General features: G+C 40.9%; 57 protein-coding genes, 1 tRNA gene and 1 other RNA gene (2 of these 59 cut by a window edge). 45 read left to right on the plus strand and 14 right to left on the minus strand.

Annotated features, from left to right (window positions below; all coding sequences use genetic code 11):
* Both BUA53_RS12380 and BUA53_RS12385 read right to left on the minus strand, forming a co-directional pair.
* Positions 1-1515 carry the 5' portion of an OmpP1/FadL family transporter gene (locus tag BUA53_RS12380; protein ID WP_072835701.1) on the minus strand. The gene continues 27 nt to the left of window position 1, outside the view, so 1515 of the gene's 1542 nt are visible here — the first part of the coding sequence; its start codon is at positions 1513-1515; its stop codon lies beyond the left edge, outside the window.
* Positions 1516-1609: 94 nt separating this feature from the next.
* Positions 1610-2287 (minus strand): hypothetical protein, encoded by a 678-nt coding sequence (locus tag BUA53_RS12385; RefSeq protein ID WP_139256424.1) that lies wholly within the window; start codon positions 2285-2287, stop codon positions 1610-1612.
* 199 nt (positions 2288-2486) lie between these two features.
* Between BUA53_RS12385 and proS the strand changes: the two genes are divergently transcribed.
* Positions 2487-3962, plus strand: coding sequence for a proline--tRNA ligase (gene proS / locus BUA53_RS12390; protein ID WP_072835703.1), 1476 nt, complete (start codon positions 2487-2489; stop codon positions 3960-3962).
* A gap of 1254 nt (positions 3963-5216) precedes the next feature.
* Entirely contained in the window at positions 5217-5420 is a 204-nt protein-coding gene (locus BUA53_RS21045) for a hypothetical protein (protein ID WP_139256425.1), read from the plus strand.
* A gap of 147 nt (positions 5421-5567) precedes the next feature.
* Here BUA53_RS21045 and BUA53_RS12395 read toward each other — a convergent pair whose 3' ends face one another.
* A complete protein-coding gene (locus BUA53_RS12395; RefSeq protein WP_072835704.1) occupies positions 5568-6362 on the minus strand; it encodes an RDD family protein in 795 nt (264 codons plus the stop codon).
* A gap of 91 nt (positions 6363-6453) precedes the next feature.
* Between BUA53_RS12395 and BUA53_RS12400 the strand changes: the two genes are divergently transcribed.
* The 7 genes from BUA53_RS12400 (at position 6454) to truB (ending at position 13256) form a co-directional block, all read left to right on the plus strand.
* On the plus strand, positions 6454-7419 hold the full coding sequence (locus tag BUA53_RS12400) for a stage II sporulation protein M (RefSeq protein WP_072835705.1): 966 nt from the start codon (positions 6454-6456) through the stop codon (positions 7417-7419).
* Positions 7412-8209: a DUF4129 domain-containing protein gene (locus BUA53_RS12405; RefSeq protein WP_072835706.1), complete on the plus strand. Its 798-nt coding sequence runs from the start codon at positions 7412-7414 to the stop codon at positions 8207-8209. Before BUA53_RS12400 ends, BUA53_RS12405 begins: the two co-directional genes overlap by 8 nt.
* On the plus strand, positions 8206-9417 hold the full coding sequence (locus BUA53_RS12410) for a DUF4350 domain-containing protein (protein ID WP_072835707.1): 1212 nt from the start codon (positions 8206-8208) through the stop codon (positions 9415-9417). Before BUA53_RS12405 ends, BUA53_RS12410 begins: the two co-directional genes overlap by 4 nt.
* 1 nt (position 9418) lies before the next feature.
* The gene (locus tag BUA53_RS12415; protein ID WP_072835708.1) at positions 9419-10396 is read left to right on the plus strand and encodes an AAA family ATPase; all 978 of its coding nucleotides are present in this window, start codon (positions 9419-9421) and stop codon (positions 10394-10396) included.
* Entirely contained in the window at positions 10396-11748 is a 1353-nt protein-coding gene (locus BUA53_RS12420; protein ID WP_072835709.1) for a DUF58 domain-containing protein, read from the plus strand. The genes BUA53_RS12415 and BUA53_RS12420 overlap by 1 nt, the downstream gene beginning before the upstream one ends.
* 239 nt (positions 11749-11987) lie before the next feature.
* Positions 11988-12362, plus strand: a complete 375-nt coding sequence (locus BUA53_RS12425; protein ID WP_072835710.1) for a hypothetical protein — start codon at positions 11988-11990, stop codon at positions 12360-12362.
* Between the two features lie 207 nt (positions 12363-12569).
* Entirely contained in the window at positions 12570-13256 is a 687-nt protein-coding gene (truB, locus tag BUA53_RS12430; protein WP_072835711.1) for a tRNA pseudouridine(55) synthase TruB, read from the plus strand.
* Here the strand turns inward: truB and BUA53_RS12435 are convergent.
* Entirely contained in the window at positions 13244-15604 is a 2361-nt protein-coding gene (locus BUA53_RS12435) for a BamA/TamA family outer membrane protein (RefSeq protein ID WP_084080046.1), read from the minus strand. The genes truB and BUA53_RS12435 overlap by 13 nt on opposite strands.
* 17 nt (positions 15605-15621) lie before the next feature.
* Between BUA53_RS12435 and BUA53_RS12440 the strand changes: the two genes are divergently transcribed.
* Positions 15622-16356 carry a TrmH family RNA methyltransferase gene (locus BUA53_RS12440; protein WP_072835712.1) on the plus strand — a complete coding sequence of 245 codons (735 nt, stop codon included), beginning with the start codon at positions 15622-15624 and terminating at the stop codon, positions 16354-16356.
* Positions 16357-16719: 363 nt separating this feature from the next.
* On the opposite strand, the gene BUA53_RS12445 is transcribed toward BUA53_RS12440, so the two are convergent.
* A complete protein-coding gene (locus BUA53_RS12445; protein ID WP_072835713.1) occupies positions 16720-17955 on the minus strand; it encodes an ABC transporter permease in 1236 nt (411 codons plus the stop codon).
* A 174-nt stretch (positions 17956-18129) separates the two neighbouring features.
* On the opposite strand from BUA53_RS12445, the gene BUA53_RS12450 reads away from it, so the two are divergent.
* The 4 genes from BUA53_RS12450 to fsa all read left to right on the plus strand — a co-directional run bounded on the left by BUA53_RS12450 (position 18130) and on the right by fsa (position 20697).
* The gene (locus BUA53_RS12450; RefSeq protein WP_072835714.1) at positions 18130-19413 is read left to right on the plus strand and encodes a type IX secretion system plug protein; all 1284 of its coding nucleotides are present in this window, start codon (positions 18130-18132) and stop codon (positions 19411-19413) included.
* 120 nt (positions 19414-19533) lie between these two features.
* Positions 19534-19633, plus strand: an RNA gene (gene ffs / locus BUA53_RS12455) — signal recognition particle sRNA small type.
* A gap of 34 nt (positions 19634-19667) precedes the next feature.
* Positions 19668-20033, plus strand: coding sequence for a four helix bundle protein (locus BUA53_RS12460; RefSeq protein WP_072835715.1), 366 nt, complete (start codon positions 19668-19670; stop codon positions 20031-20033).
* A 13-nt stretch (positions 20034-20046) separates the two neighbouring features.
* On the plus strand, positions 20047-20697 hold the full coding sequence (fsa, locus tag BUA53_RS12465; RefSeq protein ID WP_072835716.1) for a fructose-6-phosphate aldolase: 651 nt from the start codon (positions 20047-20049) through the stop codon (positions 20695-20697).
* Between the two features lie 12 nt (positions 20698-20709).
* Here the strand turns inward: fsa and BUA53_RS12470 are convergent, their stop codons facing one another.
* Positions 20710-21105 carry a hypothetical protein gene (locus tag BUA53_RS12470; protein ID WP_072835717.1) on the minus strand — a complete coding sequence of 132 codons (396 nt, stop codon included), beginning with the start codon at positions 21103-21105 and terminating at the stop codon, positions 20710-20712.
* Positions 21106-21481: 376 nt separating this feature from the next.
* On the opposite strand from BUA53_RS12470, the gene hisG reads away from it, so the two are divergent.
* The 5 genes from hisG (at position 21482) to BUA53_RS12495 (ending at position 26409) form a co-directional block, all read left to right on the plus strand.
* Positions 21482-22336: an ATP phosphoribosyltransferase gene (gene hisG / locus BUA53_RS12475; protein ID WP_072835718.1), complete on the plus strand. Its 855-nt coding sequence runs from the start codon at positions 21482-21484 to the stop codon at positions 22334-22336.
* Positions 22337-22347: 11 nt separating this feature from the next.
* A complete protein-coding gene (gene hisD, locus BUA53_RS12480) occupies positions 22348-23628 on the plus strand; it encodes a histidinol dehydrogenase (RefSeq protein WP_072835719.1) in 1281 nt (426 codons plus the stop codon).
* Between the two features lie 58 nt (positions 23629-23686).
* Positions 23687-24742, plus strand: a complete 1056-nt coding sequence (gene hisC, locus BUA53_RS12485) for a histidinol-phosphate transaminase (protein ID WP_072835720.1) — start codon at positions 23687-23689, stop codon at positions 24740-24742.
* 1 nt (position 24743) lies between these two features.
* Positions 24744-25910 carry a bifunctional histidinol-phosphatase/imidazoleglycerol-phosphate dehydratase HisB gene (gene hisB / locus BUA53_RS12490; RefSeq protein WP_072835721.1) on the plus strand — a complete coding sequence of 389 codons (1167 nt, stop codon included), beginning with the start codon at positions 24744-24746 and terminating at the stop codon, positions 25908-25910.
* 109 nt (positions 25911-26019) lie between these two features.
* On the plus strand, positions 26020-26409 hold the full coding sequence (locus BUA53_RS12495) for a hypothetical protein (RefSeq protein WP_072835722.1): 390 nt from the start codon (positions 26020-26022) through the stop codon (positions 26407-26409).
* Here BUA53_RS12495 and BUA53_RS12500 read toward each other — a convergent pair.
* From BUA53_RS12500 to BUA53_RS12510, 3 genes are all read right to left on the minus strand, one after another.
* On the minus strand, positions 26406-27662 hold the full coding sequence (locus BUA53_RS12500; RefSeq protein WP_245793110.1) for a metal-dependent hydrolase family protein: 1257 nt from the start codon (positions 27660-27662) through the stop codon (positions 26406-26408). The two genes, BUA53_RS12495 and BUA53_RS12500, sit on opposite strands and share 4 nt — an antisense overlap.
* A gap of 82 nt (positions 27663-27744) precedes the next feature.
* On the minus strand, positions 27745-28176 hold the full coding sequence (locus BUA53_RS12505; protein ID WP_072835724.1) for a DUF2147 domain-containing protein: 432 nt from the start codon (positions 28174-28176) through the stop codon (positions 27745-27747).
* A 151-nt stretch (positions 28177-28327) separates the two neighbouring features.
* Positions 28328-28624, minus strand: coding sequence for a GNAT family N-acetyltransferase (locus BUA53_RS12510; RefSeq protein ID WP_072835725.1), 297 nt, complete (start codon positions 28622-28624; stop codon positions 28328-28330).
* A 215-nt stretch (positions 28625-28839) separates the two neighbouring features.
* Here BUA53_RS12510 and BUA53_RS12515 point away from each other — a divergent pair, with 215 nt between their 5' ends.
* From BUA53_RS12515 to trpA, 9 genes are all read left to right on the plus strand, one after another.
* Positions 28840-30303, plus strand: a complete 1464-nt coding sequence (locus BUA53_RS12515) for an anthranilate synthase component I family protein (protein ID WP_245793112.1) — start codon at positions 28840-28842, stop codon at positions 30301-30303.
* Positions 30304-30308: 5 nt separating this feature from the next.
* On the plus strand, positions 30309-30887 hold the full coding sequence (locus BUA53_RS12520) for an anthranilate synthase component II (RefSeq protein WP_072835726.1): 579 nt from the start codon (positions 30309-30311) through the stop codon (positions 30885-30887).
* Between the two features lie 39 nt (positions 30888-30926).
* Entirely contained in the window at positions 30927-31919 is a 993-nt protein-coding gene (gene trpD / locus BUA53_RS12525) for an anthranilate phosphoribosyltransferase (RefSeq protein WP_072835727.1), read from the plus strand.
* Positions 31919-32695 (plus strand): indole-3-glycerol phosphate synthase TrpC, encoded by a 777-nt coding sequence (gene trpC, locus BUA53_RS12530; RefSeq protein WP_072835728.1) that lies wholly within the window; start codon positions 31919-31921, stop codon positions 32693-32695. The genes trpD and trpC overlap by 1 nt, the downstream gene beginning before the upstream one ends.
* A gap of 95 nt (positions 32696-32790) precedes the next feature.
* The gene (locus BUA53_RS12535) at positions 32791-33459 is read left to right on the plus strand and encodes a phosphoribosylanthranilate isomerase (RefSeq protein ID WP_072835729.1); all 669 of its coding nucleotides are present in this window, start codon (positions 32791-32793) and stop codon (positions 33457-33459) included.
* A 2-nt stretch (positions 33460-33461) separates the two neighbouring features.
* A complete protein-coding gene (locus BUA53_RS12540; protein WP_072835809.1) occupies positions 33462-33821 on the plus strand; it encodes a cupin domain-containing protein in 360 nt (119 codons plus the stop codon).
* Positions 33822-33854: 33 nt separating this feature from the next.
* Positions 33855-35051: a tryptophan synthase subunit beta gene (gene trpB / locus BUA53_RS12545; RefSeq protein WP_072835730.1), complete on the plus strand. Its 1197-nt coding sequence runs from the start codon at positions 33855-33857 to the stop codon at positions 35049-35051.
* A gap of 48 nt (positions 35052-35099) precedes the next feature.
* The gene (locus BUA53_RS12550) at positions 35100-35522 is read left to right on the plus strand and encodes a DUF695 domain-containing protein (RefSeq protein ID WP_072835731.1); all 423 of its coding nucleotides are present in this window, start codon (positions 35100-35102) and stop codon (positions 35520-35522) included.
* Complete coding sequence (trpA, locus tag BUA53_RS12555) at positions 35519-36289, plus strand: tryptophan synthase subunit alpha (RefSeq protein ID WP_072835732.1); 771 nt, start codon at positions 35519-35521, stop codon at positions 36287-36289. Before BUA53_RS12550 ends, trpA begins: the two co-directional genes overlap by 4 nt.
* On the opposite strand, the gene BUA53_RS12560 is transcribed toward trpA, so the two are convergent.
* Positions 36289-36361 (minus strand) — tRNA-Gly (locus BUA53_RS12560). The two genes, trpA and BUA53_RS12560, sit on opposite strands and share 1 nt — an antisense overlap.
* Positions 36362-36384: 23 nt before the next feature.
* On the opposite strand from BUA53_RS12560, the gene hisH reads away from it, so the two are divergent.
* The 5 genes from hisH to BUA53_RS12585 all read left to right on the plus strand — a co-directional run bounded on the left by hisH (position 36385) and on the right by BUA53_RS12585 (position 40229).
* Positions 36385-36972: an imidazole glycerol phosphate synthase subunit HisH gene (gene hisH / locus BUA53_RS12565; protein WP_072835733.1), complete on the plus strand. Its 588-nt coding sequence runs from the start codon at positions 36385-36387 to the stop codon at positions 36970-36972.
* A complete protein-coding gene (gene hisA, locus BUA53_RS12570; RefSeq protein ID WP_072835734.1) occupies positions 36972-37691 on the plus strand; it encodes a 1-(5-phosphoribosyl)-5-[(5-phosphoribosylamino)methylideneamino]imidazole-4-carboxamide isomerase in 720 nt (239 codons plus the stop codon). Before hisH ends, hisA begins: the two co-directional genes overlap by 1 nt.
* A gap of 2 nt (positions 37692-37693) precedes the next feature.
* The gene (hisF, locus tag BUA53_RS12575) at positions 37694-38452 is read left to right on the plus strand and encodes an imidazole glycerol phosphate synthase subunit HisF (protein ID WP_072835735.1); all 759 of its coding nucleotides are present in this window, start codon (positions 37694-37696) and stop codon (positions 38450-38452) included.
* A 95-nt stretch (positions 38453-38547) separates the two neighbouring features.
* Positions 38548-39147: a bifunctional phosphoribosyl-AMP cyclohydrolase/phosphoribosyl-ATP diphosphatase HisIE gene (gene hisIE / locus BUA53_RS12580; protein WP_072835736.1), complete on the plus strand. Its 600-nt coding sequence runs from the start codon at positions 38548-38550 to the stop codon at positions 39145-39147.
* 2 nt (positions 39148-39149) lie between these two features.
* Complete coding sequence (locus tag BUA53_RS12585; RefSeq protein WP_072835737.1) at positions 39150-40229, plus strand: TlpA disulfide reductase family protein; 1080 nt, start codon at positions 39150-39152, stop codon at positions 40227-40229.
* A gap of 106 nt (positions 40230-40335) precedes the next feature.
* Here BUA53_RS12585 and BUA53_RS12590 read toward each other — a convergent pair whose 3' ends face one another.
* The 3 genes from BUA53_RS12590 to BUA53_RS12600 all read right to left on the minus strand — a co-directional run bounded on the left by BUA53_RS12590 (position 40336) and on the right by BUA53_RS12600 (position 44156).
* Positions 40336-41445: a DUF2911 domain-containing protein gene (locus BUA53_RS12590; RefSeq protein ID WP_072835738.1), complete on the minus strand. Its 1110-nt coding sequence runs from the start codon at positions 41443-41445 to the stop codon at positions 40336-40338.
* A gap of 175 nt (positions 41446-41620) precedes the next feature.
* Positions 41621-43507 carry an Nramp family divalent metal transporter gene (locus BUA53_RS12595; RefSeq protein ID WP_072835739.1) on the minus strand — a complete coding sequence of 629 codons (1887 nt, stop codon included), beginning with the start codon at positions 43505-43507 and terminating at the stop codon, positions 41621-41623.
* On the minus strand, positions 43491-44156 hold the full coding sequence (locus BUA53_RS12600) for a metal-dependent transcriptional regulator (RefSeq protein ID WP_072835740.1): 666 nt from the start codon (positions 44154-44156) through the stop codon (positions 43491-43493). The genes BUA53_RS12595 and BUA53_RS12600 overlap by 17 nt, the downstream gene beginning before the upstream one ends.
* Before the next feature lie 101 nt (positions 44157-44257).
* On the opposite strand from BUA53_RS12600, the gene BUA53_RS12605 reads away from it, so the two are divergent.
* Positions 44258-45226, plus strand: a complete 969-nt coding sequence (locus BUA53_RS12605) for a hypothetical protein (protein ID WP_072835741.1) — start codon at positions 44258-44260, stop codon at positions 45224-45226.
* A 69-nt stretch (positions 45227-45295) separates the two neighbouring features.
* Positions 45296-47002, plus strand: a complete 1707-nt coding sequence (glgP, locus tag BUA53_RS12610) for an alpha-glucan family phosphorylase (RefSeq protein ID WP_072835742.1) — start codon at positions 45296-45298, stop codon at positions 47000-47002.
* 21 nt (positions 47003-47023) lie between these two features.
* On the opposite strand, the gene BUA53_RS12615 is transcribed toward glgP, so the two are convergent.
* Entirely contained in the window at positions 47024-48259 is a 1236-nt protein-coding gene (locus tag BUA53_RS12615; RefSeq protein WP_072835810.1) for a 4-hydroxy-3-methylbut-2-enyl diphosphate reductase, read from the minus strand.
* A gap of 138 nt (positions 48260-48397) precedes the next feature.
* Between BUA53_RS12615 and BUA53_RS12620 the strand changes: the two genes are divergently transcribed.
* The 10 genes from BUA53_RS12620 to BUA53_RS12665 all read left to right on the plus strand — a co-directional run.
* The gene (locus BUA53_RS12620) at positions 48398-49669 is read left to right on the plus strand and encodes an alpha-amylase family glycosyl hydrolase (RefSeq protein WP_084080048.1); all 1272 of its coding nucleotides are present in this window, start codon (positions 48398-48400) and stop codon (positions 49667-49669) included.
* A 102-nt stretch (positions 49670-49771) separates the two neighbouring features.
* A protein-coding gene (gene prfB / locus BUA53_RS12625) for a peptide chain release factor 2 (protein ID WP_139256426.1) occupies positions 49772-50864 on the plus strand; the annotation gives its coding sequence in 2 pieces (ribosomal slippage) (positions 49772-49831 and positions 49833-50864; 1092 coding nt in all).
* Positions 50865-50964: 100 nt separating this feature from the next.
* A complete protein-coding gene (gene pruA / locus BUA53_RS12630) occupies positions 50965-52608 on the plus strand; it encodes an L-glutamate gamma-semialdehyde dehydrogenase (protein WP_072835744.1) in 1644 nt (547 codons plus the stop codon).
* Positions 52609-52886: 278 nt separating this feature from the next.
* Complete coding sequence (locus BUA53_RS12635; protein ID WP_072835745.1) at positions 52887-53429, plus strand: outer membrane beta-barrel protein; 543 nt, start codon at positions 52887-52889, stop codon at positions 53427-53429.
* Between the two features lie 318 nt (positions 53430-53747).
* Entirely contained in the window at positions 53748-54293 is a 546-nt protein-coding gene (locus BUA53_RS12640; RefSeq protein WP_072835746.1) for an outer membrane beta-barrel protein, read from the plus strand.
* A gap of 211 nt (positions 54294-54504) precedes the next feature.
* Positions 54505-55206: an outer membrane beta-barrel protein gene (locus BUA53_RS12645; RefSeq protein ID WP_072835747.1), complete on the plus strand. Its 702-nt coding sequence runs from the start codon at positions 54505-54507 to the stop codon at positions 55204-55206.
* 79 nt (positions 55207-55285) lie between these two features.
* Positions 55286-55885 (plus strand): porin family protein, encoded by a 600-nt coding sequence (locus BUA53_RS12650; protein WP_072835748.1) that lies wholly within the window; start codon positions 55286-55288, stop codon positions 55883-55885.
* Between the two features lie 81 nt (positions 55886-55966).
* On the plus strand, positions 55967-56659 hold the full coding sequence (locus tag BUA53_RS12655) for a porin family protein (RefSeq protein WP_072835749.1): 693 nt from the start codon (positions 55967-55969) through the stop codon (positions 56657-56659).
* Between the two features lie 156 nt (positions 56660-56815).
* Entirely contained in the window at positions 56816-57340 is a 525-nt protein-coding gene (gene pyrR / locus BUA53_RS12660) for a bifunctional pyr operon transcriptional regulator/uracil phosphoribosyltransferase PyrR (RefSeq protein WP_072835750.1), read from the plus strand.
* 108 nt (positions 57341-57448) lie between these two features.
* Positions 57449-57671, plus strand: partial view of an aspartate carbamoyltransferase catalytic subunit gene (locus BUA53_RS12665; protein ID WP_072835751.1) — the beginning only. 710 nt of this gene lie beyond the right edge of the window; 223 of the gene's 933 nt are visible here — the first part of the coding sequence; the start codon lies at positions 57449-57451; the stop codon falls past the right edge of the window.

Below are 57671 nucleotides of genomic sequence, written 5' to 3' on the forward strand. Positions count from 1 at the left end.
TATATTGCTTGCTGTATTTTTTAGATTGGCTGCATAATAAGGAGCGCTTTCAAGCCTGTATGCATAATTCACATCCTTATTGATAGCATAAATATAAGTAAGGTCAATAAAAAAACCTTTGTTGCGGTAACCAAGTCCGCCGCTTAGGTTCATCTTGCTTCCATTTTCACCTTTGATATCCTGGTAAGGATTACTATAATAAGATGCTCCCAACCTTGCCATAATGGTCGTGAATTTTAATTCACCACCCACCCTGAAGTTAAAAGCGCCTTTATAAGCCTTGTCAATTGCATTATTCAGGGATTTCAGGTAATTCTTTGTGGTTTCATCGCTGTTATTATCAGCGTCCGGCTGAAAAGAAGATGCCTTATAATTGACATACTCAACATCAGCAGTTATAAATCCTCTTTGTTTTGTCACATCCTGTATCTCACGTATTACATACGATATGCTTCCAATAACCTTGTACGGAGTTACCAGCAGGTATTTGAATTCAGAAGGCTGGTCATTCATATAGCTTTTTGAATTATCCTTCCAGGCACTGTCTGCAGGAACATCATCATTCACTACTACTGAGGCCTCATAATTATCCGTGAGGGAATAAAAGGTGGGTGTGTGCACGGCCAGGCCTAATCTCCAGGCTTCAGCAGGTTTGTAAATAACACCTGCCTTCAGGTTTACACCCACTCCTGATGTATGCAGTTTGTCTGTAAACATGCCATAATCAAAATGGTTATTGGGATTAGTTGTGGCATCTGCTTCCACAAATTCAGATTCTTTTTTATAATTAAGGATAGGGACACCAAAGCTTCCCCCTATCATGATCTTATCCTTAAGGTTCACGGCCATTCCAAAAGAAAATTCATTAATGCCTCCACGGTTTTTAATTGACTGTTGCTGCAACAATCCAGTGGCTACCGGGGCGCTTGTTTCAAATCGGTTTATTTGTCCTGAACTGTTCTTTACAGCATCTACCCAATAGGTATTGTATGCAAGACTGGCACCTAAAGGAAATTCCGTTTCAACTCTTGAATCTTTGATGCCGCTGTTGTTTAATTCTTCAGCAAATTTCTGTGCAAAGGAGCTTTGCGTGTTTTTCCCCTTGTATATGATATCACTGTTGAAATCAGCTGTATGATTAAAAGCTATACTGAATGATGTATTTCGCACATTGCCCCGGCCATCGCCACTACCCATAACAAACCCTGTTGTTCCCAAAGCGAACCTTTGGGTTTTATCCTGGTCCGTAGTACCCAGGTAAGTGCCTTTGGTCTTTCCGGATTGGTAAAGAGGGGTAATGATAAAATCACCTGTTTTGAAAAAAGCAAGCCCGGCAGGGTTCACATAATTGGCTGTGATATCGCCTCCCAGGGAGCCCATAGCGCCACCTATAGCTTGTGTACGTGCACTTCCTCCTGGTGTATACCATGAAAAGCGAAGTGCATCAGCAGGCTCCTGTGCCATTACAGCAGCGCAGCAAATGATACCATGTATAAAGAGTACTGTTTTCTTCATAATAAAGCGTTTTATAATAGGGTTCTTCCAGGACAAAGCAATCTAATAAGGCCACCTAAAAGGTACCTTTAGGATAAAAAGGCATTGATTCATTTTAATTTCTTCCCCTGGTAGCATTACCCCTGCTGCTGCCGGAACTTCCGGAAGAAGAACTGCCTGATGAAGAGGAGTTGCTGTTTGATGGCGCACTATAGGTTTTTGAATTACCTGAACTGCTGCCAGAACTGCCAAATACTTCACGTAAAAAACTTCCGGCGTTCGTACCGCTGTTCTTGTAATTATTATTGTTGCTGGCCGGTGCAGAATAAGTACGGGGAACACTGGAGGTGAACCCTTTTGGATTATTCGGTTGCACAGGTGTGTCAAAAACACGCAGGTTAAAAGTGCGCGGTTTATTGTAAACAGTGGCTTTAGGGTTGTAAACAACTACCGTGTTGCAATTATAATATGGATTATACAATACATTCCAGTAACCTACGGTATTCCAGGAATTGTAATATAAATAAGGATTGGAAGGATAATAACCATAGTAATAATTATCATCCAGAGTAGACCATCTGCGGTCACGAACCTTCATGCGTAGATAACGGTCGTCACGGTATTCATCTTCATTCTGATACATCCGGTCATCCTGCTTTTCTACACGCACATATTCATCTTGCTGGCGTGCAGGAGAAAAATAAACATCATCAGGCGTTTGTCCTGTTTTGTATGCTGAAGTACAACTGGCGAAAACAAATACAAGGGAAAAGAAAGGTATATATGATTTCATGGCAGATGATTTAGAGGTTAATATTACTTTTGCCATCTCACAGTAAATTTCTACAATTTGCTGTTAATTAAAAGATAATTGTATTACTGATTTTTCTGGTCTTTGTTTCCGCTTCAAAGTTCTGAAATGTTTTCCAGCTTACCATCAGTGTTACAGAATAAACAAGACTAAAAAGAGAGAATAAATTATAAACAAAAGTATGAGCAAAGAGATCACTTCAAGGGAACAGGATTACTCGCAATGGTACAATGACCTGGTAATAAAAGGAAGCCTGGCAGATTATTCCGCTGTCAGGGGCTGTATGGTGATCAAACCTTATGGTTTTGCCCTCTGGGAAAACATGAGGGATGCACTGGATAAAATGTTCAAGGATACAGGACATGTCAATGCTTATTTCCCATTGTTCATACCCAAAAGCTTCCTGAGCAAGGAAGCTGCCCACGTGGAAGGATTTGCCAAGGAATGTGCCGTGGTGACGCATTACCGTTTGATGAATGATCCTAATGGTGGTGGCATTGTGGTAGATCCTGAAGCCAAACTTGAGGAAGAACTGATCGTGCGTCCTACCAGTGAGACCATTATCTGGAATACTTATAAAGACTGGATTCAGTCATACCGCGACCTGCCCATATTGGTCAACCAGTGGGCTAATGTGGTGCGCTGGGAAATGCGTACAAGGCTATTCCTCCGTACAGCAGAATTCCTCTGGCAGGAAGGTCATACCGCCCATGCCACTCCTGAAGAAGCAATTGCAGAAACAAGGCAGATGCTGGAAGTATACGCCACCTTCGCCGAAGAGTTCATGGCCTTGCCGGTGATCCGTGGCGTTAAGACGGAAAGCGAACGTTTTGCAGGTGCAGTGGATACCTATTGCATTGAAGCGCTCATGCAGGATGGTAAGGCCCTGCAGGCAGGTACCTCTCACTTCCTTGGGCAGAACTTTGCCAAAGCATTCGACGTAAAATTCCTGAGTAAGGAAAACCAGTTGGAATACGTCTGGGCTACCAGTTGGGGTGTAAGCACCCGTTTGATCGGTGCCCTGGTAATGGCGCACAGTGATGATGATGGACTGGTATTACCTCCTAAGATCGCCCCACTGCAGGTTGTCATAGTGCCTATCTATAAAGGTGATGAACAAAAAGCACAGATAGGTGCTAAAGCTGATGAAATAATGAAAGGATTAAAGGCCCTCGGTATCAGGGTGAAATATGATGATAATGACAATGCACGTCCCGGGTGGAAGTTTGCCGAGCATGAGTTGAAAGGTGTTCCGGTTCGTTTGGCACTGGGGGCCCGCGATCTGGCCAATAACCTTGTAGAAGTAGCCAGGAGAGATACGAAAGCAAAAGAATCCATATCACTGGATGGGGTAGTGGAGCACATTGAAAAGCTGTTGGTCGATATACAACAAAGCATGTACAATAAAGCTGCTGCCTATAGGGAAGAACATATTACGAAGGTGGATAGCTGGGAAGAATTTGAAAAGGTATTGGATGAAAAAGGTGGTTTTGTATCCGCTCATTGGGACGGCACTGCTGAAACCGAAGATGCCATCAAAGAAAAGACTAAGGCTACCATTCGTTGCATTCCTTTGAATAATACCCAGGAAGATGGAAAGTGCATTCTTACCGGCAAACCTTCCAAGGAGCGGGTGCTCTTTGCAAGGGCTTATTAAGAAAGAGTCGGAAGCCAGGAGTCTGTAGTCGGGAGTCATGAGCAGTCTATAAAATTGTTGCCTGTTCTATATCTGTCATTACATTGTTTGTGGTTGAAAAATTTATTCATTAGCCATTTTACGATCTTCAGTTCAGAGCTCAACCTTCTTTGCAATACAATATTCCTATTGATTTGATCTTATCCCGCAAGTCTTCCTGGATATTCCCAGGCGGCTTGCGGGATTATTGTATGCTTCCTTCCCAGTTCATGATATCACTGGCAGCCATTATTGTATCATATTTTAAGAAGCAGCTGTCTTTCTTCAATATAGACTCCCGATAAATAATAATCCTTTCTATGCCTGGTAGTCAGGTAAAAAGGATCTTCCTCGTCTTGTCAACAATGACTGGGTAAAATACTAAAAAAATTAGCACTTCCTATCAATACTGGACTATTTTTTTATCCACCTGGTATCTTAGGTCATTTCGGGGTGATACTTAAAGAATATAAGAAAGTTGCAGGGCCAATGTAAAAACCAAGCAATTGATGGGATGTCCCGAAGATATCCCGAGGATATCCCGAGGATAAGCCGACGATAAGCCGACTCTAATAGGGTCGGGATATCCTCGGGATATCTATGGCTTATGCATGGGTTAACAATGGAAGATGATGCAACCTGGTATAGGTTGACTATAGAATCCTTGGAAGAAAAGCAGAGCTATGGAACACGGATTTTGGGGATAATTTCATTGCTTAACCGGCAATTGCTCCCGGGTCAAACGGCTAGTGTCGAGCTGGGAAATTTTGAGATATAAACCTTAACCCTGCTTTTGTTTAGTCATAGGCTTGAAACTGTAGGTCTTAAATATGAATATCTTATGTAAGGTTATTGGTATTCAGAACAAAAACCATTTTTCCTTCAAATAGCAATTAGATAAGTTTTAACCAATTTATCTATCATACCTGCGTTATAGTGAAGAGATAAAGCTATTTCGTGTATTTGCGCAATCATTTCCATAATGGCAATTATCATGTTTTTAGCTCTATTTCTTTCGTAACTTTAAAAGAACGAAAAGGCCATAGTTATAGCAGGGCTTTAATTGCTTGATTGGAATTTCTCCAGCTTGTGGACAATGACCCACACAATGATACTCAAGGATCCTATCCTTAATAAACCACAGCAGCTAACTGCAGGCACTAATTTCTGTGAACGGAATATGTTTTAAGCCAGGCATTCCTACAATTTGATTTCTTGATATAAAAACGATACGTTATGACATCATCAATTAAGTGGATCGTATTATGCCTGATGTTTGCGGTTATTTCAATATGGTTATATACAGCCATTGATAGTAACTGGTCTCAGGAGAATCACGCGAGCATCTGGTTGACAATTTGCTTTTTCCTTTCCGCAGTAGCTACAATTTTATGTGGCTTCAGTGCTATAGAAAATAACGATGAACTGGCAAGGAAATAAGCAAGCCAGGTATTCCATGTATTTTGTGTCGATACACCCTGGGAGGAAATGAATCTATACTTTTCACTGGCCTAAAAGGTAACGGTGAGGCCGGGGTGTAATATTTTATTGCAGTATTGGCAATAAACTTCTTAAAAGCTGGTTATTTTAATGTGACACCAGGTAATTATAATCCTTCAGCAATACCTCGAGGAAGTCGAAAGGAGAGAGTGGGGTTTCGATTTTTAAATGGGTCTTTATCTTATTGCTGGCCATTTCTGCCAGGTTGTAATCATGCCGCTTCTTGGCTGAATCCAGTATCCCCTTCAATGCATTGATATCCCTGTCGCTGAGCTGCATGACCTGTGGGAAGGAAGGTACATAGGTATTTTCCACTTCAAGGAAAACAGTGTCTGAAATAGATCCTTTTTTGGTAACACTGATCACGAGTGTATGGGCCAGCAGGTCGCCCAATCTCTGGCCTTTGGCTGAATTGACCAGGATGATATCTATGAACAAAAGCACCATGGGAATGCCTATCTTCCAGAGGTAATCGAAATCGCCTTCCTTTGCTGCCACAGGTGCAAATAGCATTACCACTACCACCATGTAATCTGATGTACGAATGAGCCAACGGATGACATATTGCCCTATGGCAGGCTGACCACCATTCTCATTGACCACCTTCAGGCGCATGATCCTTTTTCCAATGCTTTGGCCATTCATGGTGATCTCGCAAACCAGGTGATAGAAAAGATATGGCACTATGAGTAACATGATCATTGCCCAAAGCATATTTTCTGATCCCCTTCCGGCAAACCAGATAAGCACCCGTGCAGCTACTACCAGGTACATTACTAATACTATAGAATCAAGCAACCAGGCCAGCAACCGCTTGTAAAAAGGTGCTGCTTCAAATTCAAGGTCAATATTAAAATTGGTTAAAACCCGGATGGTTGACATGCTATCTGTTATTCTAATTACAAAAGTTTAAACTTAGTTTTTCTGAACTAACTATCGTAAAAATAGTATTTTACGACTTCAAATTACCCTATTGCGCGAAGGCCTGTTCATAAAAAAAAATAAAGACCGCTGGGAGAGAGTTCAGCAGGAATCGGCCCAGGGCGCCGATGAAATGGCTACTGATTTTGTGAAGCTGGTAGATGACCTGGCCTATGCTAAAACCTTTTATCCCACCAGCCGGGTCACCCGGTATATTAATTCCCTGGCTGCCCGTATTTACCTGAAGATCTACCAGAACCGAAGGGAAGAGTCAAACAGGCTACTGAAATTCTGGAGGTATGATGTACCTCTTACAGTGAAAAAGCACCATACCATTATCCTTATTGCCTTTATCATTTTTGCACTTTTCTTTTCTGTTGGCTTTTTTTCAGCCTCTCATGAACCTGGATTTGTACGAGAGGTTTTGGGCGATAATTATGTGAATATGACGGAGGATAATATAGAAAAAGGCAATCCTTTCGGTGTATACCAGGATCCTAATTCTTTTGTCATGTTCATGCGCATCATGGTGAACAATATCCTTGTTTCCTTCATTTATTTCTTCAGGGGTATTGTGCTTGGGATACCCAGCCTGGTTTCCCTGGGCAAGGAATCTATACGACTGGGTGCATTTGAACATATGTTTTATGTAAAAGGACTGGCAGGCAAGGCTGTTACTACGGTGCTGATTCATGGTATGCTGGAACTCACAGCCATTATTATTGCCTGCGCAGCTGGAGTGGTAATGGGTACCAGCTTTTTATTTCCCGGAACGCGGCGTCGGGTAGATGCTTTCCGCGAGGGTACGAAGGACGGTATCAAAATGATCATTGGATTGGTACCTGTCTTTGTATTAGCTGCATTATTCGAAGGCTTTGTTACGCGGTATTATAAAATGCCATTGCCTTTGAACCTGGCCCTGTTGTTTTCTTCCGTGGTTTTTATTGTCTGGTATTTTATCATCTACCCTGCACGTTTATCTGCCAGTACTCAAGAACCGAAGGAGGTGCATGCATAATAATTGTTTTAAAAAATATTATCTCCGTATATCAGCAGTTACACTGGCCTGCATAATCCACATGGCTGCATGGTCACAGGATAGCTCAGGATACCCGGATAGCCTGCCCGCTGTCTCGGAGGTTGAGGATACTGTTATAACGCAGGTAACCAGTGAGGAAGGTAATACTGAATTGTTTGATACCATAAAGGAGCCCTTACAGGTGGTGGTAAGGAAAGTTCCTGATACAGTAGTATCACAATTAAAGAAGGATGAAAACTACTGGTACGTCAATACGGCCCCGGAGCGTGAAAAGAAAAAAGCCCCTGTTAAGGATCCATACTGGTACCGGAGCGCATGGTTCACTCAATTACTCTGGTTCCTGGTATTGGGAAGCTTTTTGGCGATCATGATCTGGTTCCTGGCTTCCAGTAATATATCCCTGTTTCGTAAAAAGAACGTGGCCATCAAGGATGTTGAAGAAATGGAACCCGGTGAAAATATTTTCACGCTTGATTATGGAAAGGAGCTACATAAAGCCCTTGCAGCAAATGATTTTCGACTGGCCATCAGGTTATGGTATTTGAGTACGTTGCGCGACCTGTCCGAAAAGGAATTTATCACATACAAGACAGGCAAAACAAATAGTGATTATGTAGCCCAGTTATACAACACGCCTTTGTATAAAAAGTTTTCTACCCTTACCAGGGTATTTGAATATACATGGTATGGTGAACTGGCATTGAACCATGAGCGCTATGCTCTTTTGCAAAAAGATTTTGAAAGTTTTAAAGCGCAACTGGCCCAATGAGAAAGTACACCTTCCATATCATTGCCGGCCTGGTAGCCATTGCATTCCTTCTCATCCTGGTCTTTTCAACAAAGAGTAAGAAAATGGATGAAAGGGTCACTTTAAAGCAATCGGATAAGATACCCTATGGTACTGCCGCTGCCAAAGAACTTTTGCCTGCTATTTTTCCCAATGCCACCATCTATTACAATAAGTTGTACCCGGCTTATTGGGATTCTCTTGACATGGAGCAGGGCAACCAGGCTGTGATCATCATGGCTGATCAATTCAATGCTGATGAAGATGAGATCAGCAGAATTATATCCTTTGTGAAAAAAGGTAATTATGTTTTCCTGGTAGCCAAGTCTTTCTCTTACGAAGCAGTGCAGGCTTTTCATATCTCCTATAATGAGAATACTATAGACCAGTTGATCAACCGTGAAAATGACAGTCTTCGTTTGCGGTTGGAAAAACCGGTTTTCGCCTCAGACAGGGTTTATTTATATCCAGGAAAAAAGTATGAAAGCTCAATATATGCTTTGGATACTTTGCGATCAAGGGTATTGGGCAGGGGAGAAAATGGCAGGCCTGATTTCATACAAATGCAGTCAGGGAAGGGAAGTATTTTCATTCATGTTGCGCCATTGGCATTCAGCAATTATTTCCTGCTTCATAAGGATAACGTTGGCTATTACCAGTCTGCGCTATCCGTTATTCCTTCTTCGGTCAATAAAGTTTTATGGAATGAATATTACCTGGTGAAGCCTAAAGGAACTAAGGATAAGGAACCAAACTGGTTAGGCGTATTGATGAAATATCCTGCCTTCAAATGGGCATTATTGACAGGTATATTAACACTGTTGATCTTTGTGCTGTTGGGTATGCGCCGTATGCAAAGAATGATACCGGCATCTGTGAGGCCTCATAATGATTCACTGGATTTTATTAAAACAATGGGGCGCCTTTATTTCGACAAAAAGGACCATAAGAACCTGGCAAAAAAAATGGCCAGCTATTTTCTTGACCATGTTCGTTCTAATTATAAAGTATCAACCTATACTTTAGATGAGGAATTTGCCCGGAACCTGCACTATAAAACAGGATATCCCGAGCAGGAGATTGCACAACTGGTGAGATTTATCAATGACCTGGATGGGTTGCCGGCAATATCTGATAGCCAGTTGACCCATTTTCATAAACAACTGGAATTATTTTATCAAAATACCTGAAATGGAAGAACCGATTTTTGAAATACGAACCGACCTTTCTGAATTGAATGATGCTGTTAATGCCGTGCGGCAACAGATCAAAAAGATCATTGTGGGCCAGGATGATATGGTGCGCCTGATCATCACCGCGCTGCTTGCGGATGGACACGTGCTGATAGAAGGTGTACCCGGTGTGGCAAAGACACTGACTGCCAAACTGGTGGCCAAATGCCTGGCTGTGCAATTTTCGCGTATACAATTCACGCCTGACCTGATGCCATCTGATGTTTTGGGAACGCCTGTATTCAACCCAACGAATGGAACATTTGAATTTAAAAAAGGTCCTTTGTTCAGTAATATCGTCCTGATAGACGAGATCAACAGGGCACCTGCAAAAACACAGGCGGCCTTGTTTGAGGTGATGGAAGAAAAGCAGATCACGGTGGATGGAAGAACCTACCCCATGGCAGTGCCATTTATGGTGCTGGCCACCCAGAACCCTATTGAACAGGAAGGCACTTACCGTTTGCCGGAGGCTCAGCTTGACAGGTTTTTATTCAAGGTGTTGGTGCCATACCCAAGTGAATCAGAGGAAATGGAAATACTGACACAGTTTCACCAGATGGGCAATACCAATGTATTGTCCACCATTGAGCCGGTGTTGAAAGCAGAACAACTGGTATCGCTCCGGAAGCAGGTGAAGAATATTGTTATAGAAGAAAAATTGCTGCAGTTCATTGCCAAACTGGTGCACCAGACAAGGAACCATAAATCCATTTACCTGGGTGGATCGCCCCGTGCTTCCCTGGCGATCATGAATGCATCAAAGGCCTATGCCGCCATTAATGGTCGCGACTTTGTAACACCGGAAGATATACTGGAAGTAGTTCCTCCTGTGTTGCGTCACCGGATCATTCTGTCACCTGATAAGGAAATGGAAGGTGTATCGGAAGATGCAGTACTTCGCCAGATCATTCAAACCATGGAGATTCCCAGGTAATGCTGCAAAGAATTTTCGCCATATGGGATTCGACCTCATTTTACCTCAGTAAATTGGTTTATTACTGTGGCTTTGGCATTGCTGTGATTTTTGCTTTAAGTTATTTTGCAACTCCATTCTTCAATATCGCATTATTGCTATTAATATGCCTGTTGATAAGCATATGCATTGACGCCTTCATTCTGTACCGTAAAAAGGATGGGCTGGAAGTAGAGCGGATTACAGGAGAACGTATGAGCAATGGGGATGAGAATAAAGTGGTGATCGATTTAAACAACCAGTATGAATTCAAAGCGCATTGCCTGCTGATTGATGAATTGCCCTTCCAGTTCCAGGAACGCAAATGGAAAAGGGTAGTGGAAATAGAACGTGGGGCAACAGCCCATTTGCAATATGTGTTGAAACCAAATGAACGAGGTGAATACCATTTCGGGAATATCAATGCTTACGTGAAAGGTCCCCTGCAACTGGTACGCAGGCGTTTTATCTTTCGCCATGAAATAACAGTAAAAGTCTATCCTTCCTATATCCAGATGCGCCGTTTCGGATTGATGGCTGTGGCACATCACCTGCAACAGACCGGCGTGAAGCGCATGAGGAAGCTGGGACACAGTATGGAGTTTGAGCAGATCAAGGAATATGTGCGGGGCGATGATTACCGCACTATCAACTGGAAGGCCACGGCACGCAAGGGTGACCTTATGGTCAACAATTTCACAGATGAAAGGAGCCAGCAGATCTATTGTGTCATCAATAAAGGAAGGGTGATGAAGATGCCCTTTGAGGGTATGACCTTACTGGATTACGCCATTAATGCATCCCTGGTCATTTCCAATGTGGCGTTGCACAAACAGGACAAGGCAGGCCTGATCACTTTTTCACAAACGCTTGATGCCTTTCTACAGGCAGATAAAAAACCTACCCAGATCAACCATATACTTGAAGTGTTGTACAGGCAGGAGACCAATTTCCTGGAGCCGGATTTTGAACAATTGTTTTCCATTGTTCGCAACCGCATCAATCACAGGAGCCTGCTCATTCTCTTCACCAATTTTGAATCTATCGAAAGCCTGCAAAGAGAGCTTCCCTTCTTAAAATTGCTGGCGCACTATCATTTGCTGATGGTGGTATTCTTTGAGAATACTGAACTGAAGGAACTGACAGAGCAAAAGGCTACTACTATTGAGGATATCTATATCAAGACCATTGCTGATAAATACCGCCATGAAAAAAAACTTATTGCCAAAGAACTGCAAGCCCATGGCATCATTGCTGTATTAAGCACGCCACAAATGCTCTCTATCAATACCATGAACAAGTATCTGGAGTTGAAGAACCGCCAAAGCATATAAGGTAAATTGCCGGCGGCAATTTGTTTATGGTTTATGGTTTTTTGTTTCTGGTTCGTTAGATTGGAGGGAACTATGAAAAGAAATATACTTTAATTGAGGGGGGCGATTTGCCTAATAAGCAAATGAAATAAGCGAGCGATGAAAATATAAGGTAACACTGTTAATCTCAATAAGAAGCCTTACCTGTAGTAAAATAAAATAATTCATTAGAGATATGCCACACTTAATACAGAATTAAAATGCTTAATGAAATAATTGATTTTTATAAAAATAAATTTCCATTAAAGATTATTGTCATTAATTGGGATGAATATATTTTAAATATTTGCGGTGAAGGGTGGACCTTTAACACGACATCTTGCTGGCGAATTATCAATCAAAGAGGGCTTTACGGGAGTGATGATAAAGAAGTGGAGACCTATATTAAAAATCTGGAAGGAAATTTCATTTTAAAAATTGAACATCTTAGTAATTTGAAAATTGATTTATCTTTTGTATTATCAGATAAGACAATTCTCCAGGTTTTTTGTAGCTCATATTTTGAGCCTTGGGTTTTTCGCATTGATAATCATAAAACATTTGTTGCGTATTATGATCCTCTATCAGACATGTAATGATATTTGCTGGTATGTTTCTCTTTCCCGATGAGTTAACACATCAGTGGCCAAGCATAAACAAAAGATGTTTAATCACAAATGTGAATGCCTTAGAAGGCCCTCCTTATCAACTTTTCAACTTGTTAACCTGTCAACTCACGCATTTTCCATATAAATACCCAAACCTTAAACTTTTATTCCTTCCCCTCCCTACATTTGCCGGCCATGCAAGCAATTCCAAATGTTTACGAAGAGGGGAGGGTGCTACTGATCAATAAGCCATTACGGTGGACCTCCTTTGATGCAGTGCGAAAGGTGCGCAACCTGACCAGGACAAAAAAAGTGGGTCATGCAGGCACACTGGATCCCCTGGCTACAGGATTGTTGATTATCTGCACGGGAAAGTTTACCAAGAAGATCAATGAGTACATGGCACAGGAAAAGGAATATACCGGTACCATTACACTGGGCGCCACTACGCCCACTTACGACCTGGAAAGTGAACCCCAGGACTTCAAACCAATTGATTCAATTACCCCTGAACAGATCAATGCTGCCACAGCGGCTTTTACAGGCCTGATCCAACAGGTGCCACCCATTCACTCCGCCATTAAGAAAGAAGGGAAAAGAGTGTATGAACTGGCTAGGCAGGGAGTGGATGTAAAACTGGAAGCCCGGCCTGTAACTATTTCGGTTTTTGAGATCACGGCCATAGAAATGCCGGTTGTGCATTTCAGGGTGGTCTGTTCTACTGGTACCTATATCAGGAGCCTGGCCAATGATTTTGGAGCAAGCCTGGATTGTGGGGGTTATTTGAGCAGCTTATGCAGGACAAGAATTGGTGCCTTTTCATTAAGTGAGGCACTGTCCATGGAAGCATTTGAAAAACAGCTAAGGGATCAGAAGGGATAATCAATTCCCAACTGGAACTGCCCGTTCAACAATTGCCAGTTATAGAACCATTTGTTTTGTTCAGCAGGATTGCTGGCATCAGGTGTTGGGTTCTTTACTTTATATGCATATTCAAAGCGCAGCTTCAGGAAGCCAAAATCTACCCGTAAACCGGTTCCCGCGCCAATGGCAATATCTTTCCAGAGTTTATTCAACCTGAATTCTCCATCGGGAAAATCAGGATTCTTTCTCAGGAACCATACGTTTCCTATATCAGTGAAAAACGCGCCATTCAAAATAACACCGCTGATATTGGCGAGGTAGAACCTGTATTCTGCATTGGCCTCCAATCGCATATCTCCAAAGCGGTCAGGATTGTTGAAACGGGTAAAAGACTTTATAGAGGATCCGGGTCCTAATCTTCTAACGCCCCATGCCCTCATACTGTTGGGACCACCCACAAAGTATTGCCTGAAAAAGGGCAGGAAGAGGTTTAAAGAGTCTAAAGATGATGTAGGTATTCCATAGCCCAATCCACCAAATATGCGCCAGGCAAAAGCTGACCTGCGAATACGATGCGTTTGCCTGAATTCTGCATCCAGCTTGACAAACCGGTATAGGTTTGTATCCAGGAATTTGGATGGTATGAGGCTGGCTGCAAATCCTGATATTTCTCCACCTACTGTCAGCAGGTTGGTGACATTCTTACTGCCACCCGCCCGGTTATAGTTGGCAATTGTGGAAAGCACCAGGCCTTTATTGAAAATATAACGGTAAGATTTATTAGAATCTATTAACTGCAGCAAACCTGCCTGCCTGTTAAGAAAGTAATATTCAATATTGGGGAAGCGAATGCCTAACAATTTATTGCCCCATGTTTTTTCATAGCCCCATGAGGTATTGACAGATTGTACTGTATAATACTTATACCTGTCAGTATAGGAAAGATTAACACCCAGGATAGTTCTTACATTTTCATTGCTTCCTTTGAAAAGGGGAAGTTCATGAGGTACTTTACGTGGGAATTGGATCGTATTGCTTAAGGAATATTGCTGCGTTTGTATGGTAGTTTGATTGGTAGCCGATTTACCATTCAGCTCGATGCCATAACGCAAATTGGTAACCGCCAGGTTGGCTGCCCGGGCAAAGTTCCTGTTTTGAAGGCCAAAGTTTATACCCAATCCCAACAAATTGCCCGGTTCCGGGAAGGTGGTCAGGTTGCGGCTTCCTTCAAGGTTAGCACTGAACTGGTATTTGCGGGAAGGTGTAAGCTTGATATCAAAGTCCACTGTATCCTGTCCAATACGAGGGTAAGGCGTAATGGTGACTAACCTCCACGCTGTGAGGGCATTAAATTTATTTTGTGTTTTAAGGTAATTGCTTTGTTTATATAAATCTCCCTGGTGCAGGTAGATATAGTCTACAAGCTTGCGGTTCTTGAATAGGGCCGGATAGGAAATGAACTGGTATTTGCCAATATTTTCAATGGTAGGATAGTAAAGCGCCGTATCCGCACTAAGATCAGGGAATACCCTCACTTTGCCTATAAAATACCGGATAAACCGCGCAGAATCGGGACTGGTGCGTAAGCGAAATTCAACATCTGCCGTAGGGTTCAACCGCCGCTGCCTCAGTTTCTCTAGTTGCTGCGCTTGTTCTATTGGATCAAGGGTAGGACGTAATAGGGCAAGTCCTACTGTATCCCATAGTACGAGCATTTCATCACTTGTATAACGGAGAAATCCATTGTCCCTGTAGATATCTGAAAGGCGGTTGATCTCCTGCGATAGCACGGGCGTAGAAAAAGGATCGCCTTTTTTTATGAACGTTTGCCCCATAGACTCATTAGTGAGTTTTTGCAGGGTATCCCTGGCAGGGCTATGGATAATACTTTGGTCTGAAGTATCGATCAATAAGTTATATGATATGGAATCGAGCTTGAATAGTTTTGCAGAAACAACATTGAAGTTGATGGTAGTGCGGTATTGGTTGCCAATGGTATCTATCTCAGTGCTATAATTAATAGAATCCCGGTAATAACCCAAGGAAGTCAAAAAGCCTTTCATGAAAACAATGGACTTTACGGCATTGCTGCTATCATAGACCGGTGGCGATTTCAAAACCTGGGCTACCAGGAACTTTTTTACCCAGCGAACACGCATACTGTCGTGTAATTGCTGGTCAAGACCTTCAGTCAACACTTTTTTTTCGGTGGTGCTAAAGTTATCTTGCAGGTTAATATTGGTCTTGTACACAAAAGGAGTATTTACAGGATAATCCTTAATGGTGCACGAAAAGAAAAAAACAGATAATGCGGCTGCCAGGAAAAGGTAATATCGTATGTAAGGTTTTGCCGCGGAAACAAACATAAAGTAAAGCCAGTCTAATGCTTAGTAAAAAAGAAATCAAAGATATTCAAAGTTTGGGCCTAAAAAAACACAGGGAAGAAACCGGCCTGTTTATAGCAGAAGGACCAAAAGTGGTGAATGAACTGGCCCAGGCACTTCCAGGTGAACTGCAAATGATCTATGGTTTGAAAGACTGGATCGAAGAAGCAGGTCATTTATTCGATAAGCACAAGCTCACGGAGATCTCGGAATCTGAATTGGAAAGAATGTCGCACCTGCAAACTGCACACCGGGTATTGGCCGTATTCAGACAGCTGCCAGCTAAAGAACCATTGGCAAAAGGTTTTACACTGTACCTGGACACCATACAGGATCCGGGCAATTTTGGAACTATCATCAGGATAGCAGATTGGTTTGGTATCAGCGATGTAGTATGCAGTACTGGTTGTGCAGATCTTTATAATCCAAAAGTGGTTCAATCTACCATGGCCAGCATTGCCAGGGTGAATGTCTATTATGATGAAGAAGGCCTCTGGCTCACCAGGCATAAGGATGTTCCTGTATTTGCTGCCGCACTAGAGGGCAAATCCGTTTATAGTTGCAATAACGTATCCAGGGGCATACTATTGATAGGCAATGAATCAAAAGGCATCCGCAAGGAATGGTTGTCAATGGCTACAGAAAAGATCACCATACCCAGGATAGGGGAAGCTGAGTCATTGAATGCAGCAGTGGCCACCGGGATCATTTTATCGCATATGATGAAGAACTAAGATTAGAGAACTAAGATTATTAAGATTAATGAGGATTATTGAGGAGAATATCGAACAGATGAACAAAGAATATCGAATGATGAAGGTTTTCGCCGGATAGGGTTTTATTTGATTCAGTCTTTTCTTAGGATGTAGGATGAATAATAATCAATAAGCAATGCTCAATTTTCAATGTTCAAGTAACAGAAAGAACTAGGATTTTATTGGAGTAAAAGGATTTTTGAGGTAGATGGAAGTCTTGGTTATTACACCTATTTCTATTCGATTTTAGGGATCGCAATAATTATTTGGTGTATGTCCTTATTTTTTACTTATATCTCTCCTTATCAACTTTTCAACCTGTTAACTTGTTAACCAGCGTACTCAATTAAACCTTATCGCCTTGATCGGTTGCACGCTTCTTACAATGAAGGAAGGAATGAACAGTACCATCAGTGAAACAAAAAGAGTTCCTGCGCCTACAGCAACCACCTGCCACCAAATGATCTTTACCGAGGCACGGTCCATATAGTAAGCGTCTTCAGGAAGGCGGACAAAGCCTGTAGATTGTTGTAGCCATAGCAGTGTTAATGCCAATATGGTCCCTCCAATGATGCCCATAAGGGTAATGATGACAGAATGATGGAGGAATATTTTTTGAACCGTCCAGTTGGTAGCTCCCAGGGATTTTAATATACCAATCATGCGCAGCCGCTCCAGCACCAATATGATCAGGCAGGTAATAAGATTGATCACAGCAATCACGATCATGATGGAAATAAGCACCGTACTATTAGTATTGATAACCTGAAGCCAGTCGAAGATATTAGGATAGATCTCTTTCACTGTTTTGGTTTCCCAGGTCTGGGGTATCTCATCGTTGTTATATATGGCATTACTTACCTGGTCCATCTGCTTATAGTCCTTCAAAAAGATCTCGTACCCACCAATTTGATCATCCGACCATCCATTCAACCTCCGAATGAGCTTTATATCTCCAATGGCAAATGTTTTATCATATTCTTCAATACTGGTTTTATAGATACCAACAATTGTTAGTTTGTCAGGCCGTAAACTTCCATCAGGACGAACAAAATAGATCAGGATACGGTCATTTAATTTCAAATGCAATTGGTTGGCCGTATAGGTTGAAACTACGATCTCCCTTGAGTAAGTACTATCATTAAACTGTATCCATCGACCCTGTTTTAAAAAGGATGCCAGGTGCTGAAAATTATAAGTTGAATCCAGGCCTTTCAGCAGGACACCTTCCATTTCTGCATTCGTTTTCAAAATAGCATACTTTGTCGCAAAGGGATGCACTGTTGCCACCTGGGGCATATTCTTTACAATGCGCAACAGGCTGTCATTGGATTCAATAGGTTCTTCTTCTGCTATGCTTGCCTTCATAGGCTGCCGGTAACCAATGCGCACATGACCCCAAAAGCTGAAGACCTTTTGACTGACCGTATCCTGGAAACCATTGACAAAAGACAAGGTAACGATCATGACCGCCACACTTATAATGGTTGCAGCCACAGAAAGCCTTATAATGAACCGGGAAAATGATTTTTGTTGGTTAAAGGCGATGCGCTGGGCTATAAATGAGGCTACATTCACAATGAAAAGTTATTAAAGAAAAGAGTTTCAGGCACCTGTAAACATAAAGCATCCTTTCGGTCAGCGTTTTCGTCTTTAGCTGCGTGTAGTTCCTACTGGAATAAATAGTCACTACGGCTTTTTTCCGGGCCAAAAATAGAGCCTCGTTTTTTAAAAAGCTTATTTTTAAAATTAATGAAAAGAAGATCACTGTTGCTATGGCTCATATTTATCGTTGCAGCCGAGTGCGCCACGGCACAAACAGCTAATGAAATTTATGGATCTACTATAAGATCTGCCAAATTATACCGCTTGGGCGACCAGACATCCTTCCCTGTGATCGATATCAATGGCAATGATGCCCTGCAAATGGAGTTTGATGACCTGGATAACAGGGTTAAAAACTATTATTACACCTTTCAGTTGTGCAATGCAGACTGGACCCCTAGCATCCTGCATCCGTTTGAATACATCAAGGGATTTCAGAATGTGCGCATAACTACCTACCGGAATTCTTCTATAGCCATGACAAGGTATGTAAACTACCAGGCACAGGTTCCTGACAGGAATTGTTATCCTTCAAAATCAGGGAACTATTTATTAAAAGTGTTCCTTGATAGTGACACTTCAAAGCTTGCTTTTACTAAAAGATTTGTTGTAGTGAATAACCAGGCTACTGTTGGCGCACAGGTGCAGCAGCCCTATAATGCCCAATATTTTAAGAGCTTCCAGAAGCTTTCCATTGCAGTAAAAACAGATCCCCGCATTCAATTATTTAGTCCATCCGATCTGAAAGTAGTGGTATTGCAAAATAATAACTGGCAGACTTCACTTTACATCGATCGTCCTACTATAACCAGGGGTAATTATTATGAGTATAGTGATGAGAGCATTACAGCTATGCCTTCCGCCCGGGAGTTTCGTTGGCTGGATCTGCGTAGCCTCAGGTTGTTAAGCGACAGGGTGCAGCGTATGGACGTTATAAATGATTCTACACATATTTATGTAAAACCAGATCCCTCGCGTACAGGAATGCCTTACATATATTATAGGGATCTGAATGGGAGCTATACGATCGAGACTATGGAAAGCATCAACCCGTTCTGGCAGGGTGATTATGCCTTTGTGCATTTTAGTTATTTTCCACCGGACAACCGGCCTTATGAAGGAAGGGATGTGTACCTGTTTGGTGAGTTGACCAACTATGGAACTGACGCTACAGCAAAAATGGAGTTTAATAAAGAAAAGGGCGCTTATGAAAGAATATTATTTCTAAAACAAGGATATTATAACTATGCGTACATGACGAAACCCTTTAAAGGTCAGGGATATCCCGATTTTAGCCAGACAGAAGGTGATTACTGGGGTACTGAAAATGCCTATACAGTATTAGTGTATTACAGGCCATTTGGCGCGAGAGCTGATGAATTGATAGGATATACAACGCTTAATTCAACATTCCAGAGACAAGGGTTTTAGGGAAGTAATATTTAAGATTTAATATTTAATATTTCAGTTGCTCATGCAAATGAATTCCGCTACCGCTTAAAAAAATTATTAAATATTAATGCTGGCATCTTAAATCATTTATATTTGCAGCGGCAGGTCTTATACGGCCAGCTCCTGCTGAACTCCCCCAGGACCGGAAGGTAGCAAGGGTAGGCGGTTGTAGCGGTGCGATGTAAGTAGCCTGCCATTTTTTATTGACAATTGTTTATTTTCAATTGTCAATTATGAATAGCATAGAACTTCAAAACCGCCTTAAAACATTTGCTTTGCGCCTAATACCTCTCTGCGAAGCACTTCCTAAAAAGAAAATTTCAGCAATTATAGAAAGTCAGATTTTACGATCTGGTTTTTCTGCAGCAGCCAATTACAGATCAGCCTGTAATGCCCAATCAAAAAAGTCATTTATTGCCAAACTAAGTATTGCATTGGAAGAAATAGATGAATCAGTTTTTTGGTTGGAAATAATAAGAGATGTTAACTTGCTGCCGCAATCAAAACTTGACCTGATTATTGTGGAAGGAGTTGAACTAACAAAAATATTAGGAGCCTCACGAAGATCAGCGAGACAAAAATTGACAACTAACAATTAAAAAATTATCAATAATGAAGTTTTTCATTGATACAGCCAACCTCAGCCAGATAAAAGAAGCAAATGAATTAGGCATTTTAGATGGTGTTACTACCAACCCTTCATTGATGGCCAAGGAAGGCATAAGAGGCCAGGAAGCTATTAACCAGCACTACAAGACCATTTGCGAAATGGTGGATGGAGATATAAGTGCGGAAGTGATCGCCACGGATTTTAATGGTATTGTAGAAGAGGGAAAGAAGCTTGCTGCTATTCATCCAAATATAGTGGTGAAGGTGCCGATGATCAAAGATGGCGTGAAGGCTATTAAATGGTTTTCAGATAATGGCATTCGTACCAATTGTACACTGATCTTTTCAGCCGGACAGGCCATTCTTGCTGCCAAGGCTGGTGCTGCTTATGTTTCTCCATTTATTGGCCGCATAGATGATACTGGCTGGGATGGTATGATCCTGATTGAACAGATCGCCAATATTTTTGCGATCCAGGGATATAAAACTGAAATTTTAGCCGCATCTATTAGAAGCTCTAATCACATTGTAAAAGCTGCAGAGTTAGGTGCAGATGTGATCACCTCACCATTGGAATCAATCCTTGGTTTATTAAAACATCCATTAACCGATATTGGATTGGCTAAGTTTTTAGAAGATGCGAAGAAAATGTAAGTAAAGGGATCTTTATCCTTTCTTTTTGTTCTGCATTTCTTCAAAGATCTCATCTTTTGTTTTCAGGGGCTCAGTGAAGCCCCTTTTTCTGATATAAATTGTGGTTTGCTTACAGACTTTAGGATTACTCCTTAAAATGGCTTTTATGATGACTGTCTCAGCTTTATAACTACTATCAATAAATAAATCATTTCCTTTAAAAAAACCGGTATTGCTTTCAAGTCTTACCTGTGTGGAATCCAATGGTATCCAGGTGCCATCAGCTAACTTTCCATCTATATTGATATAATTATAAAAGCCCTTTTTAAGGCTGTCTGTATATAAATTAAAATAAATGCTGTCTACTTTTTGGGCATGAGAACTGGCATTCATTGATAAGGAAAAAAGGACCAGGAATGTGTTTCTCATGCTTAAAGGTTAATATACAAAGTTCCATCAATAGACGAAAAGATCATATAAAGGGTTGTTGTCTTAACAGAAAATATGGTCAAAGAGGTCTTAATACTTCGTTAAGGGTAATATTACGGCTTACCATTATTCAAGGAAGTTTGTTTGACTCGCGTATTGAAACCTGGAATTTTATGAATCTTTTTTTGCCCAATAACAATTGAGACTTATTTTTGCGCCTCAGTGAAAAAAATATTGGTACATATCCATCATCATGTTCTTGCCCTTGGGTGAGCCCGTTGATGTATGTATTACAAATAACAAAGGCTTACCGTGAGGTGAGCCTTTTTGTTTTACTGCTTTTGAAGAAGCTTTAGTTATTCGTAAAAATTGAAAGATGGTCTTAAAAATTGCGATTCAGAAATCAGGTCGTTTGCATGACGATAGTATACAGTTATTAAAAGATTGCGGTATAGCGGTTAAGAATGGTCATAACCAGTTAAAAACTGTTGCCGATAACTTTCCGCTGGAAGCCTATTTTTTAAGGGATGATGATATTCCGCAGTATGTAGAAGATAATGTTGCCCATATCGGTATTGTCGGAGAAAATGTTCTTTTTGAAAAGAACAAATCTGTGGACGTAGTGGAGCAACTGGGATTTGGAAAGTGCAGGTTATCTATTGCGGTGCAAAAAAACGATCAGTATAGTGATTCCTCATATTTGCAGGGAAAGAAAATTGCCACCAGCTACCCTGAGTTGACAAGGCAATTTTTAAATGTCAATAATATACAGGCTGAGATACATGAGATCAGTGGATCTGTTGAACTGGCCCCAAGTATTGGCCTGGCAGATGCTGTTTGTGACCTGGTGAGCAGCGGATCTACCTTGTTCATGAATGGATTGAAGGAGGTCCAGACCATATTGAAAAGCCAGGCAGTGCTGGTAAGGTCTAAAGAATTGGAAAGCGGACAACAGGCTTTGCTGGACCAGCTTTTGTTTCGAATCAGGGCGGTAAAGAAAGCTAAGAACAATAAATATGTATTGCTGAATGCGCCGAATGATTCACTGGAAAAGATCATTTCATTACTTCCGGGAATGAAAAGTCCAACTGTACTCCCTTTGGCGGAGAGTGGCTGGAGTTCAGTGCATAGTGTATTAAATGAAGATGAATTTTGGGAAAAGATAGAAGCTTTAAAAAATGCGGGAGCCCAGGGTATCCTTGTTATACCTATAGAAAAAATGATCATTTAAAGCAATGAATTATGCGGGTAATTAATAAGCCATCAAAAAATCAATGGAAGCAATTGCTGGAAAGGCCATATGTTGATAATTCAACGGTGCTGAATTCAGTAAAAGAAATATTAAAAAGCGTTGAGAAGGGTAGGGATGGAACGCTAAAAGAGCTTACTAAAAAGTTTGAAAGAGCATTACTAACTGAATTAAAAGTAAGTGAGGAAGAATTGGCAAATGCGGAGAAAATGGTCCCTGGTGAACTCAAAACGGCTATTCAGCAGGCAAAAGAAAATATCAGCAGGTTTCACCAGGCCCAGGTAAGGCAGGAGGAAAGGATAGAAACAATGCCCGGAGTAGAATGCTGGAGGAAATCAATTGGAATAGAAAAGGTAGGGCTATATATCCCAGGGGGTACAGCACCCTTGTTTTCTACTGTGCTGATGTTGGCTATTCCGGCAGTAATAGCAGGTTGTAAGGAGATCATTTTATGTACACCTTGTAATGAAGAAGGGGATGTGCACCCTGCAATTTTATATACGGCAAAGTTGGTTGGTGTAAACAAGATTTTTAAAATTGGTGGAGCGCAGGCAATTGCTGCAATGGCTTATGGCACAGAAAGCGTTCCAGCAGTGTATAAAATTTTTGGCCCGGGTAATCAATATGTGACAGCTGCCAAACAACTGGTGCAAATGCAGGGAATTGCTATTGATATGCCTGCAGGGCCAAGTGAAGTTTGTGTATGGGCAGACGAAACCGCCAATCCTTCCTTTGTGGCAGCCGATCTGTTATCCCAGGCAGAGCATGGACCTGATAGCCAGGTGCTGCTGGTGAGTACACAGGCTGAAGTTATTGATAAAGTCATAGAAGAAGTGAACAGGCAGGTGCAGATGTTGCCCCGCAAAGACACCGCTTTAAAAGCCCTGGAAAACAGTAAAGCAATTATTTTAGAAAACTCAGACACTGCTATGGACATGATCAATACCTATGCCCCAGAACATTTGATCTTGTGTTGCTGTGATGCAGACCAAGTAGCAGAAAGGATCACTAATGCAGGATCAGTATTCATAGGTCATTATTCACCGGAGAGCGTAGGGGATTATGCCAGCGGTACCAATCATACACTCCCCACAAATGGCTTTGCGAATGCCTACAGCGGGGTCAGTGTTGACAGCTTTGTAAAAAAGATCACTTACCAGAAATTATCCAAAGAAGGGCTGGCAAGTATTTCAAATACCGTGGTGCAAATGGCAGAAGCTGAAGGATTGGAAGCACATGCACAGGCAGTCCGGGTGAGAATGCAACAGAATTAGATATATAAGAAGCTTGCTATTAAAAATAAATGACCATTATTAAAGCCCAATAACAACAATGAACTTTGATCTTAATAAACTGGTTAGGCAAAATATCAGGGATCTGAAACCTTATTCATCTGCCCGCAGCGAATATAGTGGCACAGCCAATGTGTTCCTTGATGCCAACGAGAATAGTTATGGTTCGCCATTAACTAAATGGTACAATCGTTATCCCGATCCATTGCAGTGGGAATTAAAAAAGAAAATAGCTGCCATTAAAAATGTTCCTGCTGAAAACATGCTTCTAGGTAATGGCAGTGATGAATGTATTGACCTGTTGATACGGGCATTCTGCGAGCCTCAAAAAGATAACCTCATCATTTGTCCTCCTACCTATGGCATGTATGAAGTTTACGGCAATATCAATAATGTGGAGGTGCGTGAAGTGCCTTTATTGCCCGGCTTTCAGCTCAACCTGGAGGCCATTGAGGCTGCGATCGATGAAAATACCAAGTTGATCTTTATTTGTTCTCCCAATAACCCTACTGGTAATAGTATGGAAAGGGAAGACATTGAAATAGTCCTTAATAATTTTGAAGGGATAGTAGTGATTGATGAAGCCTATATCAATTACAGCAGGCGCCGGTCCTTTGTTGCTGAATTAAAAGAATATCCAAACCTTGTGGTTATGCAAACTTTTTCAAAGGCATGGGGGCTGGCAGCCCTTCGTTTGGGAATTAATTTCGCATCGGATGAAATCGTTAGCATCCTCAATAAGATCAAACCTCCCTACAACATCAACCAGGCAACCCAGGAACTGGCTTTAAAGGCACTGGATAACCTGGAGGATGTCAACACCATGATCAGGGATACGGTGAAGGAACGAGAGGAATTGGTTAAGGAACTGGTGCAGTTACCTATGGTACAGAAAGTGTACCCTTCTGATGCCAATTTTGTTTTGGCAAAAATGGATCAGGCTACCCAGGTATATAATTATTTAAAAGAGAAAGGCATTATTGTGCGCAACAGGAGCAATGTTGTCCTGTGTGAAGATTGCTTACGTATCACAGTTGGTACGCCAGAACAGCACAAGCAGTTACTTAAAACATTAAAGGAATATAAAACTATTTAAGATGGAAAGCGGACATTCATCAGGCAGGGGGAAACGGGTATTATTTGTTGACCGTGACGGAACAATGATCCAGGAAGTTCCGCCATTTTACCAGATCGATTCATTTGATAAAGTATCATTTTATCCCTATGTATTTAAATACCTGGGAAAGATAGCAGAAGAACTGGATTATGAACTGGTGCTTGTTTCTAACCAGGATGGACTGGGAACAGATAAATTTCCCGAAGAACAATTCTGGCCACCGCATAACCTTGTCATGAGTTCATTTGCCAATGAAGGGATCATCTTTTCTGAAGAATTGATAGATCGTAGCATGCCTGCGGAAAATTTACCTACCCGCAAACCTGGTATAGGAATGTTTACCAAATACCTGGATAATCCGGAATACGATATCGCTAATTCATATGTTATTGGTGATCGCATTACGGATGTACAACTAGCCAAGAATCTTCATTGTAAAGCCATCTGGATAAGAAATAATCCAGACCTGGGTGGTGCTGAAGTAAAAGATAGCCTGGATGAATTAGAGAAAGTGGTCGCTTTGTCCACGAAAGACTGGAAAGATATTTATGAATTTTTAAAGCTGGGCAGAAGGGTATTCCATCATCATCGCAAAACTGCTGAAACATCTGTCGAAATATTGCTGAACCTTGATGGCTCTGGCAAATCAAATATCCATACCGGGTTAGGTTTTTTCGATCATATGCTTGACCAGATAGCCCGTCATGGCATGCTTGACCTTGACATACAGGTAAATGGAGATTTGGACATAGATGAACACCACACAATGGAAGATACCGGGATAGCGCTTGGTGAAGCTTTTATTAAGGCCCTGGGGGATAAAAGAGGCATTGAAAGATATGGGTTTGCTTTACCTATGGATGAGGTGGAGGCCAAAGTATTAATTGATTTTGGGGGACGTAACTGGATTGTTTGGAATACAGATTTCAGCAGGGAAAAAGTAGGGGATGTGCCCACTGAAATGTTCTTTCATTTCTTCAAATCCTTTTCCGATGCAGCGCGGTGTAATTTAAATATCGCATGTAAAGGGGAAAATGAGCATCATAAAATTGAGGCTATATTCAAAGCTTTCGCAAAAGCAATCAAAATGGCAGTTAAAAGAGATCCACTGAAACACTACCTGCCTTCAACCAAAGGAGTACTATAAGACATTGATATTCGTTGCATTCAATATTAAATAGAAACATCCTGTTTATACATGTTTTTATTTGGCACAATTGTTATTTCTTTTTTAAATGGGGAATAAATTGTGTGTTATGAAAGTAATTCTAAGTGTTTTGGGGTTTGTACTTCTTACCAGTTTTTCAGGCAAAAAAGTTGATGTTCTTGATGGCATCTGGACGGGCGTTTACCGCGCAGATAATGTAAGTGAACGTGTGCTGGTTAGATTTGATGATCAAAATGGTGTAGAGTTGTACAATGGTGAGGTAGAGGATAGCAATAAATTTACCGGTACCTATGAACTGGTAGGTGATACCCTTCTGAAATTTTCCTACCAGACACCGGATGGCAAGAATTTTAGTATGCACGGTACCGTTAATAAGAAAAGGAACTATGTGGATGGGACCTGGGAAGCCAGTGATAAATTAACGGGAAGCTTTTACCTGAAAAAAGAGAAGATAGAGGAAATGTTTGTTCAGCCTTAAGGATTGACATAGAACTTACCTTCTTTCATTACTAATATAAGGTTGCGAACATCCGATATGGCTTTCGAAGGATCACCTTTTACAGCAATGATATCGGCAAGTAAACCTTTTTTTATACGGCCTGTTTTTTCTCCGTATCCAAATACATCTGCATTGACAGAAGTGGAAGAGCGTAATACGTCTAATGGCTTCATGCCATACTCAACCATTAATTCCATTTCCCTGGCATTATCACCATGAGGGAAAACTCCAACATCTCCACCCATGCAAATGATAACGCCATTTTTAAGTGCTGATTGAAAGCTTTTCTTTTTAGCAGTGATACGTGCAGGCTCAGGGTCAATATTTTTCTTCCAGCCAGCATATTGTAATATGGCTTCCCCTGCAGCCAATGTTGGGCAAAGTGCCACATGTTTTTCTTTCATTAACCGGAATATTTCCTCATCACCGTCATCGCCGTGTTCAATAGTGCTGACGCCTCCCAGGATTGCCCTGCGCATGCCTTCCTTAGTGGATGCATGTGCAACAGTTTGTCTTCCGCTGCTATTGGCAATGGAGGTAGCTGCCGATATCTCTTCCACACTAAAGGTAGGTGCGGCCTGCCCATCACGTCCCCATCTGTAATCAGCATATATCTTTATGAGGTCAGCCCCTTTTGATATCTGGTTCCTGGCTTCATTACTCATTTCTTCAATATTGCCTACTTCTGCTGCCCCTTGTGGAAGGTCAAGGTCTGGGTTAGCGTAATTTGGACCATAAGCACCCCTGGCTACAATGGCTTTTGTGGCAATGATCATATGCGGTCCGGGAACTATCTTTTTCTCTATCGCTTTTTTTAAACCGGCATCATCATAAGCTGCTCCTTCGGTGCCTAAGTCTCGAACAGTAGTAAAGCCAGCCAGTAAAGTAGCCCTTGCATGTTCTACGGCCCTGGCAGTACGTTCTGCCCTGCTTTCCTTTAAGACCTGGTCATTCCAGTTTACTTCATTATAGGGATGCAGAAAGAGATGGGAGTGTCCTTCAATCAATCCTGGCAAAAGCGTGGTACCTGCTAAATTGATTACCCTTGTGTTGGCAGGTAATTTAAAGGCCATGGGTCCACATGCTTCTATTTTATTGCTTTTAACCAATACGATCCAGTCACTATGCATCTGCTCGCCGTCAAAAACACGGTCTGGTTTCAACAGGTAAAAGCTGTCTGTTTGTGCAAATGAAAAAGTGAAGCTTAAAAGAAACGAGAGAAGTAATGCCATTTTCATCATCGAAAGATAAGCATACTATAAACACGTTTCCAGGGCTGACGTTCATGAAAAAGAAATGGAAGCAAGTTGATGATTATTTAACCCTGGTCCATGTATCGGTCTTTCCTAATAGGGAAAAGCCAATGTAACCCCGGACACTGAGTGTCCTCTGATCTTTCAATCGCATATAAGCGCTGTATTCCTTGCCATCAGAAGGATTATAGATACGGCCATCCGTCCATTCACCATCATCATATTTAAAGTCTTTCAACATGACAAGTCCGATAAGCGGATGACTGCGTTTATCGGGGTCAGCGTTTTTATGATCTACCTTTGGTTTTCCTGTCGCATCCAGCGCATCCTTTAACCAGATGATCTTTCCATAAAAACGACTGTTCTGTTTGTAAATCTGTATATGGCCTTTTCCTGTACCATTCTTCCATATTCCTACAATAGCATCTGCATTATCTTTTGTTGTAAAAGAATGCAGACCTAATAAGGGAAGTAAAAATAACAGTGCCTTCATAAGTTATAATTTGATGAGTTCATAAATAAAAAGGCTCATCACCTTTATATCCTAAGATTGTTCCAGTTTAAACTTACTGCTTAGTTTTAACAGGGAAAAGAAAAAGGATGCAAAAATTAAAGGAAAGGATGCATATAAAATATATAAAACTCTAATCCTCAACCTCTGCGTATACATCCCTGTATTCTTTTTTCATTTCAAATACAGCCCTTGCAAAAGAGCATATTGGATGAATTTTCAGATGCCGGGATCGGGCAAATTCAACAGCTTTATAGATCAATTGGTCACCTACATCCTTCCCCCGTAAGGCCTTATCAACTTCTGTATGTTCAATAATTATTGATCCGGGGTCTTTTTGGTCATAGGTCAATGCAGCCACTGTGTCTTCATGGCCATCCTGAATAAAAAATATACCTCCTGACCCGTTTTGTTTGTGTTGTATCAGCATAGGTTTCTGTTAAAGCTTAAATTATTTTTGTCCAAATGCCGTGCCCTTTGCATATTTGCATACGAAATGGTACAGTTAATTAACAAACAGTGGTGGTGGCATACAAACTCAAATGGGGTTCTGTAAGCTATTGCCATAGTTTATTCATCATATTCAGAGCCCCTATCAGGGGCTTTTTTATTGCCTGTCCCTTTCAATAAGCATTATAAAGAAGAATGAGTATGCAAACAGAAGCTAATACAGTACATGAATCCAGGATCAGGGGTAAGAAAATAAAGATCACCACAACCATTACCAGGAAACTGGCCGATGTGTATACACCTGTGGGCATCTACCTGCGTCTCCGGGATAGGTTCAGGGATACGGTCTTGTTGGAAAGTACAGACAGTCATGTGGCGGAGAACAGCTATTCCTTTATAGGCATCAATGCTATTGCGGGCATAGAGATCAGGGATAAGGATTATGTGGCCTTTAAATTCCCGGGACAGAATCCTGAAAAACTGGGCTTAAAAAAGTCAGATGATTTGAAAGAGATCCTCTGGGAGTTCATGAACCATTTTGAAACAGAAAGCGATGATCCTAAAACAGCCTGTTTGGCTCAAGGAGTATTTGGATATTTTAATTTTGAAGCAGCAGGTTTTTTTGAACATATAGATTTTAAACAGGGAGACCCTGTAAACAAGATCCCCCTGGCCCGGTATAGGTTGTACCAATATGTCATTGCCATCAATCACTTCAAGGATGAACTGATGCTGTTGGAAAATAAAGTGGATGGCCTTGAAAGTGAAGCGGATGTGGTGCAATCTCTTATTAATAGCAAAGATGTACCTACCTATCCTTTTTCATCTGTTGAAGCTGAAACATCCAATATAGAAGATGAGGCATACCGGCAGATGGTGTCAAAAGGAATCAAAAGCTGCCTTAGGGGTGATGTTTTCCAGATCGTTTTAAGCCGTCGATTCCAACAATCCTTTAAGGGAGATGAATTCAATGTATACAGGGCTTTACGGCATATCAATCCTTCCCCTTATCTATTCTTTTTTGATTATGGGGATTACAAATTATTGGGTTCCTCGCCCGAATCGCAATTGGTCATCAAAAACGGGAAAGCAATAGTTCATCCTATAGCTGGTACCTTTCGCAGGTCAGGGGATGATATAGTTGATCAGCAGCGGGCAGATGAACTGTTGGCAGATGCCAAAGAAAATGCCGAGCATGTGATGTTGGTTGACCTGGCAAGAAATGATCTCAGTACGGTTTGCACTAATGTTAAAGTCGAGCATTTCAGGGAAGTACAATATTATTCTCATGTCATACACCTGGTCAGTGAGGTTACAGGTTCTGTTTCCCACGGTGTCAATCCTTTTGAGGTTTTGTTCAAAACTTTCCCCGCAGGTACATTAAGCGGAGCTCCAAAGTACAAAGCAATGCAATTGATCAATGAATATGAAACTACGCCCAGAAGCTTTTATGGTGGTGCCATTGGCTATGTAGGTTTTGATGGAACCTGCAACCATGCCATTATGATCCGCACCATGCTCAGTAAGGAAAATACTTTGATATACCAGGCAGGTGCAGGCGTAGTTGCTGCGAGTGATCCTGAAAGTGAATTACAGGAGGTCAATAATAAATTAGGTGCATTAAAAAAGGCTATTACCATGGCCAATACTATTAATTAAAGCATATGAAGATCCTGGTCTTTGATAATTACGATTCGTTTACCTACAACCTGGTTCATTTGGTAAAGAAAATAGTTACCGATAAAGTAGAGGTATTTCGCAATGATGAAATCGCTTTGGAGAAAGTGCAGGAGTATGATAAGATCATATTGTCTCCAGGCCCTGGTATACCTTCTGAAGCCGGCCTGTTACTGCCTTTAATAAAAGAATATGCAAAAACCAAATCCATCCTTGGCGTATGCCTCGGTCACCAGGCCATTGCAGAGGCTTTTGGAGGCACCCTTATTAACCTGTTAACTGTATTTCATGGTGTGGCTACACCCATCCGGATCACTAATAAACATTCGCAGGTATTGAATGGTTTGCCACAAAACATTAAGGTAGGCAGATACCATAGCTGGATAGTAAGTGATACATCTTTTCCGAAAGAACTGGAAGTGACGGCTATTGATGAGAATGGTTATATAATGGGTTTACAGCATAAGACCTATGATGTGCAGGGTGTGCAATTCCATCCGGAAAGCGTACTGACACCTGAAGGAGAAACGATAATGAGAAACTGGCTGGTGGGTGCACCTAAATAGTTTACAGGTAGAATGTGATTACTGATAAAGCGAATTTCAATGAAAAAGATCTTACAACGATTATTTGAACATAAGACCCTTACCAGGGATGAAGCAAAAGAAGTGATGCTGCAAATAGCAAAAGGAAGTTATAACGACACAGAACTTACTGCGTTTATAACTGTTTACCTCATGCGCAGTATTACCATTGCCGAACTCCAGGGGTTCAGGGATGGGCTGCTTGAACTAGCTGTACCCGTGGACATGGAAGGACAGAAAGTGATGGATATAGTTGGAACGGGCGGCGATGGAAAGAATACATTTAATATATCCACGCTTGCCTGTTTTGTGGTGGCGGGTGCCGGGAAAAAAGTAGCTAAACATGGGAACTATGGGGCTACTTCTGTAAGTGGAGCATCGAATGTTATGGAAACGCTGGGCTATAAATTCAAAAACAATAATGCTCAGCTGAAGAAGGAAATGGATGCTGCTAACTTTACATTTCTTCACGCTCCACTGTTTCACCCTGCATTGAAGGCAGTAGCTTCCATACGAAAGAATATAGGGTTTCGCACCTTTTTTAATATGCTTGGCCCAATGGTGAATCCTGCTAATCCTGCCTACCAGTTGGTTGGTGTATATAACCGTGAAATGGCTAGGATTTATAACTACCTGTTGCAGGAAACTGGCAACCCTTTTACCATTATCCATAGCCTGGATGGGTATGATGAGATCTCTCTGACCAATGACACTAAGGTGATTACCAATAAGGGTGAAAAAGTATATTCACCAGAGGAATTGGGTAGACGCACTGTATCTCCCCTTGATATTTATGGAGGATCTACTGTTGATGAGGCAGCCAAAATATTTTCCCGTGTTTTGAAAGGTGAAGGAAGCTGGGCTCAAAACGCAGTTGTACTGGCCAATGCTGCCATGGCTCTGGAATGTACGGGTGATTTCAAAGATTATAATGAAGCCTATGATACGGCTGTAGATAGTCTTGAAAGCGGGAAAGCCTTCAAGTCTTTTCAAACTTTAATTTCAATGCAGTAATGAATATCCTGGAAAAGATCATAGCCCGGAAGTCAAAGGAAGTAGCAGCAAAAAAAAATGATGTGCCTGAACAGGAATTGGAGAAAGGGCGTTATTTTTCAAGGCAGACTTTATCACTTCGTAAGAGACTGCTTGATGATAAGCATACAGGCATCATTGCTGAATATAAAAGAAGGTCGCCTTCCAAAGGCATTATCAACGACAGGGATAGTGTAGAAGCAGTGACAATGGCGTATACGGCATATGGCGCTTCGGGAATTTCAATATTAACGGACCTTGAATTCTTTGGAGGATCTTTGGATGATCTCATCAGCGCAAGGGATAATGGTATTCCCCTTTTGCGCAAGGACTTTATGATTGATGAATATCAAATTACAGAAGCCAAAGCGTATGGGGCGGATGTCATTCTTTTGATAGCTGCTTGTTTATCACCTTTACGGGTTAAACAATTAGCTCAAAAAGCAAAGGAATTGGGACTGGAGGTATTATTGGAGTTACATGATGAAAGCGAATTAGATCATATTTGTGAACTTGTTGATCTTGTTGGTGTAAATAACCGGAACCTAAAAACATTTGAGGTAGACCTGGAGCATTCTACCAGGTTGGCAGAAAAGATCGGGAGTGATTTTGTAAAGGTGGCCGAAAGTGGTATCAATGATGTGAATAATATAAGGTATTTAAAAGCTCATGGTTTCCAGGGATTTTTGATTGGAGAGTATTTTATGAAGCAGAAAAGCCCGATGGAAGCATTCAAGAATTTTAGTTACAGCCTATAAATTCATGTATTCATATTTCAACGATAGCAAGCAGTTTTCAAAGTACATGGTATCGATTGCCTTAGCTGATTTTTTAAACCGGTTAAAAGCAGGACATGAAAATTAAAGTATGCGGTATGACCACCATGGACCAGTTACACCAGCTGGAGGATATTGGGATAGATTTCGCAGGGTTTATTTTTTATCCTAAAAGTCCCAGGTTCGCAGGCAAACAGGGATTAACCGGAACAGATGTAAAATCAGCAAAACTTAAATTGTACAAGGTGGGTGTTTTTGTAGATGCTTCGTATGATGAAGTTATGCGCAAGGTTGATGAGTTTGGGCTTGATATGGTTCAACTTCATGGAAGGGAAACACCTTTCGAATGTTCAAAGATCGCCGACTACATTGATGTTATAAAGGCGTTCAGGTTCATGGAGAATGATCATGTGGAATGGATGATCAAGGATTACTATAGTGAAGCTGATATGTTTCTGTTTGATACCGGTGTTCCTGTATCCAAAGATGAGGCCGGAAATACAATGCTGTATGGTGGCACTGGCAGAAAATTTAACTGGAACCGGTTAAAAGGTCTTTCCATACGAAAACCGTTTTTCCTGAGTGGTGGAATTGAACCAGGGGATGCGCAATTGGTTAAGGATTTTATGCAGGAGCCAGTAGCGAAAGATCTTTTTGTAGTGGATATTAACAGTCGCTTTGAATTGGCACCGGGCATCAAAGACATGGAAAAAGTAAAGCAATTTAAAAACGAACTGAATTCATGAATATGGAAAAAGTAAACCTGTTGGAGAAGTTTTCCTTGTTTAAGGAGCAATGGAGCCCAAAGATCGTAGGAGAATTAAATGGACAGCATATAAAGCTTGTGAAATCCGAAGGAGCTTTCGTTTGGCACAAGCATGAAAATGAAGATGAATTGTTTTTAATAGTGAAGGGAAAATTAAATATGGAGTTCAGGGATAAAACAATCGTATTGGAGGAAGGTGAATTCCTAATTGTCTCCAGGGGAGTTGAACACAGGCCCGTGGCTGTTGAGGAAGTATGGATGCTATTATTTGAACCTGTGGCTACACTGAATACAGGTAATGTTGTTGATGAAAAAACAAAACATGCATTGGATAGGATTTAAACTCTTTATTACCCGGCTAGAAAAACTTTAATAATGAACGAAACTCAATCATATATATCACCGAGTCCGCAAGGATACTATGGTCGTTTTGGCGGCGCTTATATTCCTGAAATGTTGCACAGGAATGTGGAAGAATTAAAAACGCGCTACCTGGAGATCATGCACGAGGCCGAATTTCAACGGGAATACCAGCAATTGCTGCAGGATTATGTGGGCAGGCCAACACCTTTGTACTTTGCAGGACTCTTAAGCCGTAAATACAATACAAACCTGTTTTTGAAGAGGGAAGATCTTTGTCATACCGGAGCGCATAAGATCAATAACACTGTAGGACAGATACTGCTGGCATTACGCCTTGGCAAGAAACGTATCATTGCTGAAACAGGGGCAGGGCAGCATGGTGTGGCAACAGCTACGGTATGCGCTTTAAAAGGAGTGGAGTGCATTGTTTATATGGGGGAAAAGGATATTGAACGACAAGCACCGAATGTTGCCAGAATGAAAATGCTGGGAGCTAAAGTGATACCTGCAGTCAGTGGCAGCAAAACTCTAAAGGATGCTACAAACGAAGCTATCAGGGACTGGATCAACAATCCTTCAGATACGCATTATATTATTGGAAGTGTGGTAGGTCCTCATCCATATCCCGACATGGTGGCACGCTTTCAAAGTATCATTTCGAAAGAAACTCGCTGGCAGTTAAAAGAAAAAACGGGTACTGAATTACCGACCCATGTAGTAGCCTGTGTAGGTGGTGGATCTAATGCAGCAGGAGCGTTCTATCATTTCCTTGATGAACCCTCTGTAAAGATCATTGCGGTGGAAGCTGCAGGCTATGGTATTGATTCTGGAATGAGTGCCGCCACGACACGCCTGGGGAAAGAAGGTGTGTTGCATGGTAGCCGGAGCCTGGTCATGCAAACTGAAGATGGCCAGGTAACAGAACCTCATAGCATCTCTGCTGGCCTGGACTACCCTGGAATAGGGCCCATGCACGCCCACCTTTTTGAAAGCGGCCGTGGACAGTTTCTTTCTGCAACAGATGAAGAAGCATTAAAAGCTTCTTTTGAAGTAGCCAAACTGGAAGGCATCATACCTGCACTGGAAACAGGCCATGCTTTTGCAGCTTTGGATCAATTGTCATTGACAATGGAAGACAGGGTAGTGCTTTGCCTGAGCGGCAGGGGGGATAAAGACCTGGCTACTTATATGAAAGTGATGGATGCGTAAAACGGTTAAATCAGTAGAAATAACAGTGATCAATAAATAGATAAGAAAATGAAAAGTAATAATGCAACGTATAGTGGTTTTGAGTTTGAGGTAGATGGATATCCTGCGCTTGCCATCATTAACAGTGATCTCAAAAACCTGGAGAATAAATCTCAATACCCTTATTCTGTATTTATCGAGTTGGTACCGGACAGCTTTAATGAGAATGGTCACCCGGAAGACGAAGAGTATGATTATTTAAATGATGTAGAGAAAAAGATCATTGAATACCTGGAAGGTCAGACCCAGACAGTACATGTGGGCCATACAACGCTTTATCGTACCAGGGAAATTATATTTTATACAAAGGACAGGGATGCAGTATCTAACTTCCTGGAAAGCTTCCTGGAAACAATCGAAAGGGAAAGCAGCTTTGATATTGAAGAGGACAGCAGCTGGGAAAATGTTTCAGCTTTTTACGAACTACTATGAGCAGATTAAATAATTTATTTCAACAAAAGAACAAGAGGATCTTAAATGTTTATTGCACTGCAGGATATCCTACCCTGCAAAGCACCATAAATGTTATGCGTTCTTTACAGGAAAATGGTGCCGACCTGATAGAATTGGGAATGCCTTACAGTGATCCTTTAGCCGACGGCCCGGTGATACAGGCCAGCAGTTCAAAGGCCTTGCAAAATGGCATGACGATTCCAACTCTTTTCGCGCAATTAAAAGACTTCAGGAAGGATATTACTGTCCCGGTGATTTTGATGGGTTATTTAAATCCGTTGTTGCAGTATGGTTTCGAAAAATTCTGCGCCAAAGCCGCTGAAGTTGGAATAGACGGGATCATCATTCCGGATATTCCCATGTATGAATTTGAACAGGAGTACAGGGCTATTATTGAAAAGTATGGATTGGATTTCATTTTTTTGGTCACTCCTGAAACATCAGAGGAAAGGATCATAAAACTTGATCAATTAAGCAGTGGATTTTTATATGCCGTTTCTTCTTCATCTATTACCGGATCTGATAAAGATTTTTCTCCTGTAGAAACCTACCTGCACAAGCTACAGTCATTGAAGCTAAAAAATCCGGTGCTGGTGGGGTTTGGAATAAAGGATAAGGCAACATTTGAAACAGCCTGCAAATATGCCAATGGTGCAATTATCGGAAGTGCATATATAAAGGCGCTGGAATCAGATGATAATGTGGAAATGGCTACCAGGGAATTTTTAAATGGAATATTAAATTGAGCGGAAGACGGGACTCGAACCCGCTACCTACAGCTTGGGAAGCTGTCGCTCTACCAGGTGAGCTACTTCCGCTTTGATAACGCAAGAAAGTTACAATGAATCTCGCAATAATAAAATACAACGCCGGAAATATTCAATCAGTATTAAATGCGCTGGATCGTTTGGGATACAACGCCATTGTTACTGATGAAAGAGATAAAATACTGGGTGCTGATAAAGTGATCTTTCCCGGTGTAGGAGAAGCCAGCAGCGCCATGAAAAGTTTGCAGGACAATGGTCTTGATTCTATCATCAAAGAATTGAAACAGCCCGTATTGGGCATTTGTGTGGGCATGCAATTGCTTTGTCAGCATTCAGAAGAAAATGATATAGACTGCCTGGGAATAGTTCCGGTGAAGGTCAGGAAATTCCAGGCACTGGAAGGTTTAAAGGTTCCCCAGGTAGGGTGGAACAACATTTATAATCTTAAGTCAGCATTGTTTAAAGATGTAGACAACAATAGTTTTGTTTATAATGTACACAGTTATTATGCTGAGGATAGCGCTTATACTATTGCCAGCTGCGATTATGGCATAACCTATGCTGCGGCCGTACAGAAAGATAACTTTTACGGTGTGCAGTTTCATACTGAGAAAAGCGCCAGAACCGGTGATAAGATCATACAAAACTTTTTGAATTTATAATGGAGATCATACCTGCTATAGATATAATAGATGGCAAATGCGTTAGGCTCACGCATGGCGATTTCAACCAGAAAAAGATCTATAATGAGAACCCCCTGGAAGTGGCAAAAGAATTTGAAGATGCCGGTATACGGCGGCTGCATCTTGTTGACCTGGATGGTGCAAAAGCAGGGGTAGTAAAAAACTGGAAAGTGCTTGAATCCATTGCAGGCAAAACCTCGCTGGTAATTGATTTTGGGGGAGGTGTAAAAACAGAGAAAGATGTTCGGATAGTGCTTGATTCAGGTGCTGTTTTTGTGACAGTAGGCAGTATAGCGGTAAAGGATGAACCATTGTTTTCTTCCTGGCTGAGTGCCATAGGAGCTGAAAAGTTTCTGCTGGGTGCAGATGTAAAGGATGAAAAAATCACGGTAAGCGGGTGGCTGGAACAAACAGATATTTGGATCTATGATTTTATAGAAAGCTACCAGGCCAAAGGCATCACACGAATTTTTTGTACCGATGTTTCTAAAGACGGTGCAATGGAAGGCCCTTCACTGGTTTTATATAAAAACATAGTAGAGAGGTTTCCTAAACTTCATTTTATAGCCAGTGGAGGTGTCAGTAATATGGATGATGTGTATGCCCTGGAAGAAACGGAGTGCAGTGGGGTTATAATTGGCAAGGCAATCTACGAAGGGAAAATATTATTAAAGGATCTTGTGAAACTGAAACAATAAATATGCTAACCAGGAGGATCATACCCTGCCTTGATATAAAAGATGGCAGAACTGTTAAGGGTACCAATTTCGTGAACCTGAGAGATGCCGGTGACCCGGTTGAACTTGCGGCTAATTACGCCCTTCAGGGTGCAGATGAACTGGTATTCCTGGATATTACGGCAACTGTGGAAAAGAGAAAAACGCTGGCAGAATTGGTAAAACGCATTGCTCATACTATCAATATCCCTTTCACAGTAGGGGGTGGCATTAAAACGGTGGAAGATGTGCAGGTACTACTGCAATCAGGAGCAGATAAAATTTCTATCAATACGGCAGCTTTTCATAACCCGGGCATTATTTCGGGTATTGCAAATATGGCGGGCAGCCAGTGTGTGGTGCTGGCCATTGACACCAGGAAAGAGGATGATGGCGAGTGGTACGTGTACCTGAACGGGGGAAGGACCAAAACTGATATGCTTTGTTATGACTGGGCAAGTAAAGCGGTCGACCTTGGTGCGGGAGAGATCCTGCTCACATCCATGAATCATGATGGGACCAAACAGGGATTTGCCCTGGATATTACCAAAAGACTTTCGGAAAGCTTACCTGTGCCGGTCATCGCGTCTGGTGGTGGTGGTACTATGGAACATTTTGCCGATGTATTTATCAAGGCTAAAGCAGATGCCGCTCTTGCAGCCAGTGTTTTTCATTTCAAGGAAATAGAGATACCAGATCTGAAGGAATACCTTAGGGAACAAAACATTCCTGTGAGAATATAGATCAATTGATTCCAGGATCAGCTGATATCCTTTCCCCGGATATTGTTCCTTTTACCCAATTGCAGATGCTTTAATAATAAAATACCTTCGCAATAATGAAAGTCGATTTTAAGAAATATGTTGATGGGTTGGCACCTGCCATCGTCCAGGACTATACTACCCAAAAAGTATTGATGCTTGGGTTTATGAATGAGGAATCATTGAAGAAGACAGAGGAAACAGGACTGGTAACTTTTTACAGCCGTTCCAAAAAAAGACTATGGACAAAAGGAGAGGAAAGTGGTAACCAATTGCAATTACGGCAAATTCTTCTTGATTGTGATAAAGATACCCTGTTGATAAAGGCAGATCCTAAAGGACCTGTTTGCCATACGGGGGCTGATACCTGCTGGAGTGAAAAGAATCATAAGGAAGACTTTTTGAATTACCTGGAGCATATTATTGAATTAAGAAGAACGGGTGTTGATGAAAAATCATATGTAAGGCAATTGTTTAACAAAGGAATTAATAAAATAGCCCAGAAAGTAGGGGAAGAAGCAGTGGAACTGATCATTGAATCAAAAGACGTTAACCAAGCGTTATTTTTAAATGAGGCCGCTGATTTGTTATTTCATTATTTGATATTATTGCAAGCGAAGGACTGTTCTTTAGCTGACGTTGTGAAGGTTTTAGAACAAAGACACCAATCAAAATAAACATGAAAAATATACTAATTGCACTTCTTCTCTTACCTGCTTTTGTGTTTGCACAAACAAAAGGGTTTACCATAAAAGGAAAAGTGAGCGGGATCGCTGATGGTGAGGTAAAGCTGACCTCCACGCAGGATGCGCACCAGGTGCTGGCTACGGGCCAGGCTAAAGGTGGAGAATTTACCCTGCAGGGAACTGTTCCTGAACCAAGCTTACTTTGGCTGGTAATGGGTGCTGAACAGCCTATTTATATTTATGTGGAAAACACAGAGATAAAGGTAACAGGTACCAAACAAGACATTAAGAAGATCAAAATAGAAGGTTCGTCTTCTCAAAAGGACTTTGATGAGTTTCAATCAACTTTTAATCCACTTATTGGTGAGTTAAACGGTTTTGCTGCACAATTGCAACAGGCAGGAGAGAGCAAAAAGGAAAAGTTAATGGTGCAATATGATTCAGTTGTATCTCAGATCAATAAGGAAGTAGGAAATTATGTTGCCAACAAAAAGAGTTCCTATGTAGCACCTTTTGTATTGTTTGTAACAGCACAATTAAATCCTAATCCCACCCAGCTGGAGCAGTATTATAATTCTTTGGATGCGCCTATTCGAATATCTAATATTGGTAAAAGCTTATCGGAATTTATTGCTTACAGCAAGGTAGGTTCTATTGGAACACCTGCACTTGAGTTTACCCAAAATGACACAGCAGGAAATGCTGTTTCACTTTCCTCATTCAAAGGAAAATATGTGCTGGTAGATTTCTGGGCCAGCTGGTGCCGCCCCTGCCGTGCAGAAAACCCGAATGTGGTGAAAGTGTACAACAAATTTAAGAATAAGAATTTTACAGTCCTGGGAGTATCACTGGACCAGGAAAAGGCAGCTTGGGTAAAAGCGATTGAAAAGGATAAACTAACCTGGACACATGTAAGCGATCTTCAACAATGGAATAATGCGGTGGCCCAATTGTACCGGGTGCAAAGCATACCGCAGAATTTTCTCATCGATCCTAAGGGAAATATAGTAGCCAAAGACCTTCGGGGTGAAGATCTTGAAAAAAAGCTTTGCGAACTACTGGGATGTAATTGATCGCCATACCTGACAAAAAATACTATAACCGCCACTTTCTGTTGATCGTGGCGGTTTTTTTATCTGGTAAGGGTTTTATACAATCCTACTTGAACGGGTAAAATGGTCAGTTAATATCCTGTCCTTTCTTTAATTTTTCAATGGCATCAGATAGAAATTTCCTGTTGGCATCATTAGGTGCCATAGGTTGGGCCAGGGCAGCATATTTTAATGCATTTTTATAATCACCGTTTGCGGCATATCCTCTTGTTAATCCCATTAAAGTAGTGAACTGACCGGGATTCTTTTTGTAGTTCAACTGGAATACTTCCAGTGCTTCCCTGGTTTTCTTTTCAGCCAGTAAGGACCGTGCATATTGATGTATTTCCTGCATGTTGGCCAATGGCAATGCAGATTTCATCAATGCCTGTGCTTCCGCTGTTCTACCCAGTTTCTCCAGGATCTGGGCTTTTGTGGCCTTGGGCTGAAAAAGAGCGTTACCTCCAAAAGTTGGTCCTGATGCAGAATCAGACCAAAGTAATGCCTGTTCCAGGTTGACATTATGCTGCAGGCACCATTGTGCTGCCTGGTCCCAGGCCAGCCAGAAAAATCCTCTTTCGCTTCGAAGCTCGTTTCTAAATGAATTTAACTGGTCCTCTATATAATTAGTGGAAACTTTAAATGGTATCATCATATTTTCCCATTCCAATGCCACGGTTGCTGAATTTTCTGTCTGGTCCATAAATTCATATTTCAACCATTCTACTTTTTCATTCAGCTTTACTGGTTTTACTTTGACCTGTAACACATCTTCTTTAGGATCGTAATAATAACTACCCCAGGAAGTGGCGTTTTTTGATAAGATCAAGGTGCTTTCATTGGGATCATAAGCTATAAAGAATCCATAACGGCCAGCCTTGATGGGTTGACCTTCAATGGTTACGTCATTGGAAAATTCAATGGTAGTGTTCTCATTGGCACCTGCACGCCAGGGAGAAGATTTGCTGGACCCAAATCCGGGATCTATATATCCTATTGGTATAAGCTGACCCCATATTTTGCCTTCCCGCCCCTTCACGCCCGGGCGGTCATAATGAATGGTAATATCTGTAAGACCTACTCTTTCTCCAACAACTGCCTTTTTATTGCCACCGCTAGGCAAACTTGTTAATGTGATTTGTGCCATAGAAACAAGGTACAAACCCATAAATAAGGATAATGAAAGGATCTTTCTCATAGCAAAGTTTTTCTTAAATCTAATTCGCATTATGACCATGCTGCTCATTAATATGACGGAAGACAATCATGGAAAAGGAATGGTAATGTGTATGGATAAATGGCTTTGTAAGACTTTGTAATATATGCTTCTTTAAAAGTTCAAAAGAATAGAGCTATTATTTTCAATCGCCTGATTAATTACTTACGATTAACACCGGGATGTTTAACTGGTGACGTACTGCATCAATGGTTTCTCCATATAACCAGTCTTTCATTCCTTTATGTCCATGGGCCCCAATGATCAGCATATCGGCGTTTGCTTCTTTTACCAGCCTTGGAATTTCCTTATTCCTGTTTTTAAATCCCAGCTTGCTTTCTGCTATCAGCCCTTTGCTTGTTACGAAGGCAACATACCGATCCAGTTTTTCCTGGTCATGACGGGTTTCATAATCATCTGCCTGCTCTCCCCATATACGTGCAGGTGCACTTTCAACTATATGAATGAAAATGATATGAGATATACTGCTTGCCTGGCCCAGGGCAGAGGCCAGCAATAATTCATCCTTATCACTAAAGTCCAGAGCTACAGCAATCCTTTTATACACCGGCACATCCTTATCTAATAGTATGGAAGGCGTTTTTTTATGTAACTCAAGAGATACATCCTTAGGCCGACGTTTGAGCATAGGAAATATAATGATCAGCACTAATAAGGCAACAAACAATATCCCAAATAATATTATGACCATTTTCCAAAAAGTATTATCACTGGTGGTAAAATAAGTTGAAGCTTGCTCTATCACCATCCGCAGGTTTAAATAGACCAAAACAGCTGTTATGAGCCAGGCCAGACCTTGCACCAGTGGCTTTATAGTAAAGATTCCCATTTCTTTCTTATCACTTACAAAATGGATCAGTGGAATAATGGCAAAGCCAAGTTGCATGCTTAATATGACCTGGCTTAGTACCAGCAGGCTGTCTATATTTGATTCGCCATTGATAAGAATCACGATTACAGCAGGAATAATTGCTATCAACCGGGTAAGCAGCCGGCGCATCCATGGGTTGATGCGTATGTGAAGGTACCCTTCCATAACAATCTGGCCTGCCAGGGTACCGGTAACTGTGGAACTTTGGCCAGCAGCTATCAAGGCTACAGCAAAAAGAATGGGTGCCAAATGAGACCCAAGCATTTTATTCAATAACAAATGTGCTGTTTTGATTTCAGCAACATCTGTCAGTCCATTATAAAAAAATACAGATGCTGCCAGAACCAGGATTGCAGCGTTCACAAAGAAGGCAAGATTTAAGGCAATGGCACTGTCAACGAAATTTAGCTTCAAGGCCCGCCTGATTCCTTGTTCATCTCTTTTGAACTTACGGGTCTGTACAAGTGCAGAATGAAGGTATAAGTTATGAGGCATAACTGTGGCACCAATAATTCCAATTGCAATGTACAAAGCGGCATTATTTGGTATAACAGGAATGAAACCTTTAGCCACTTCGCCAAGGTCCGGTTGGGCCATAATTATTTGAATCAAAAAAGAAATTCCAATGATGGCTACCAGGCCAATAATAAAGGCTTCCATTTTACGCATACCTAACCGCTGTAATATAAGCAGCAGGAAAGTATCAAATACTGTGATCAATACAGCCCAGAGCAAGGGAATACCAGTTAGAAGTTGTATACCTATAGCCATGCCTAACACTTCTGCCAGGTCAGTTGCTGCTATTGCTATCTCTGCCAGGCCATATAGACAATAATTCAATGATTTAGGATAAGTTTCGCGGTTGGCTTGCGCCAGGTCCCTTCCTCGTACAATTCCAAGTCGGGCTGCCAGGCTTTGCAACAGCAAAGCCATTAGATTACTCATTAGCAAAACCCATATCAGCTTATAGCCAAATTGACTGCCCCCGGCAAGGTCAGTTGCCCAGTTGCCCGGATCCATGTAACCAACACTGACCAGGTAAGCAGGACCAAAAAATGAAAACATACGTTTCCATACAGGCATGGAAGCAACAGTTGTATCTACACTCTGATGAACCTCGCTTAAAGATTCATGACTAAAGGTCTTGCTCATATGTTACAAAAATGTTTTGGGCGAGTTGTTCACTAATGGTTATGGTACTGTTCTTCATTTTTATTTCAAGTGAATGATCAAAGTCAAAGAACTTTTTGATCTCCAGCTTAGTTCCTATACCTATTTGTTTGTGATGCAGTAATTCCAGCATTTCTGATGATTGATTAGTTACCTGGCAAACTTCAGCAGGCCGAAGAGCAGGTAATTGGTGAAGTGGTATTTTGCGGATATTTCTAACCCTTCCTTTGCTGTCAGGAATAGGATCTCCGTGAGGATCGTATGAGGGAAAGCCCAGAAAGGCATCAAGTCTATCCACCAGTTTTTTATTGCCAACATGTTCCAGTTCTTCTGCTAGGAGATGCACTTCTTCCCAGCCAAAATTCAGTTTATTGCAAAGGAAATATTCCCATAATCGATGCCTTCTTATTATTCCTAATGCAATTTTTTTTCCTTCTGCACTTAGCGTGAATCCATAGTAAGGCTTATAATTAAGTAATTTTTTGGCATCCAGCTTTTTCATCATATCTGTAACAGAAGCTGGTTTGGTCTGTAATTTTTCAGCCAGGGTATTGGTTGAAACAGTGCCTTCTGTTTCCTGTAAAAGAAAGATGGTCTTTAAATAATTTTCCTCGCTAATTGTATAATTCAAGGGTTGTCTAATTTAAAATTTAGACAAAGCTAAAAAAATGCTTCCATATAGTATAAAGGAATAATGCAGGTATTTCTGTTATTTTACATCAAATACTACCTATGTATAAGCTTGGCTATATTTTCTGTTTTCTGGTTTTATTGGCATGTCATTCTAAAAAAGCAAAAACAGGAACAGGCGAAACAGGATTTACCTATGAATCTTTTTCGGATTTGTTTCCAGCAGTTAAGTTGCCTTACCAAATTACAGACACGAGTCTGCTGAAATCAAAAGATACTACCCAGATAAGGTCTACTGAATTTGCCGGGTTTATTGCGGATTCTGTTAAAAACCAAATATTTACAAAGGGTGCGAAGCTTAAATATTATGCATTGGCTAAAATTGAAGTACCTAAAGCTGAAACTTATTATATAGTAAAGGTTATTAGTGGTTCAAAGAAAGCAGCACTTTTGATCAGCTTTGATGGAAAAGGTAAATATGCAACCAGTTTTCCGTTCTTAATACCAGATGATGATGCTACCACTTCCCAGGCCAGTTCAATAGATAAATCTTTTACCATTTCCAAAAATGTAGTTCAAAAAAAGGATGGTGAATTAAAGGGCGAAGGAAAAAATGTGTATGTATATAGTGCTGACACAAGGCAGTTTATTTTGATAATGACAGATCTTTTGGATGAAAGCAAACGTGACCTGATCAATCCAATTGATACCATGCCAAAAACAAGGAAGTTTGCCGGGGATTATATACAAGGTAAAAGAAGTCTTGTTTCTATTAGAAATGGTCGTACGCCTAACCAGGCATTGGCGTTCATACATGTTGAAAAAAATGAAGGCGAATGTACAGGTGAATTAAAAGGTGAGATTTTATTTACTTCTTCTAATACTGCCATTTTTAGGCAAGGTGGAGATCCTTGTATATTACAATTTAACTTTACCACTTCTTCAGTAACATTAAAAGAAGAAGAAGGTTGTGGAAACCATAGAGGATTGGATTGTACACTCAATGGAATTTTCACCAAAAAGAAAGAGGTTAAATCAAAATCGAATACTAAAAAAACAACAAAAAAATAAGGCAGTATTGTGTAATTCATACACATTATCTGTAATTTCATTACTTTGCCCAGCTATAAACAACAACAAATGGATTTCAGATCATTTAAAGTTCCTTATCCGGTTGATGACCGCTATTCGAAAAGAGTGGCTTATTTCTCAATGGAATTCGCTATTCACCAGCCTTTAAAAATATACAGTGGGGGACTTGGCTTTTTATCAGGTTCACATTTACGTAGTGCTTATGAACTACGCCAAAACCTTATTGCTGTAGGTATTTTATGGAAATATGGCTATTATGACCAGGCACGCAACCAGGACCAAACGCTCCAGGTAACCTGGATGGAAAAACAATACAGTTTCCTGGAAGATACGGGGATAAAATTCGAGGTAACTATTCATGAACACCCGGTTTGGGTTAAAGTGATGTACCTGCCACCAAATACTTTTAATTCCGCACCGTTGTTTTTAATGACAACAGATATACCGGAAAATGATTACATATCACAAACTATTACGCACCGCTTATATGATGCCAATGTAGCCACTAAAGTGGCCCAATTCATCCTATTGGGTGTCGGTGGTGCCAAATTGCTTGATGAAATTGGATTTAATCCTGAAGTATACCATCTCAATGAAGCACATGGTCTTTCTGCTGCCTTTTACTTATACCAGAAATTTGGAAGGAAGAAGGAAGAAGTGAAAAAAAGGCTTGTATTTACCACCCATACTCCTGAGGAAGCGGGTAATGAAAAACATGATATCTACTTATGTCATAAAATGAGTTACTTCTGTGGTCTTACTGTAGATGAAGTGAAGGAACTTACCGGAATGCCAGATGACCAGTTTAACCATTCGCTTGCTGCCCTGCGTTTTGCACGGATTGCAAATGGTGTGTCGCAATTACATGGAGTGGTATCAAGGCATATGTGGGAGAAGTACGAAAATATCTGTCCCATTATAGCCATAACCAATGCACAGAATTGGCGGTATTGGTCTGATAAGCTTTTATACCGCTCTGGCGAGGAAGGCCACGACCTGATATTTGATGATCGTAAAAAATGGATGAAGAAAAGAGCTTTTGAGATCGTTGCTGACCAGACAGGTAAGATATTCAATCCAAATGTTTTTACCATTGTATGGGCCAGACGATTTGCAGGATATAAAAGAGCTGGTTTGATCTCTACTGATAAAGAGCGTTTTGAAGCATTATTAAGCAATACAAAATACCCTGTGCAGATCATCTGGGCGGGTAAACCTTATCCTGTTGATTATCCCGCCATTTCTGAATTCAACCACCTGGTTCATTTAAGTAAGAGTTATAAAAATGTGGCGGTGCTGATAGGCTATGAGTTGGGATTGTCTAAAAGACTAAAACAGGCTGCTGATTGCTGGCTGAATAATCCAAGGGTTCCCCGCGAAGCTTCCGGAACCAGCGGTATGACTGCTGCAATGAATGGGGCCGTCAACTTTTCAACCAATGATGGTTGGATCCCTGAATTTGTTCATCATGGAAACAATGGATTTGTCGTTCCACCGGTAGACTATACAGGGATGACAGTGCAGGACCAGGATCAATATGATCTTGACCAACTGTACGAGATATTAAATAAAGAAATGCTTCCACTTTATTATGACAACCATAATACCTGGAGACAAATAGTTAAGAATGGGATGCGCGATGTGCAAATTCAATTTGACAGCAACCGCATGGCTGAAGAATATTATGACCTGTTGTATAAAAAGGAATATGTAGCTGCCCGTAAAGGAGTAGTGGCAGATGACATGGCCCATTAATAGGGAAGGATAAGCCTCAGGCTATTCCTGGTTGTTCAATATATCAACAAGGTCTTCAATTGATCTGCTGGCTGGGTAAAACCCGGCCAGTTTTTTTATAACCCCTTCCACCAATGCATCCGGGCAGGAAGCACCGCTGGTAACAAGTATATTTACCGGTTCTTTACCAGGCAAATAATTTTCGGTCACCAGTTCCATGGTGGTGTGAAAATTAAAATGTTTGATAGCATCCCTGGAGAGGATCTTTTCTTCGTTATTGATATAGTAAGTAGGCAATTTTTCTTCACACAATTCTACAAGATGTGAAGTGTTGGAAGAATTGTAACCCCCCACAACCACCGCCAGGTCGGCTTCGGTTTGCAACATGCCGGTTACCGATGTCTGGTTATCATTGGTAGCATAACACAGTGTATCCCTGGTATCTGCAAAGCGTTCTTTAATATTATTCTCATCAAGGCCATAATGAGACATCATAATTTCTTTCAGGTAGTCAGCAATGGCCTGCGTATCACTGGCTAGCATCGTAGTCTGGTTTACCACGCCTATTCGCTGAAGATCTTTTTCCAGGTTAAAACCTGCGGAGACCTGGTGTTTAAAATCTGTATAAAATTGCTCTGAAGGAAGTTCTCCTGTAATATATTTCCCCAATTCAATGGCCTGGTCCATATCCTTCACTACAATGGATGGTGCATTGGAGGCGGCATGTGAAAAGGTAGCCCTTGTTTCTTCATGAGTGGGTTTGCCATGAATAATTATGGTGTAATTGCTCCTTGCTATTACCTCGCTCCGGTTCCATACTTTTTCAACAAAGGGACAGGTGGTATTGTATTTTTCTATGGGAATCCCCAGGTCTCTAAGCTGCTTTTCAATTTTGAGCGTGGTGCCAAATGCGGGTATCAATACTATGTCTTCCGCCGTCAGTGAATCGAAAGGTATTAATTGTTTGCCCGAGTTATCCTGGAGGAATTGTACGCCGCTGGCTTCCAGGTCTGCATTCACCTGCGGATTGTGGATCATTTCACTTAACAGGTAAATGCGTTTGCCGGGGTTTTCTTCAATGGTCCTGAAAGCAATATCAATAGCATTCTCCACGCCATAACAAAAACCAAAATGACGGGCCAGGAAAATCCTTACAGGCCCAAAATCCAGCAGTGTGGGAGAGAAGTCTTTTTTCATCCTGTCTTTTTCCTTGCGCTTTTTTTTAACGGCGGAAATAAGTGGACTGCGATAAACAAGGGGAACATCAAAACTTTTCATCGTATGCAAAATTAAGGCTAAGGGTAAAAGAGGGCCTTTATATAATTGGAATTGCTCATTTTTTAACAGGGAAATAGACAAAATATTCAAACATTTTCACCTTTATTGTCAGCCGCCTTAACTTCACCATTTTACACAATGAAAACTTCGAACAAAGAATGGATCTGCTCAACTAATGTGTATGAGGTAAACCTGAGGCAATACTCTGAAAGTGGCAGTTTTTGGGCCTTTGCTGAACATTTGCCAAGGCTTAAAGATATGGGTGTGGAGACGCTTTGGTTCATGCCCATTACTCCTATTTCTGTATTGAATAGAAAAGGAACTATGGGTAGTTATTATGCCTGTTCTGATTACACTTCCGTTAATCCGGAATTTGGAAATTTTGAGGATTTCAGGTCATTAGTAAAGAAGGCGCAGGAAATGGGTTTCCGCATCATAATGGACTGGGTTGCCAATCATACAGGCTTGGACCATGTGTGGACAAGGCTTCATCCAGATTGGTATAAGAGGGATGAAATGACAGGGGATTTTAAACGTGCATCGGGGATGGATGATATCATAGAACTTGACTACACCAACAAGGACATGAGAAAAGCTATGATTGAGGCCATGAATTTTTGGGTCACTGAATGTGATATAGATGGATTTCGGTGTGACCTGGCTTTTTGGGTGCAGCTGGATTTTTGGGTAGAAGCAAAAGCTGTATTGGATACAATAAAACCTTTATTCTGGCTGGCAGAATCCGATCCTCTTGATCACCCGGAATACATGCAGGTTTTTGATGCAGCATATACATGGACCTGGATGCATCGTACCGAAGAATTTTATAAAAGATCCTTCTCTTTATACGAGCTCCTGCAGGTGTTGGATCGTTACCAGCAGGCCCCCGGCATTAATGCCTGGTTTACATCCAACCATGATGAGAACACCTGGAATGGTACTGAATACGATAAATATGGAGATGCGGCGAAAATGCTGGCTGTATTTAGTTGTACCTGGCAGGGAATTCCACTGATCTATAGTGGGCAGGAACTGCCTAACCATAAAAGGTTACTATTCTTTGAAAAGGATGTTATTGAATGGAATGAACAACCGGCATTACATTCTTTTTACAAGGCATTGTTGCATTTGCAACGCTTCAATCCTGCGTTGAGGTGTGACAGTAAATTATCCAGGGTGCATAGCTCGGGAGATGAAAAGGTACTTTCTTACCTGCGCATAAAGGATACAGAAGAAGTGTTGGTATTTTTAAATTTTTCAGCGAACCATGTCAGGCTTGAATTGCTTGATAACCGGATAACAGGAAATTTTAAAGAGCTCTTTACAAGGGAGCCAGTTGATTTTGCTAAAAAGAGAGTTATAGTCTTACCTGCCTGGGGCTTCCTGGTTTATATCAAAACAAATGAATAAAGCTTTTGTGATATAATTTATACACGGGTATTAGATCCTTATTTTACGTTCACTTAGTATTACCATTTGCAAAAAGAAGAATCACTTATCTTCGCACCCGCTATGACACAAGAACAATTGAAAGTTATGAGGGACCGTGTAGTTGTCCTGAGGAGGTTTCTTTGACGTCGATAACCGAAGAGACAAAATAAACCAGGATAAGCAACTTTCCCTGGCACCAGGGTTTTGGGATGATAATGCCCGTGCTACGTCTATTTTAAAAGAAATTAAGCTCAATGAATATTGGATTAACCTTTACGAGCAGGTAGATGCTGCAGTAGAGGATTTTGCCATTCTTTTTGAGTTTTGGAAAGAAGGCGAAGGGTCTGAAGAAGAAGTAAAAGCTGCTTTTGATAAGGCCAAAAACGCTATTGAGGATACTGAATTTAAAAGTACCCTTAATCAGCCTGAAGATGAATTACCAGCAGTTTTACAGATTAATTCAGGGGCCGGTGGCACAGAAAGCCAGGACTGGGCGGAAATGCTTTCCCGTATGTACCGCATGTATGGTGAACGTCAGGGCTGGAAAGTAACCATTCTTGACTGGGTGGATGGTGATGGCGCTGGTATAAAGACCTGTACCCTGCAATTTGATGGTGAATTTGCTTATGGCTTTTTAAAGGCAGAAAGTGGCGTACATCGCCTAGTCAGAATTTCACCCTTTGACAGTAATGCCAGAAGGCATACCTCGTTTGCTTCAGTCTTTGTTTATCCCCTTGTAGATGACACCATAAATATCGAGGTTAAGGATAGTGAAGTAAAAATGGAAACCGCTCGAAGCGGAGGTGCAGGAGGGCAGAACGTGAACAAGGTCGAGACCAAGGTGATGTTAACCCACCTTCCTACAGGCATTGTGGTTGTATGCCAGACAGAACGCTCACAATTGGGAAATAGGGAAAAGGCCATGCAAATGCTTAAAAGCCGATTGTATGAAGAAGAGCTGCGCCGTCGGGAAGCTGCTAAAGATGTTACCAATGCCAGCAAGAAAAAGATAGAGTGGGGCAGCCAGATAAGAAGTTATGTTTTTCATCCTTATAAGATGATCAAAGATCATCGTACTGATTATGAAGTAGGTAATGTGGGTCCTGTGATGGATGGAGAGCTTGATGGATTTATAAAGGCGTACCTGATGAGTGAAAAGGAAGCGGAATCGTAAATACTTTTAAGTAAGTGATCCGATGGTTTCCTGACATTTTAAAATTGCCTGTCATTGTATATAAAAATATTTTGAAACAAATAATACTTCAATTAACAATATGAGCTTAGGATATTTTTCGTACCCGATGCCTGTAAATGAGCCAGTCTATTCTTATGCACCTGGAAGTGCGGAAAGAGAAGCGTTGAAAAAAACTCTGGCCGAACTGAAAGGAAGCCAGGCAGACATTCCTATGTATATAGGGGGTAAAGAAGTAAGAACCGGGAAAACTATTGCCATACACCCACCACATGAAACTTCGCACCTGTTAGGTCATTTTCATGCAGGTGATGCAAGCCATGTTCAACAGGCAATAGCTTCCGCTCTTGAAGCCCGTGAGGCGTGGAATAATACCAGTTGGGAGAATAGAGCCAATATTTTCCTTCGTGCAGCTGATCTTATTTCAACCAAGTATCGTTACCTCATGAATGGTACTACCATGCTTGGTCAAAGTAAGAATGCCTTCCAGGCAGAAATAGATAGCGCCTGTGAATTAATTGATTTCCTTAGGTTCAATGTTCATTTTCTGAGTGAGATATACAAACAGCAACCAATCAGCGCCCCAGGTATGCATAACCGCATGGAGTACAGGCCACTTGAAGGATTTGTGCTTGCTGTAACTCCTTTCAACTTTACTGCTATTTCAGGAAACCTACCTACCAGCGCAGCTATGTGTGGGAATGTGGTAGTTTGGAAGCCAGCCAACACCCAGGTATATTCTGCCCAAATGATCATGAAGGTGTTAAAGGAAGCCGGACTGCCGGATGGTGTTATCAACCTTATTTATGTTGATGGCCCAACCATTGGTAAAGAATGCTTTGCTCATAAGGATTTTGCCGGTGTTCATTTTACAGGGTCTACGGGTGTATTTAACCAGATGTGGAAGACAATTGGTGAAAATGTTGCTAATTATAAAAGCTATCCCCGGATAGTTGGTGAAACAGGTGGAAAGGATTTTGTCCTTGCACATAAATCAGCAGATCCACAGGTAGTGGCCACTGCTTTATTAAGGGGTGCGTTTGAATACCAGGGCCAAAAATGCTCTGCCGCTTCAAGGGCTTATATACCCTCCAACATTGCTGACGAGGTTAGGAAGTTATTGATAGATGGTGTGAACAGTTTTAAGGTTGGCCCTGTAGACGATTTCAGCAATTTTGTAAATGCGGTTATTGACGAGAAGAGTTTTGATAAGATCGCATCTTATATTAATGAAGTAAAGAATACTACAACAGCCTCTATACTAGTTGGTGGTAAGTTTGATAAGTCAAAAGGATATTTTATTTACCCCACTATTATTGAAGCGCAGGATCCAAAATACATCACCATGTGCGAGGAGATCTTTGGACCAGTGCTTACCATACATGTTTATGATGCCGAAAAATTTGAAGAAACTTTGCATCTTGTAGACACCACATCTCCTTATGCATTGACGGGATCAATCATTTCACAAGACAGGTATGCGGTTGATCTTGCCACCAACGTATTAAGAAATGCAGCGGGTAACTTTTATATTAATGATAAGCCTACAGGTGCCGTAGTTGGCCAGCAACCATTTGGTGGTGCAAGGGCAAGTGGCACCAATGATAAGGCGGGCTCGTTACTCAATCTTTACCGTTGGTTAAGTGCCCGGACTATTAAAGAAACATTTGTACCGGCTACAGATTACCGTTATGCATTCCTGAAGGGTGAGAGCGAAGGCATTTAATTGCAATAATTAATAATCTTTTATAAATAAGCCACGGTTGTGGCTTATTTTTTTTGTTGCAAACTATCTACATTAAAAAAAATTCATGCATCATTTATAACATCCAATACAAAGCGGAGCGTATTTATACTTTTAAAAGTCAGGTTTTTTACGGAGTAACAACAAGCGTATTTAACCTCGTTAACTAAAAAAGGAGTTGCATAAATTTTGATTTGTACAATTAATTTTATTGTTTTGCCATCGAAATTTAAACTATACAAAAACTCAAAAATGACTTTATGAGAAAATTAATTTTAGTATTTGCCTCTGTTATTGCGTTAAGTTCTGCACATGCACAAACTGGTAAAAACCAGGTAGGTGTTGCCCTTGAAGTTGGTTTACCAATGGGTGATTTTGGTGATGCTTTTAAAACTGGCTTTGGTGGATCTCTTAAGTATTTACATGGTGTTGGTTCTGCCGGACAAGTTAGTTTAACATCTGGTTACACAACTTTCAGTGCTAAAGATGTTCCATCTGATTATAGCGTAAAAGCTTCAATCATTCCTATTTTAGTAGGTTACCGTCACAACTTTAGTGGTGCTTATGTAGAGCCACAAGTAGGTTACGGTATCTATGGTTCTAAAGTTAAAGGTGGTGGATTTGATGAAAGTAGTTCTGATGGTGCTTTCACATGGGCTATTGGTTTAGGTTATGCAATGGAGCAAGGTCTTGACATTGGTGCCCGTTATCAAAGTGCTTCTAAAGATGGTTCTACTACCTCATTAGTAGGATTGCACATTGGTTACAATTTTTCATTAGGAGGCGCTTCTTCTTCTAAATAAGATCACTAATATCTTTATTGAGGGGCTGATATTTATCAGCCCCTTTTTTATTTATGTTATATTCTTCCTTGTGGTAACTATCGGGTATTGTTCGCCGGTAACATCCTTTGTTAAAAGATAGTTACCCAGGGAAGCGAAGTTGTTGGATTCCAGTTTTTTCTATAATTATAATGGTTCATACTTGTCTCAATTGTTGAGCTGTACAATTTAAAATAATTGTAGAAGGCATAGAATGGTATATCCTCATCAGGAAATATATGTTTTTATCGGACTAACTTTGAAATCGATAATTGAATTTCAAACCAAAAAAAGATTTTTATGAGAAAGGTAATTTTAGTACTAGCCTCTTTTTTTGTGCTTAGTGCCATAAAAGCACAATCTGGAAAAAATCAAATAGGTATTGCTTTCGAAGTTGGTTTACCAATGGGAGACTTCAAAGATGCTGTTAAAACAGGATTTGGAGGATCTCTTAAATATTTACATGGTGTAGGTACGGCCGGTCAAGTTTCATTAACTTCTGGGTATACCATATATAATGCAAAGGATGTCCCAAGCGGGTACACTGTTAGATCATCAATTATTCCTATTTTATTGGGTTACCGACAAAACTTCAGTGGTGTTTACGTAGAACCACAGGCAGGTTACGGTATTTATGGTTCTAAATTTAAAGGTGGTGGTGTTGATGAAAGCAATTCAGATGGAGCTTTCACCTGGGCTATAGGGGTAGGGTATGCTATGGAGCAAGGCCTTGATATTGGTGCAAGGTATCAGAGCGCTTCAAAAAACAGTGCTACCACTTCTTTAATTGGTCTTCATCTTGGTTATAATTTTTCTTTGGGAGGAACTACTACTTCTTCTAAATAAGAACATCACTACAACATTAAAAGGGCTGAATTTTCAGCCCTTTATTATAAATGCATATTACCAAGCAGGCTTTTGAAAAGATCAGAAAATCATACTTTATTTGGAACAGGGTCGCTATTATTAAACTACAGCATCATTACTAATTAAGAGAATTCATATTATATTTAAGGCTGAAATTGCAGCCCTTTTTTATTACCAATAACTACTGTTTATGAAAAGATATTTATTGATATTTGGAACAATTTTTTTATCATCTCTAATCCAAGCCCAGGTATCTTACGAGGTACATGCAGGTGCCATCCTTGCCAATGTAGATGAACGTTATGATAGCCAGGAAGGCTTTAATGGCAAATACAGGTTATCTGAACGAATTGGTGTAGGCGCCATGATACCCATTACCCAAAGTTTAAGTTTCAGGCCCGAATTGAATTTTGTAAGTAAGGGTGTAAAGATCAATGAATCTTATTCACTTTCTATGGGGGGCTCTAACTATAGTGTATCCGCCAAAGGAGCCATGAAGCTTTCTTACCTGGAACTACCACTTAACTTTGTTTACTTGCAACCTTCTCAAAAAGGTGCTTCATTTTTTATTGGTGCAGGTCCTTCTGTTAGCCTCGGACTTTCTGGCAAGGCTACTGCGCATATAATAGAAATTTCAGATGGTGACAGGGTGGAAACAGACCAAACTGCAAATGTGAAATTCGATGGCAAGGAAAATCCGAATGATGACAACCAGCATTATAAAGCGGTTGAATTTGGAATCAATTTTCTTACAGGTTTCCAGTTGAATAACAAAATGTACATAGCCGGAAATTTCAACCAGGGACTTACCAACATTAATGTGGATAAGGCAGATAACGGTAAAACACATACTATGTATTTCGGCCTCACACTGGGGTATTTTTTTAAATAATGTCAGTGTAACTGATAATTTGGCCGTAAATCACTTTACGGCCTTTTTTTTGCAATGAGCCCGGTATAAATATTAATCTATGAAAAAGATCAGTTTAGTAGTTTTGATTTTAGCCACGGGCGCAACAGTTTTTGCGCAGTCACCTAAGTTTGGATTAAAGGCAGGATTAAACATTTCCAAATTATCCAATGTTCCAGGATTGAACTGGAATAACCGTCTTGGCCTGAATGCAGGCGCCTTAGCACATATACATATAACACCCCAGTTGGCTTTGCAACCAGAAGTTGTATATTCCGGGCAAGGTGCTAAATACACTATTAATGGGGAAGAACATACACTGGGATTGGATTACATAAATATCCCGCTTCAGTTGCAATATATGTTTGATAATGGATTCCGTTTACAAACAGGTCCACAATTGGGATTCCTGGTCAATACAAAAGATAAAGTGAATGGTACGGATAGCCAGTATTTTACTTCTGAAGATTTTAAGAGCACAGATGTTGCGTGGACATTTGGCCTGGGATATTTAACTTACTCAGGATTAGGTATAGATGGCCGCTATAACCTTGGGTTGTCAAATATCAATAAAGCTGGTGGCAATACTTTAAAAAATAATGTTTTCCAGGTGGGATTATTCTACATGCTCGATAATAGTCACAAAGCACAATCAAGATAATTTACCATTCAAAAAAAATTACCGGAGGTCGCAAATTGCGGCCTTCTTTTTGCTTAAAGAGGACAACCTAAATATTAACTTATGAAAAAGATCAGTTTTTTTGCCTTAGCTCTAACTGCAACCGTTTTTGTGAATGCACAAAGCAAACAGCCAACCTTAAGAACAGAAATGGAAGTCACTCCCCGTCTTGGTATCAAAGGTGGCGTAAACCTGGCTAAAATGAATCATGAAGGATATTCAAGCGCATCTGAGTTTGAATCCAAATCAAAAACTTCCTACAATGGTGGTTTATTCATAAACATCCCGGTAGGAACTAATTTCAGGTTTCAACCAGAGGTAGTATACAGCAGCCAGGGTGGAAAGAATACCCAGGTAATTCAGACCCCAACCGGAAACATCACGTCTAAGTACGAGATGGACCTGAATTACATAAATGTTCCCCTGATGTTGCAGTTGCAAAGCACAACCGGTGTGTTTTTGGAATTAGGCCCACAGTTTGGTTATTTGATCAATGCAAAAAATAAAAGCATTAGCTCTGGAGCTGGTACAAGCAACAGCGAAATGGATATCAAAGATCAATTGAATAAACTGGATATTGGTGCTTCAGGAGGAATTGGATATCTGTCCCGTATTGGTTTAGGTATCAATGCACGCTACAATTATGGATTTACCAATGTTCTGGATGAGAACAATGCTAATTATGTAAGTGGCCAGAAATTAAAGAACAGGGTTTACCAGGTTGGATTATTCTTCCAGTTTGGTGCTGCTAAATAATTATTTCATTAATAATTAAAAAGAAAGCCGGGATTATTTCCGGCTTTTTTTTATACACTTCATATTCTTCAATGTAAATTAGTATTTCTCAGTGTACACATATCTAAAGGCACTTCTACTGATCTTAATTCCTATTTTTATAAAAATATTGCTCCCTTGAAGTCATTATTAAACGCACAGCATATTCAATTGACCATAAAGCGTTTGGCAAACCAGATCCTTGAAAACCATATCGATCCCGCGCAAACTGTCCTTATAGGCATTCAACCCCGGGGTATTTTTTTGTCCGATCGTATAGCCAGGGAGATCAGTGCAGAAAAAGGCGATGCTGTATTCCCTTATGGTAAACTGGATATAACTTTTTACCGTGATGATTTAAGAAATGAACTGCATGTTCCCAATAAAACAGATATTTTGTTTTCGATCGAAGGCAAAAAAGTGATCCTGATAGATGATGTGCTATATACAGGGAGAACCATAAGGGCTGCCCTCGACGCATTGATGGATTTTGGCCGTCCGCAAAAAGTGGAATTAATGGTATTAATAGACCGAAGGTATAGCCGTGAACTTCCCATTCAACCTGACTATACCGGGAAATCTATTGATTCCATTGTTACCCAAAAAGTGAAGGTTCTGTGGAAGGAAAGAGATGGAAATGATGAAGTGGTGTTGATGGATTGATTTCCTTACTCATTACCATGGGAATATTTATAGAAAATTATGAATCGTTACCTGTCGTAAACCTGATTCTGTTCTCAAAAACTGTAAATGCTTTATATTTGATTTTTAATGGCGCTTTCTACCCGACATCTTCTAGGAATAAAAGATCTCACCCCGGCAGATATTTCCTTATTACTCGATACGGCAAAACAGTTTAAAGAAGTTTTACAAAGACCTATAAAAAAGGTTCCTTCCTTACGTGATGTGACCATTGTGAACCTTTTTTATGAGAATTCCACCCGGACAAGGATCTCATTTGAACTGGCCGAAAAGAGATTGTCTGCCGATACAA

This window comes from Flavisolibacter ginsengisoli DSM 18119 (assembly GCF_900129295.1).
GTDB lineage: Bacteria > Bacteroidota > Bacteroidia > Chitinophagales > Chitinophagaceae > Flavisolibacter > Flavisolibacter ginsengisoli.

Bases quoted from the DNA above. Each gene is read 5' to 3' on its own strand.
- BUA53_RS12410 (WP_072835707.1), top strand. From the start codon at position 8,206: ATGAGAAAGTACACCTTCCATATCATTGCCGGCCTGGTAGCCATTGCA.
- BUA53_RS12460 (WP_072835715.1), top strand. From the start codon at position 19,668: ATGAATAGCATAGAACTTCAAAACCGCCTTAAAACATTTGCTTTGCGC.
- hisC (WP_072835720.1), top strand. From the start codon at position 23,687: ATGAACTTTGATCTTAATAAACTGGTTAGGCAAAATATCAGGGATCTG.
- BUA53_RS12395 (WP_072835704.1), bottom strand. From the start codon at position 6,362: ATGTCAACCATCCGGGTTTTAACCAATTTTAATATTGACCTTGAATTT.
- BUA53_RS12615 (WP_072835810.1), bottom strand. From the start codon at position 48,259: ATGAAAAGTTTTGATGTTCCCCTTGTTTATCGCAGTCCACTTATTTCC.
- BUA53_RS12620 (WP_084080048.1), top strand. From the start codon at position 48,398: ATGAAAACTTCGAACAAAGAATGGATCTGCTCAACTAATGTGTATGAG.
- BUA53_RS12415 (WP_072835708.1), top strand. From the start codon at position 9,419: ATGGAAGAACCGATTTTTGAAATACGAACCGACCTTTCTGAATTGAAT.
- BUA53_RS12605 (WP_072835741.1), top strand. From the start codon at position 44,258: ATGTATAAGCTTGGCTATATTTTCTGTTTTCTGGTTTTATTGGCATGT.
- BUA53_RS21045 (WP_139256425.1), top strand. From the start codon at position 5,217: ATGACATCATCAATTAAGTGGATCGTATTATGCCTGATGTTTGCGGTT.
- BUA53_RS12440 (WP_072835712.1), top strand. From the start codon at position 15,622: ATGCTTAGTAAAAAAGAAATCAAAGATATTCAAAGTTTGGGCCTAAAA.
- trpA (WP_072835732.1), top strand. From the start codon at position 35,519: ATGAGCAGATTAAATAATTTATTTCAACAAAAGAACAAGAGGATCTTA.
- BUA53_RS12590 (WP_072835738.1), bottom strand. From the start codon at position 41,445: ATGAGAAAGATCCTTTCATTATCCTTATTTATGGGTTTGTACCTTGTT.
- BUA53_RS12540 (WP_072835809.1), top strand. From the start codon at position 33,462: ATGGAAAAAGTAAACCTGTTGGAGAAGTTTTCCTTGTTTAAGGAGCAA.
- BUA53_RS12640 (WP_072835746.1), top strand. From the start codon at position 53,748: ATGAGAAAGGTAATTTTAGTACTAGCCTCTTTTTTTGTGCTTAGTGCC.
- BUA53_RS12535 (WP_072835729.1), top strand. From the start codon at position 32,791: ATGAAAATTAAAGTATGCGGTATGACCACCATGGACCAGTTACACCAG.
- BUA53_RS12505 (WP_072835724.1), bottom strand. From the start codon at position 28,176: ATGAAGGCACTGTTATTTTTACTTCCCTTATTAGGTCTGCATTCTTTT.
- BUA53_RS12510 (WP_072835725.1), bottom strand. From the start codon at position 28,624: ATGCTGATACAACACAAACAAAACGGGTCAGGAGGTATATTTTTTATT.
- pruA (WP_072835744.1), top strand. From the start codon at position 50,965: ATGAGCTTAGGATATTTTTCGTACCCGATGCCTGTAAATGAGCCAGTC.
- trpD (WP_072835727.1), top strand. From the start codon at position 30,927: ATGAAAAAGATCTTACAACGATTATTTGAACATAAGACCCTTACCAGG.
- BUA53_RS12655 (WP_072835749.1), top strand. From the start codon at position 55,967: ATGAAAAAGATCAGTTTTTTTGCCTTAGCTCTAACTGCAACCGTTTTT.
- BUA53_RS12635 (WP_072835745.1), top strand. From the start codon at position 52,887: ATGAGAAAATTAATTTTAGTATTTGCCTCTGTTATTGCGTTAAGTTCT.
- BUA53_RS12650 (WP_072835748.1), top strand. From the start codon at position 55,286: ATGAAAAAGATCAGTTTAGTAGTTTTGATTTTAGCCACGGGCGCAACA.
- hisA (WP_072835734.1), top strand. From the start codon at position 36,972: ATGGAGATCATACCTGCTATAGATATAATAGATGGCAAATGCGTTAGG.
- hisF (WP_072835735.1), top strand. From the start codon at position 37,694: ATGCTAACCAGGAGGATCATACCCTGCCTTGATATAAAAGATGGCAGA.
- BUA53_RS12385 (WP_139256424.1), bottom strand. From the start codon at position 2,287: ATGAAATCATATATACCTTTCTTTTCCCTTGTATTTGTTTTCGCCAGT.
- BUA53_RS12645 (WP_072835747.1), top strand. From the start codon at position 54,505: ATGAAAAGATATTTATTGATATTTGGAACAATTTTTTTATCATCTCTA.
- BUA53_RS12595 (WP_072835739.1), bottom strand. From the start codon at position 43,507: ATGAGCAAGACCTTTAGTCATGAATCTTTAAGCGAGGTTCATCAGAGT.
- BUA53_RS12405 (WP_072835706.1), top strand. From the start codon at position 7,412: ATGCATAATAATTGTTTTAAAAAATATTATCTCCGTATATCAGCAGTT.
- BUA53_RS12500 (WP_245793110.1), bottom strand. From the start codon at position 27,662: ATGGCATTACTTCTCTCGTTTCTTTTAAGCTTCACTTTTTCATTTGCA.
- BUA53_RS12585 (WP_072835737.1), top strand. From the start codon at position 39,150: ATGAAAAATATACTAATTGCACTTCTTCTCTTACCTGCTTTTGTGTTT.
- hisD (WP_072835719.1), top strand. From the start codon at position 22,348: ATGCGGGTAATTAATAAGCCATCAAAAAATCAATGGAAGCAATTGCTG.
- BUA53_RS12420 (WP_072835709.1), top strand. From the start codon at position 10,396: ATGCTGCAAAGAATTTTCGCCATATGGGATTCGACCTCATTTTACCTC.
- BUA53_RS12435 (WP_084080046.1), bottom strand. From the start codon at position 15,604: ATGTTTGTTTCCGCGGCAAAACCTTACATACGATATTACCTTTTCCTG.
- BUA53_RS12425 (WP_072835710.1), top strand. From the start codon at position 11,988: ATGCTTAATGAAATAATTGATTTTTATAAAAATAAATTTCCATTAAAG.
- hisIE (WP_072835736.1), top strand. From the start codon at position 38,548: ATGAAAGTCGATTTTAAGAAATATGTTGATGGGTTGGCACCTGCCATC.
- fsa (WP_072835716.1), top strand. From the start codon at position 20,047: ATGAAGTTTTTCATTGATACAGCCAACCTCAGCCAGATAAAAGAAGCA.
- glgP (WP_072835742.1), top strand. From the start codon at position 45,296: ATGGATTTCAGATCATTTAAAGTTCCTTATCCGGTTGATGACCGCTAT.
- hisG (WP_072835718.1), top strand. From the start codon at position 21,482: ATGGTCTTAAAAATTGCGATTCAGAAATCAGGTCGTTTGCATGACGAT.
- BUA53_RS12520 (WP_072835726.1), top strand. From the start codon at position 30,309: ATGAAGATCCTGGTCTTTGATAATTACGATTCGTTTACCTACAACCTG.
- BUA53_RS12495 (WP_072835722.1), top strand. From the start codon at position 26,020: ATGAAAGTAATTCTAAGTGTTTTGGGGTTTGTACTTCTTACCAGTTTT.
- BUA53_RS12450 (WP_072835714.1), top strand. From the start codon at position 18,130: ATGAAAAGAAGATCACTGTTGCTATGGCTCATATTTATCGTTGCAGCC.
- trpB (WP_072835730.1), top strand. From the start codon at position 33,855: ATGAACGAAACTCAATCATATATATCACCGAGTCCGCAAGGATACTAT.
- BUA53_RS12470 (WP_072835717.1), bottom strand. From the start codon at position 21,105: ATGAGAAACACATTCCTGGTCCTTTTTTCCTTATCAATGAATGCCAGT.
- BUA53_RS12550 (WP_072835731.1), top strand. From the start codon at position 35,100: ATGAAAAGTAATAATGCAACGTATAGTGGTTTTGAGTTTGAGGTAGAT.
- BUA53_RS12515 (WP_245793112.1), top strand. From the start codon at position 28,840: ATGAGTATGCAAACAGAAGCTAATACAGTACATGAATCCAGGATCAGG.
- truB (WP_072835711.1), top strand. From the start codon at position 12,570: ATGCAAGCAATTCCAAATGTTTACGAAGAGGGGAGGGTGCTACTGATC.
- hisH (WP_072835733.1), top strand. From the start codon at position 36,385: ATGAATCTCGCAATAATAAAATACAACGCCGGAAATATTCAATCAGTA.
- hisB (WP_072835721.1), top strand. From the start codon at position 24,744: ATGGAAAGCGGACATTCATCAGGCAGGGGGAAACGGGTATTATTTGTT.
- trpC (WP_072835728.1), top strand. From the start codon at position 31,919: ATGAATATCCTGGAAAAGATCATAGCCCGGAAGTCAAAGGAAGTAGCA.
- proS (WP_072835703.1), top strand. From the start codon at position 2,487: ATGAGCAAAGAGATCACTTCAAGGGAACAGGATTACTCGCAATGGTAC.